The 56821-nt window shown below is 61.3% G+C and carries 53 protein-coding genes (2 of these 53 only partly in view); 19 read left to right on the plus strand and 34 right to left on the minus strand.

The features are described 5' to 3' along the window. The 3 genes from CAF63_RS22035 to CAF63_RS22045 form a co-directional block, all read right to left on the minus strand. Nucleotides 1–481, minus strand: partial view of a Fic family protein gene (locus tag CAF63_RS22035; RefSeq protein WP_085688768.1) — the 5' portion only. It extends 914 nt beyond the left edge of the window; the window shows 481 of its 1395 coding nt (coding positions 1–481); its start codon is at nucleotides 479–481; its stop codon lies beyond the left edge, outside the window. 638 nt (nucleotides 482–1119) lie between these two features. Then, a complete protein-coding gene (locus tag CAF63_RS22040) occupies nucleotides 1120–4188 on the minus strand; it encodes an efflux RND transporter permease subunit (RefSeq protein ID WP_085688771.1) in 3069 nt (1022 codons plus the stop codon). A 6-nt stretch (nucleotides 4189–4194) separates the two neighbouring features. Next, nucleotides 4195–5295 (minus strand): efflux RND transporter periplasmic adaptor subunit, encoded by a 1101-nt coding sequence (locus tag CAF63_RS22045; RefSeq protein ID WP_085688775.1) that lies wholly within the window; start codon nucleotides 5293–5295, stop codon nucleotides 4195–4197. A gap of 94 nt (nucleotides 5296–5389) precedes the next feature. Between CAF63_RS22045 and CAF63_RS22050 the strand changes: the two genes are divergently transcribed. Continuing rightward, nucleotides 5390–6025, plus strand: a complete 636-nt coding sequence (locus CAF63_RS22050) for a TetR/AcrR family transcriptional regulator (protein WP_085688778.1) — start codon at nucleotides 5390–5392, stop codon at nucleotides 6023–6025. A 131-nt stretch (nucleotides 6026–6156) separates the two neighbouring features. Here CAF63_RS22050 and CAF63_RS22055 read toward each other — a convergent pair whose 3' ends face one another. Continuing rightward, complete coding sequence (locus CAF63_RS22055) at nucleotides 6157–6939, minus strand: class I SAM-dependent methyltransferase (RefSeq protein WP_085688780.1); 783 nt, start codon at nucleotides 6937–6939, stop codon at nucleotides 6157–6159. A gap of 93 nt (nucleotides 6940–7032) precedes the next feature. Between CAF63_RS22055 and CAF63_RS22060 the strand changes: the two genes are divergently transcribed. Then, entirely contained in the window at nucleotides 7033–7647 is a 615-nt protein-coding gene (locus tag CAF63_RS22060) for an energy transducer TonB (RefSeq protein WP_085688783.1), read from the plus strand. Between the two features lie 4 nt (nucleotides 7648–7651). Here the strand turns inward: CAF63_RS22060 and CAF63_RS22065 are convergent, their stop codons facing one another. From CAF63_RS22065 to ppc, 7 genes are all read right to left on the minus strand, one after another. Then, nucleotides 7652–8344 carry an extensin family protein gene (locus tag CAF63_RS22065; RefSeq protein ID WP_085688786.1) on the minus strand — a complete coding sequence of 231 codons (693 nt, stop codon included), beginning with the start codon at nucleotides 8342–8344 and terminating at the stop codon, nucleotides 7652–7654. A gap of 2 nt (nucleotides 8345–8346) precedes the next feature. Beyond that, the gene (locus CAF63_RS22070; RefSeq protein WP_085688789.1) at nucleotides 8347–9183 is read right to left on the minus strand and encodes an oxaloacetate decarboxylase; all 837 of its coding nucleotides are present in this window, start codon (nucleotides 9181–9183) and stop codon (nucleotides 8347–8349) included. A 32-nt stretch (nucleotides 9184–9215) separates the two neighbouring features. Then, entirely contained in the window at nucleotides 9216–10076 is an 861-nt protein-coding gene (locus CAF63_RS22075) for a DUF72 domain-containing protein (protein WP_007954722.1), read from the minus strand. Then, entirely contained in the window at nucleotides 10076–10384 is a 309-nt protein-coding gene (locus CAF63_RS22080; protein WP_085688793.1) for a hypothetical protein, read from the minus strand. Before CAF63_RS22080 ends, CAF63_RS22075 begins: the two co-directional genes overlap by 1 nt. A 255-nt stretch (nucleotides 10385–10639) precedes the next feature. Beyond that, nucleotides 10640–11314: a tRNA (adenosine(37)-N6)-threonylcarbamoyltransferase complex dimerization subunit type 1 TsaB gene (gene tsaB / locus CAF63_RS22085; RefSeq protein ID WP_085688796.1), complete on the minus strand. Its 675-nt coding sequence runs from the start codon at nucleotides 11312–11314 to the stop codon at nucleotides 10640–10642. A 94-nt stretch (nucleotides 11315–11408) separates the two neighbouring features. Next, nucleotides 11409–12059 carry an adenylate kinase gene (gene adk / locus CAF63_RS22090; protein ID WP_007954716.1) on the minus strand — a complete coding sequence of 217 codons (651 nt, stop codon included), beginning with the start codon at nucleotides 12057–12059 and terminating at the stop codon, nucleotides 11409–11411. 289 nt (nucleotides 12060–12348) lie between these two features. After that, entirely contained in the window at nucleotides 12349–14979 is a 2631-nt protein-coding gene (gene ppc, locus CAF63_RS22095; RefSeq protein WP_085688969.1) for a phosphoenolpyruvate carboxylase, read from the minus strand. 215 nt (nucleotides 14980–15194) lie between these two features. Here ppc and CAF63_RS22100 point away from each other — a divergent pair, with 215 nt between their 5' ends. The 3 genes from CAF63_RS22100 to CAF63_RS22110 all read left to right on the plus strand — a co-directional run bounded on the left by CAF63_RS22100 (nucleotide 15195) and on the right by CAF63_RS22110 (nucleotide 17155). Further along, nucleotides 15195–15539, plus strand: coding sequence for a pilin assembly protein (locus CAF63_RS22100; protein WP_085688799.1), 345 nt, complete (start codon nucleotides 15195–15197; stop codon nucleotides 15537–15539). Between the two features lie 367 nt (nucleotides 15540–15906). Continuing rightward, on the plus strand, nucleotides 15907–16311 hold the full coding sequence (locus tag CAF63_RS22105; RefSeq protein ID WP_064378962.1) for a DUF4398 domain-containing protein: 405 nt from the start codon (nucleotides 15907–15909) through the stop codon (nucleotides 16309–16311). 55 nt (nucleotides 16312–16366) lie between these two features. Further along, nucleotides 16367–17155, plus strand: coding sequence for an OmpA family protein (locus CAF63_RS22110; protein ID WP_064378961.1), 789 nt, complete (start codon nucleotides 16367–16369; stop codon nucleotides 17153–17155). Between the two features lie 166 nt (nucleotides 17156–17321). Here CAF63_RS22110 and CAF63_RS22115 read toward each other — a convergent pair whose 3' ends face one another. The 15 genes from CAF63_RS22115 to CAF63_RS22180 form a co-directional block, all read right to left on the minus strand. After that, nucleotides 17322–17651 (minus strand): hypothetical protein, encoded by a 330-nt coding sequence (locus CAF63_RS22115; RefSeq protein WP_085688802.1) that lies wholly within the window; start codon nucleotides 17649–17651, stop codon nucleotides 17322–17324. Next, nucleotides 17648–18562 (minus strand): alpha/beta hydrolase, encoded by a 915-nt coding sequence (locus tag CAF63_RS22120; RefSeq protein ID WP_085688805.1) that lies wholly within the window; start codon nucleotides 18560–18562, stop codon nucleotides 17648–17650. The genes CAF63_RS22115 and CAF63_RS22120 overlap by 4 nt, the downstream gene beginning before the upstream one ends. Before the next feature lie 147 nt (nucleotides 18563–18709). Beyond that, complete coding sequence (locus CAF63_RS22125; protein WP_085688808.1) at nucleotides 18710–19987, minus strand: flavohemoglobin expression-modulating QEGLA motif protein; 1278 nt, start codon at nucleotides 19985–19987, stop codon at nucleotides 18710–18712. Between the two features lie 33 nt (nucleotides 19988–20020). After that, complete coding sequence (locus CAF63_RS22130) at nucleotides 20021–20575, minus strand: hypothetical protein (RefSeq protein WP_085688811.1); 555 nt, start codon at nucleotides 20573–20575, stop codon at nucleotides 20021–20023. A 136-nt stretch (nucleotides 20576–20711) separates the two neighbouring features. Then, the gene (locus tag CAF63_RS22135; protein ID WP_085688973.1) at nucleotides 20712–21416 is read right to left on the minus strand and encodes a TetR/AcrR family transcriptional regulator; all 705 of its coding nucleotides are present in this window, start codon (nucleotides 21414–21416) and stop codon (nucleotides 20712–20714) included. A 119-nt stretch (nucleotides 21417–21535) separates the two neighbouring features. Further along, nucleotides 21536–23035, minus strand: a complete 1500-nt coding sequence (gene lysS, locus CAF63_RS22140) for a lysine--tRNA ligase (protein ID WP_011332646.1) — start codon at nucleotides 23033–23035, stop codon at nucleotides 21536–21538. A 115-nt stretch (nucleotides 23036–23150) separates the two neighbouring features. Continuing rightward, nucleotides 23151–24246 (minus strand): peptide chain release factor 2 gene (prfB, locus tag CAF63_RS28575; RefSeq protein ID WP_143492482.1). Its coding sequence is split into 2 segments (ribosomal slippage): nucleotides 23151–24173 and nucleotides 24175–24246, totalling 1095 coding nucleotides; the frame shifts between segments, so codons are not numbered across the junction. A gap of 226 nt (nucleotides 24247–24472) precedes the next feature. Next, nucleotides 24473–25474, minus strand: coding sequence for a PleD family two-component system response regulator (locus tag CAF63_RS22145; protein WP_039769610.1), 1002 nt, complete (start codon nucleotides 25472–25474; stop codon nucleotides 24473–24475). A 48-nt stretch (nucleotides 25475–25522) separates the two neighbouring features. Then, complete coding sequence (locus tag CAF63_RS22150) at nucleotides 25523–26533, minus strand: chemotaxis response regulator protein-glutamate methylesterase (protein WP_085688814.1); 1011 nt, start codon at nucleotides 26531–26533, stop codon at nucleotides 25523–25525. Continuing rightward, nucleotides 26530–28824, minus strand: a complete 2295-nt coding sequence (locus CAF63_RS22155; protein ID WP_085688817.1) for a hybrid sensor histidine kinase/response regulator — start codon at nucleotides 28822–28824, stop codon at nucleotides 26530–26532. Before CAF63_RS22155 ends, CAF63_RS22150 begins: the two co-directional genes overlap by 4 nt. Further along, entirely contained in the window at nucleotides 28821–29504 is a 684-nt protein-coding gene (locus CAF63_RS22160) for a chemotaxis protein CheW (RefSeq protein ID WP_007954679.1), read from the minus strand. The genes CAF63_RS22155 and CAF63_RS22160 overlap by 4 nt, the downstream gene beginning before the upstream one ends. Then, nucleotides 29501–30778 (minus strand): protein-glutamate O-methyltransferase CheR, encoded by a 1278-nt coding sequence (locus CAF63_RS22165; RefSeq protein WP_085688820.1) that lies wholly within the window; start codon nucleotides 30776–30778, stop codon nucleotides 29501–29503. Before CAF63_RS22165 ends, CAF63_RS22160 begins: the two co-directional genes overlap by 4 nt. Beyond that, nucleotides 30775–31311 carry a chemotaxis protein CheW gene (locus CAF63_RS22170; protein WP_085688823.1) on the minus strand — a complete coding sequence of 179 codons (537 nt, stop codon included), beginning with the start codon at nucleotides 31309–31311 and terminating at the stop codon, nucleotides 30775–30777. Before CAF63_RS22170 ends, CAF63_RS22165 begins: the two co-directional genes overlap by 4 nt. Beyond that, nucleotides 31311–32933 carry a methyl-accepting chemotaxis protein gene (locus CAF63_RS22175; RefSeq protein WP_085688826.1) on the minus strand — a complete coding sequence of 541 codons (1623 nt, stop codon included), beginning with the start codon at nucleotides 32931–32933 and terminating at the stop codon, nucleotides 31311–31313. Before CAF63_RS22175 ends, CAF63_RS22170 begins: the two co-directional genes overlap by 1 nt. 258 nt (nucleotides 32934–33191) lie before the next feature. Further along, nucleotides 33192–33914 (minus strand): tellurite resistance TerB family protein, encoded by a 723-nt coding sequence (locus CAF63_RS22180; RefSeq protein WP_085688829.1) that lies wholly within the window; start codon nucleotides 33912–33914, stop codon nucleotides 33192–33194. Nucleotides 33915–34090: 176 nt separating this feature from the next. On the opposite strand from CAF63_RS22180, the gene CAF63_RS22185 reads away from it, so the two are divergent. The 11 genes from CAF63_RS22185 (at nucleotide 34091) to CAF63_RS22235 (ending at nucleotide 45758) form a co-directional block, all read left to right on the plus strand. Further along, complete coding sequence (locus tag CAF63_RS22185) at nucleotides 34091–35005, plus strand: LysR family transcriptional regulator (protein WP_085688832.1); 915 nt, start codon at nucleotides 34091–34093, stop codon at nucleotides 35003–35005. A gap of 99 nt (nucleotides 35006–35104) precedes the next feature. After that, on the plus strand, nucleotides 35105–36592 hold the full coding sequence (locus CAF63_RS22190) for a gamma-aminobutyraldehyde dehydrogenase (RefSeq protein ID WP_085688835.1): 1488 nt from the start codon (nucleotides 35105–35107) through the stop codon (nucleotides 36590–36592). Between the two features lie 82 nt (nucleotides 36593–36674). Next, on the plus strand, nucleotides 36675–37826 hold the full coding sequence (gene ydcS, locus CAF63_RS22195; RefSeq protein ID WP_085688838.1) for a putative ABC transporter substrate-binding protein YdcS: 1152 nt from the start codon (nucleotides 36675–36677) through the stop codon (nucleotides 37824–37826). A gap of 214 nt (nucleotides 37827–38040) precedes the next feature. Then, complete coding sequence (locus CAF63_RS22200) at nucleotides 38041–39078, plus strand: ABC transporter ATP-binding protein (protein WP_085688840.1); 1038 nt, start codon at nucleotides 38041–38043, stop codon at nucleotides 39076–39078. Between the two features lies 1 nt (nucleotide 39079). After that, entirely contained in the window at nucleotides 39080–40015 is a 936-nt protein-coding gene (locus tag CAF63_RS22205; protein WP_085688843.1) for an ABC transporter permease, read from the plus strand. Beyond that, complete coding sequence (locus CAF63_RS22210) at nucleotides 40005–40829, plus strand: ABC transporter permease (RefSeq protein WP_085688847.1); 825 nt, start codon at nucleotides 40005–40007, stop codon at nucleotides 40827–40829. The genes CAF63_RS22205 and CAF63_RS22210 overlap by 11 nt, the downstream gene beginning before the upstream one ends. Nucleotides 40830–41003: 174 nt before the next feature. Then, nucleotides 41004–42428, plus strand: coding sequence for a gamma-aminobutyraldehyde dehydrogenase (locus CAF63_RS22215; RefSeq protein ID WP_085688850.1), 1425 nt, complete (start codon nucleotides 41004–41006; stop codon nucleotides 42426–42428). A gap of 211 nt (nucleotides 42429–42639) precedes the next feature. Beyond that, nucleotides 42640–44124, plus strand: a complete 1485-nt coding sequence (locus CAF63_RS22220; RefSeq protein WP_085688853.1) for an APC family permease — start codon at nucleotides 42640–42642, stop codon at nucleotides 44122–44124. 406 nt (nucleotides 44125–44530) lie between these two features. Then, the gene (locus CAF63_RS22225; RefSeq protein ID WP_085688856.1) at nucleotides 44531–45037 is read left to right on the plus strand and encodes a Bro-N domain-containing protein; all 507 of its coding nucleotides are present in this window, start codon (nucleotides 44531–44533) and stop codon (nucleotides 45035–45037) included. A gap of 204 nt (nucleotides 45038–45241) precedes the next feature. Continuing rightward, nucleotides 45242–45490, plus strand: coding sequence for a CopG family ribbon-helix-helix protein (locus CAF63_RS22230; RefSeq protein WP_039769579.1), 249 nt, complete (start codon nucleotides 45242–45244; stop codon nucleotides 45488–45490). Next, nucleotides 45468–45758, plus strand: a complete 291-nt coding sequence (locus CAF63_RS22235; protein ID WP_074691233.1) for a type II toxin-antitoxin system RelE/ParE family toxin — start codon at nucleotides 45468–45470, stop codon at nucleotides 45756–45758. Before CAF63_RS22230 ends, CAF63_RS22235 begins: the two co-directional genes overlap by 23 nt. Nucleotides 45759–45794: 36 nt before the next feature. On the opposite strand, the gene CAF63_RS22240 is transcribed toward CAF63_RS22235, so the two are convergent. Next, complete coding sequence (locus CAF63_RS22240) at nucleotides 45795–45980, minus strand: hypothetical protein (protein ID WP_007954656.1); 186 nt, start codon at nucleotides 45978–45980, stop codon at nucleotides 45795–45797. 403 nt (nucleotides 45981–46383) lie between these two features. Between CAF63_RS22240 and CAF63_RS22245 the strand changes: the two genes are divergently transcribed. Next, nucleotides 46384–48012 (plus strand): glucan biosynthesis protein D, encoded by a 1629-nt coding sequence (locus CAF63_RS22245; RefSeq protein ID WP_085688859.1) that lies wholly within the window; start codon nucleotides 46384–46386, stop codon nucleotides 48010–48012. A gap of 159 nt (nucleotides 48013–48171) precedes the next feature. Here CAF63_RS22245 and CAF63_RS22250 read toward each other — a convergent pair whose 3' ends face one another. The 4 genes from CAF63_RS22250 to CAF63_RS22265 form a co-directional block, all read right to left on the minus strand. Further along, a complete protein-coding gene (locus CAF63_RS22250) occupies nucleotides 48172–48705 on the minus strand; it encodes a GNAT family N-acetyltransferase (protein ID WP_085688862.1) in 534 nt (177 codons plus the stop codon). Nucleotides 48706–48796: 91 nt separating this feature from the next. Continuing rightward, nucleotides 48797–49903: an NADH:flavin oxidoreductase/NADH oxidase gene (locus CAF63_RS22255; RefSeq protein ID WP_085688865.1), complete on the minus strand. Its 1107-nt coding sequence runs from the start codon at nucleotides 49901–49903 to the stop codon at nucleotides 48797–48799. Between the two features lie 268 nt (nucleotides 49904–50171). Further along, nucleotides 50172–51881, minus strand: coding sequence for a single-stranded-DNA-specific exonuclease RecJ (recJ, locus tag CAF63_RS22260; RefSeq protein WP_085688869.1), 1710 nt, complete (start codon nucleotides 51879–51881; stop codon nucleotides 50172–50174). Nucleotides 51882–51935: 54 nt separating this feature from the next. Beyond that, nucleotides 51936–52478, minus strand: a complete 543-nt coding sequence (locus tag CAF63_RS22265) for a YaeQ family protein (protein WP_085688872.1) — start codon at nucleotides 52476–52478, stop codon at nucleotides 51936–51938. Nucleotides 52479–52624: 146 nt separating this feature from the next. Between CAF63_RS22265 and CAF63_RS22270 the strand changes: the two genes are divergently transcribed. Next, entirely contained in the window at nucleotides 52625–53824 is a 1200-nt protein-coding gene (locus tag CAF63_RS22270; protein ID WP_085688875.1) for a CaiB/BaiF CoA-transferase family protein, read from the plus strand. Nucleotides 53825–53837: 13 nt separating this feature from the next. Beyond that, entirely contained in the window at nucleotides 53838–54731 is an 894-nt protein-coding gene (locus CAF63_RS22275; protein WP_256574541.1) for a TIGR02285 family protein, read from the plus strand. A gap of 174 nt (nucleotides 54732–54905) precedes the next feature. On the opposite strand, the gene CAF63_RS22280 is transcribed toward CAF63_RS22275, so the two are convergent. From CAF63_RS22280 to CAF63_RS22290, 3 genes are all read right to left on the minus strand, one after another. Continuing rightward, entirely contained in the window at nucleotides 54906–55187 is a 282-nt protein-coding gene (locus tag CAF63_RS22280) for a DUF3509 domain-containing protein (protein ID WP_007954641.1), read from the minus strand. Between the two features lie 164 nt (nucleotides 55188–55351). Then, nucleotides 55352–55759, minus strand: coding sequence for a response regulator (locus tag CAF63_RS22285; RefSeq protein ID WP_085688878.1), 408 nt, complete (start codon nucleotides 55757–55759; stop codon nucleotides 55352–55354). Between the two features lie 118 nt (nucleotides 55760–55877). Further along, on the minus strand, nucleotides 55878–56821 hold the 3' portion of the coding sequence (locus CAF63_RS22290; RefSeq protein WP_085688881.1) for a transporter substrate-binding domain-containing protein. 427 nt of this gene lie beyond the right edge of the window; the window shows 944 of its 1371 coding nt (coding positions 428–1371); the start codon falls outside the window, past its right edge; its stop codon occupies nucleotides 55878–55880.

The raw sequence follows: 56821 nt of genomic DNA on the forward strand, positions 1-56821 counted from the left end.
GACGCCGTTGCTTGAGCATGTCCTTGGCAACACGAGTGGTGGTCACGGCGCCCTCAAGCTGACTGCTGCTGATCGCCTCATCCTCGATCAGATCGTTGAGCAAATAACTGAAATGCGCCCGCTCGCCTATCTGGCTGGTCATGTATTCCAGCGATGCCGTCGTGGTTTGCCGATCAACCACTGAAAGGGCCTTCTGCGCGGTGGGCGTCGGCACAAACTTCCCCCACTGCGCCGGCTCCCCCAGAGGCAGAAGATGAATGTACTGAGCGGCCCGCGCCTTCTTGACCAGCGCCCAACACAAACGCGAATCCAGCCCGCTGGCCCAGCGATACCGCAAATCCTCAAAAGGCAGATACCGTCCCTGATCATCCAGCGGCTTGAGCAGCGCAAGATAATCCGCCAGACGCTGCTTGTGAGGCGGTCGCATCAACAACTCAAAGACCGGATCGGCCCGACCTTTCAATACCGGCGGTTTCTTCATCAACGCTGCTCAACCAAGGCTGAAAAACAGCCTCGAGTACAGCACCGCCAACACAGCGACTCAATATCGGAGGCGTCTGAAAAACTTGTAGGAGGCGACACAGAGTCCTACACCATTGTTTTGCTCAGCTGTCAGGCTGCCATCGCTTGCAGGCCAGCTCCGACAAGATTGAGTCCAACCGATAGAGTATGGTCGGCAGACGGTCCGCCTTCGCGAGCAAGCCCCACAGAAAAGCGCAAAACCCCACACTCCGATGCGCTTCGCTTCTAACCACTCAACACAATGAGCGTTAGCTCGAGTAACGCTTTTGACGTGCCGGCCCCTTCGGCCGGCTGAGTGGAGGGATTTATCCGGGGGTGGGAGCGCAGCGACCGTGCGGCGCAGCCGCATGCATCGAGAGGAGGTGCAGCGAAGCAAACCGTAGGCGATGCCCCCGGATGAATCCCGGAACGAAGGAACCCCGAGCCCCAGCGAGGGGCCGAACGCCGGGGCCCAGCGTTTTGCTTACTTTTGGGCGTTTGCAAAAGTGAGCCGCTGTAAGAGCGGAACCGCCAGCGGCAACACCCGCAGAAACGGATATTCACCCAAAACCCCAAGAGCCTGGTCGGCCCAAAGGCCGCCAAGCTCACCAAACCAAATCAAGACTCCTTGCGAACCCTGAACCAAGCCGCATACAACGCCGGCAAAAACAAAAGCGTCAAAGCAGTAGCAACAATCAACCCCCCCATGATCGCCACCGCCATCGGCCCAAAAAACACACTGCGAGAAAGCGGAATCATCGCCAACACCGCCGCCAAAGCCGTCAACACAATCGGCCGGAACCGCCGCACGGTCGCCTCGATAATCGCCTGCCACGGCTTGAGCCCGGCGGCGATGTCCTGCTCGATCTGATCCACCAGAATCACCGAGTTACGCATGATCATCCCCGACAGCGCGATCGTCCCGAGCATCGCCACAAACCCGAACGGCTGACGGAACACCAGCAGAAACAGCGTCACCCCGATCAACCCCAAAGGCGCTGTCAGAAACACCATCGCCGTGCGTGAGAAACTGCGCAGCTGCACCATCAGCAACGTCAGCACCACGACAATGAACATCGGCACCCCGGCATTCACCGACTTCTGCCCACGCTCCGAATCCTCCACCGTTCCGCCGACATCCAGCAGATAGCCGTCCGGCAATTCGGCACGGATCGGATCAAGCGTCGGCATGATCTGCTTCACCAGCGTCGCCGGTTGCTCCTTGCCATAGATGTCTGCGCGCACGGTCACGTTCGGCAGACGATTGCGGTGCCAGATGATGCCTTCCTCGAAGCCATATTCCAGCGTGGCAATCTGCGACAGCGCGACGCTGCGACCGTTATCGGTCGGCACCGCCAGACTCGGCAGCAACGACAGCTCGGTGCGCTCGTGCACGGTGCCGCGCAGAAGGATTTCGATCAACTCGTTGTCCTCGCGGTACTGGCTGACACTGGAGCCGGTCAGCGAACTCTGGAGGAATTTCGCCAGATTCGCCGTACTTACACCCAAGGCTCGGGCGCGATCCTGATCGATGTTCAGGTACACGACCTTGCTCGGCTCTTCCCAGTCCAGGTGCACGTTCACCACATGCGGATTCTCGCGCACCTTGGCCGCGACCTTGCGCGCCAGAGCCCGGACTTCCTCGATGTGCTCGCCAGTGACGCGGAACTGCACCGGATAGCCAACCGGAGGACCGTTTTCCAGGCGCGTGACTCGCGAGCGCAGGGACGGGAACTGCTCGTTCAAGGTGTCGATCAGCCACGTGCGCAGCGCTTCGCGTTCCTTGATGGTTTTCGCCAGCACGACAAACTGGGCGAAGCTTGCGGCCGGCAGTTGTTGATCCAGCGGCAGGTAGAAACGTGGCGAACCGGTGCCGACGTAAGCGACATAGTTGTCGATGCCGGCGTGAACCTTGAGCATCGCTTCCAGCCGCTTGACCTCGCCCGTGGTGTTGGCCAGCGAGGCGCCTTCGGCAAGCTTCAGATCGACCATCAACTCCAGTCGCCCGGACGCCGGGAAAAACTGCTGAGGCACGAACCGGAACAACGCCACCGACGCCACGAACAGCAGCACGGTGAGCACGATCACGGTTTTGCGCCGACGCACGCACCACTCCACCAAACGCCGTACCCGTTGGTAGAACGGCGTGCCGTAGGGGTCGGTCTGACCATCAGCCGTACCGTGTTTGGCTGCGTGAATCTTCGCCAGATCCGGCAGGAATTTTTCCCCCAGATACGGCACGAACACCACGGCAGCCACCCAGGATGCGAGCAAGGCGATGGTTACCACCTGGAAGATCGAGCGGGTGTATTCGCCGGTGCCGGACTGCGCCGTGGCAATCGGCAGAAAGCCTGCGGCGGTGATCAGCGTACCGGTGAGCATCGGGAACGCGGTGCTGGTCCAGGCATAACTGGCAGCCTTGATCCGGTCGAAACCCTGCTCCATTTTGATCGCCATCATTTCCACGGCGATGATCGCGTCGTCCACCAGCAAGCCCAGCGCCAGCACCAGCGCGCCGAGGGAAATCTTGTGCAGGCCGATCCCGAGGTAATACATGCAGGCGAAGGTCATCGCCAGCACCAGCGGAATGGTCAGCGCCACCACCATGCCGGTGCGCACGCCGAGGGAGAAGAAGCTCACCAGCAGCACGATGGCCAGCGCTTCGACCAGCACCTGGACGAACTCGCCGACACCGGTTTTCACGGCGGCGGGCTGGTCGGAGACCTTGCGCAACTGCATGCCGGCCGGCAGATTTTTCTGGATCCGGGCGAATTCGATTTCCAGAGCCTTGCCCAGCACCAGAATGTCGCCGCCGTCCTTCATCGCCACCGCAAGACCGATGGCGTCTTCGCCCATAAAGCGCATGCGCGGGGCCGGAGGATCGTTGAAACCGCGCCGCACGTCGGCGACATCGGAGATGCGGAACGTACGATCACCAACCCGGATCGGGAAGTTCTTGATCTCGTCGACTGTCTGAAAATTCCCCGAAACCCGTAGCTGCAATCGCTCGCTGCCGGTTTCGAAGAAGCCGGCAGTGGACACCGCGTTCTGTTCCTCCAGCGCCTGCTGAACCGCCGCCAATGGCAATCCGAGGGTGGCGAGTTTGACGTTGGACAGCTCGACCCAGATCTTCTCGTCCTGCAAACCGAGCAGATCGACCTTGCCCACATCCTTGACCCGTTGCAGCTGGATCTGGATGCGATCGGCGTAATCCTTTAACACCGCGTAGTCGAAACCGTCACCGGTCAGCGCGTAGATATTGCCGAAGGTGGTGCCGAACTCATCGTTGAAAAACGGCCCTTGAATGCCGGGTGGCAAGGTCTGGCGGATGTCGTTGACCTTCTTGCGCACCTGATACCAGAGCTCCGGAATTTCCACTGAATGCATGGAGTCGCGGGCGATGAACGTGACCTGGGATTCACCGGGGCGCGAGAACGAAACAATCCGCTCGTACTCGCCGGTTTCCATCAGTTTCTTTTCGATGCGTTCGGTGACCTGACGCGAGACTTCCTGGGCCGTGGCGCCCGGCCAACGGGTCTGGATCACCATGGCCTTGAAGGTGAACGGCGGATCTTCACTCTGGCCGAGCTTGGTGTAGGACAAGGCGCCGACGATCGCCAGCAAAAGCATCAGGAACAGTACGATCTGACGATTGCGCAACGCCCAGGCGGAAAGATTGAAACCCATCGGGGATTACTCCTTGTCCGCCAGATTGACCACGCGGTTGGAGCGATCCACCGGACGCACCTGCTGCCCTTCCAGCAGCACATGGACGCCAGCGGCGACCACCCAGTCGCTGGCGCTCAGGCCTTCGAGCACCGGCACGGTTTTCTCACCGAACGGGCCGGTGCGCACCGGGGTCTTTTTCAGGGTGTTGTTGGCGCTGACGACCCAGACGTAGGTCGCGCCGTTTTCGGCGGTCAGCGCCGAGAGCGGCACCGACAGCGGGATGACATCGGCGGTCTGCACGAAGACCCGGGCGCTCTGGCCCAGTTCTGCCGGGACCTTGCCGGAGGTGAATGAAATGCGTGCAGCGAAGGTGCGGGATTTTGGATCGGCGGCCGGCGACAGCTCGCGGATCTGCCCGGCGAAGCGCTGGTTCTGCTGCGTCCACAGTTCCACCGAAACCGGCTGGCCGACCTTGAAGCGGCCGAAGCTCTGCTCCGGCAGGCTGATCAGCACTTCCCGTTCGCCATCAGTGGCGAGGGTGAAAACGGTCTGCCCGGCGGCGACCACTTGCCCGACTTCCACCGAACGCTTGGCCACCACGCCATCCTGCGGCGCGCGCAGCACGGCGTAACTGGCCTGATTGGTCGAGACGTTGAATTCGGCTTTGATCTGTTTGAGGCGGGCTTCGCCGGAGCGATAAAGGTTCTCGGCATTGTCGTAGGCCGAGCGGCTGACCATCTGCCGTTCCATCAGGGTCTTGTAGCGGTCCCGCTCGGCGCGCACCAGGTTCAGGTTGGCTTCGGCGGCCGCGACCTGGGCCCGGGTGGCCTCCAGTTGCAGGCGTACATCCTGCGGATCGAGTTCGGCGAGCGGTTGATCGGCCTTCACGCGCTGGCCTTCCTCGACCAGTCGTCGGCTGACTTTGCCGCCGATGCGGAACGCAAGATCGGGTTCGTAGCGGGCGCGAACCTCGCCCGGATAACTTTCCATCGCCTGCGCCGAAGGCTCTGGCTGCACCACCATGGCCGGTCGCACGCTGACTTGCGTCACCTCTTCCTTGCCACACGCCGACAATAAAAACGCCAGACTGACTGGCACCGCAAAGGACAACGCATGGCGGAACATGGTGAAGGACCTTTCGCTAAGGAGGCTTGGAATAATTATACTGGCCGGTATGTTATTAATAGCAAACTCACCAGTCCAGTATTAAAAGCGAAGAATGTCGAACAATCTTTCCACTCCAAACGGCCCCGGCCGCCCGAAGGATCCGGCCAAGCGCCAGGCGATTCTCGAGGCGGCGAAAATCCTGTTCCTGATTCATGGCTATGCCAACACCAGCATGGACGCAGTAGCCGCCGAGGCCGGGGTGTCGAAGCTGACGGTCTACAGCCATTTCAACGACAAGGAGACGCTGTTCTCTGCCGCCGTGGTGGCCAAATGCGAGGAGCAATTGCCGCCGCTGTTCTTCGAATTGCCGGACGGCATCGCGGTGGAAAATGTGTTGCTGAACATTGCGAGAGGCTTTCACCACCTGATCAACAGCGATGAATCGGTGAACCTGCATCGCCTGATCATGGCGCTGGGCAGTCAGGATCCGAAGCTGTCGCTGATCTTCTTCGAGGCCGGTCCCCAGCGCATGGTGCAAGGCATGGAACGGTTGCTGCGGCGGATTCACGAAACTGGCGTGCTGAGCATCGACAAACCGCATAACGCCGCCGAGCACTTCTTTTGCCTGATCAAGGGTGCGGGAAATTTCCGCCTGTTATACGGCTGCGGTGAGCCACTGACCGGCGAGGCGGCGGAAAGTCATGTGCAGGAAGTGGTCGGGCTGTTCATGCGGGCCTATCGCCCCTGATTGTGCAGCGTCTGATTTGACGCTTTCGCGAGCAAGCTCGCTCCCACAGGTTTCGTTGGTGTTCACACCTCTAGTGATCACACCACTATCTCTGTGGGAGCGAGCTTGCTCGCGAAGGGGGCGACCTGGTCTCAGGCCTTGAGCGTTTTCTTCGGGTAGATGTCATAGCGGCTGGATTTGCCATCCAGCGCATGACTCGGTTTCGGCCCTTCGATGCACGGCGCCTTGCGCGGTCGCTTGACCACCACCCGGTGCGTGGCCAGTGCCAACGCTGCTTCCAGCAAGGCCGGAGCATCCGGATCATCACCCACCAACGGACGGAACAGGCGCATTTCCTTCTTCACCAGCGCGGTTTTCTCACGATGCGGGAACATCGGGTCGAGGTAGATCACCTGCGGCGGCTCGCCCTCCCAATTGCGCATCACCTCGATGGAATTGCCCTTGAGCAGCGTCATCCGCGCAACGATCGGCGCCACCTCGAAGTCTTCCGCCGCACGGGCCAGACCATCCTCCAGCAAGGCGCCGATCAAAGGCTGACGCTCGATCAGGCTCATCTCGCAACCGAGACTCGCCAGCACGAACGCATCTTTCCCGAGTCCCGCCGTCGCATCCAGCACCCGGGGACGCACGCCCTGAGCGATGCCGACCGCCTTGGCGATCATCTGCCCGCTGCCACCGCCGTACAACCGGCGATGGGCCGCGCCACCTTCGACGAAGTCGACCCGCACCGGCCCCGGCGCATCCGGCCCCAGTTGTTGCAACTGCAAACCCTGCTCGCCGACCTGCAGGGCAAACTCGCCGTCTGCCACCTGCAACGGCAGGCCCAGGCGTTGCGCCCACTGCTCGGCCTGCGCTTCGAACGTCGGGCCGAGGGCCTCGACATGGATGCGGCAGGCCGCGGGTTGCTCAATCATGGAAAACACGCTCAAAAAAGTTAAGGATCGGCAAAATCCGCCGATAACCCAATCAACGCGCATTTTGCCAGAGCTGAGCGTCAACCGAAAAAAATGTCAGGCATTCTTCCCACATCGATTGGCTACATTTCGCCCACAGGCGACTTCAGCCGTCATAACACTCAAGCATTGGGCGGCGTCAGCCACCTGTGGCAGGATTTCTTTGCCCAGGCACTGGCCGAACAATCGAGTGATGTGGTGCCGGCCTGCGGCACTTTCCCGCCGGTCGATCTGCAAAGTCCTGAAGAACCGACCGTCGGCAGCGAGCTGCACGCACACATCGTCAGTCAGCGTGAATGCGATGTGGTTGAAACCGAGGTGCGTCCGCCGGAGCCGCTGTTCCTGCCGATCGCCGAAATCGACATGACACTGGCCGAGCCGTACCCTCCATTCCCGCCAGAAGCAATCAAGACTCAGCAAAAGCAGCAGGATTTCGACAGCAGTTGGGTTCGTCCGATCGTGATCAACAACGGTCAGCCGATTCCGGAACCGGGCCCTGCCCCGCAGAAAAAGCCGCTGTACCTGCCGATTGCCGAGTTCGACCTGGATCTGCTGCAGCCTTACCCGCCGTTCCCGCCGGAAGAAATCGTCGAGCAGCAGAAAGCCCTGGACTTCGATAACGGCTGGGTGCGCCCGATCGTTCAGCAGAACCTGCGCATCGCCGCCTGATCCCTCAGCGACACACGCTCCAGCGCCCGACATCGACATGAAAGTGATTGCGATGGGCTGCGTTGTAATCCGGACTCAACACCACACTGAACGCCTCGCAGGAACCGTCGCGCACCTGACGTAGAAACTGCGCGTCCTGATTTTGCTTCGGCCAGTCCTTGAGCACACTGATCTCGCGACCATTCGCCAGCCGGAAGCCGGCGATGTCCAGCGCATCGGCACTGGCATGGCGGCTGAGCGCGCCGTTCTCGCGATTGTAGACATTGCGGCAGGCGAAGCTGCCGAGGTGATCGACACGCGCCACAGGCTGACCGTAGGCCTGCTGCGCCGCCGGTTGCAGCGTATGGCGCTCGAACATCGCAAACGCCACAGCCAGCGGGCAACTGGCGAGAAAGCTGCTGCTGAGCCCCACCCCGCCGCCCTGCACGCGCAAAGCGCCGATCAACGGGCATTTGGCATCGGGACTGTCAGCCTGTGGCGAAACCCGCAGACCGGAGCTGACCAATGCCTGCTCACACAAGGCCGGATCGCTGCGCAGTCGCATCAACTTGTAGCCCGTGAGCCAGTTGGGCGTCGCCTGCACGTCCAGCGGCGCCCACGGGTTCCATTGCGGCGGCACATCGAGCCAACCGCGCCAGACGCCGATCAGGCTGCCACCGATGATCAGCAGCCCCGCCAACAGCAGCCAGCGCCCCATGCTCATCCCTTGAAGAATTGATTGGCCCTGGCGTAAGGCATCGAACGGGAGGTGAAGGTGAACGTGCCGGACTGCTGGATTTCTTCCGCCGCGCGGAAAAACTCACCCAACGCCGCCAGGGCCAGCGCCGATCCGGTGCTGATCCGCTTCACGCCCATTTCTTCCAGCTGCTGCACCGTCAGCTTCAAGCCGCCGGACATCAACACATTGACCGGTTTCGGCGCCACCGCACGCACCACCGCCAGAACTTCTTCGGCGGTACGCAGGCCCGGCGCGTACAGCACGTCGGCGCCAGCTTCGGCAAAGGCTTGCAAGCGGCGGATGGTGTCGTTGATATCGGGATTGCCATGCAGATAGTTTTCCGCACGGGCGGTCAGCATGAAGGGAAACGGCAAGGTGCGCACCGCAGCGACGGCGGCTTCGATCCGCGCCACCGCGTGTTCGAAGCAGTAGATCGGCGAGTCTTCCCGGCCGGTGGCATCTTCGATCGAGCCGCCCACGGCGCCCGCCTCGGCTGCGCGGATCAGACTCTGCGCCGATTCGGCCGGGGCGTCGGCGAAACCGTTTTCCAGATCCACCGCCAGCGGCAGGTCGGTGGCCGCGACAATCGCCCGGACATTAGCCAGCGTATCGTCGAGACTCAGGCCGCCATCGGGCTTGCCTTGGGAGAACGCATAGCCGGCGCTGGTGGTCGCCAGCGCCTGATAGCCGAGGCTGGCGAGCATCTTCGCGGAACCGGCATCCCATGGATTGGGAATCACGAAAATCCCCGAGCGTTCGTGCAGGGCTTTGAAGGTTTCGGCTTTACGGACTTGTTGTTGACGGGCTTGGGCGTCCATCGGCAGGCTCCTGGGCAGGAAAGAAATCCGCCTCAGAGCAGGCCAAGTTGCTCGGCGGCGGGTTCTCTGTATAGCTCAGGCAAGGATCGCAGGCCAGGCAAACGTTGCATCAGTTGTGCGTGAAAACGTTGCGCCAGCTTCGCCGCAAGAATGTTATCGGCGGTGTGCAGAAAGATGTACGGCGTGCGGCCCTCTTCGATCCACTCGGCGATTTTCGCCACCCACGGCACCAGGAACGGGTCGTTGGCCTCAAGCTCGGGATGGCCGATGAAGCGCACCTGCGGGAATTGCGTGAACGCTGCCGGCCGCGTGGGTACGCGGGGCTTTTTCGATTGGGCGTGGATCACCGACGACTCGGTGGACAGACAACTGAACAAGGCGCGCGGATCGAGACAGATGCGCTCCACGCCACGATCCAGCAATAGCCGGTTGAGCAAACGCTCACTCTCACCTTTGGCGAAGAATTGCTCGTGGCGCACTTCCACCGCCAGCGGACAATCCAGCGCATCGATGAACGCGGCAAGCTCCGGCAAGCGATGCGGCGTGAAGCTTTTCGACAGTTGCAGCCACATGGGCGAGACGCGTTCACCAAGCGGCTTGAGTAGCTGGAGGAAGGTTTCGGCTGCGGTCAGTTGATCGCGCAAGTCGCCGCTGTGGCTGATGTCGCCGGGGAACTTGGCAGTGAAGCGAAAGTGCTCCGGCATCACCTCGGCCCAACGCTGCACGGTGGCGGGCGACGGGCTGGCGTAGAAGGTCGTGTTGCCTTCCACGGCGTTGAATACTTGTGAATAGAGTCCGAGGAAATCGGAGGTCTTGGCGTCTACCGGATACAGATACTCGCGCCAGGCGTTTTCGCTCCAGGACGGGCAACCGAGGTAGTAAGGCAGATCCATCAGATGTACAGATCGAGGCCCAGCACGTCTGCATCCCAATCGACAAAACCGGCGGTGCTCAGGTAGCTGGCCAGGGCCATGGCCACGCTTTTCTTCATCGCGCGGTGATAAATCATGTCTTGCTGGCGGGCGGGCAGATTGCTCAGGCGTTGCGCGGTGGCTTTGGCGGCACGGGCAGCCAGTTGCTCTTCGGTCGGGAATTCCAGCTCGCCGTCGATATCCTCGACGGACTCATCCAGCGCCGGATTGCCTTTGCGAGGCTTGCGCTTGATGGGGTAGGAATGAGTGGAAACGCCGTCTATACGCATAAAGTCATGCTCGGTATCGATGATGGCAATTTAGCGGCACCTGACCGACTTAGCAAATCGCCGAGTGATAACTAGAACACATAAAAGACAAAAGGTTTAAAGCGCGGTGTTAGAAACGGACGATTGGCTTTGTTGAGGCAATCACTGAACTTGTGGGAGCGAGCTTGCTCGCGAAAACATGGATATGGTCACCATTGATGGTGACTGACCCACCGCATTCGCGAGCAAGCTCGCTCCCACAGGATCTCACATGGGTCAGCGGGCTTTCGGGGTGGCCACTTTGTCGCGCAGGTAAACCGGCTGGGCGTCGTCCGCCGCAATCGCTTCACCGCGTTCCCAGGCAAATCGCGCCAGGGTCAGCAGGTCTTCGGCGTGTGGGAGCATGCCAGCGTCGGACCCGGTCAGGTTTACAGCGATGCGTTTGCCATAACCCCAGCCCGTGCCGGCACCGAACCAGTCACCCGAGGCGTCATCCGGCAGCGCGGCGACTTCCGGCGGCAGCACCGCCTCGGCGCCGACCAGACGCATCTCCCCGGCCGTCTCGCGGTAGCAACCCCAATACACCTCATCCATCCGCGCATCGATGGCGGCCGCGACCTGGCTCACGCCGTGCTCGCGGTAGGCCCGTTGCGCCAGCACGGCCAGGTTCGACACCGGCAACACCGGGCGATCCAGCGCAAAGGCCAGGCCCTGCACCACGCCGATGGCAATCCGCACGCCGGTGAACGCGCCCGGGCCACGGCCGAAGGCGATGGCGTCCACCGCTTGCAGGGTGGTGCCGGCGTCGGCCAGCAGTTGCTGGATCATCGGCAGCAGTTTCTGCGCATGCAGGCGCGGGATCACCTCGTAATGGCTCGTGACCTTGCCGTCATGCAGCAAGGCAACGGAGCAAGCTTCAGTCGCGGTGTCCAGGGCCAGCAAGGTGCTCATCAATGTGTCCGTAAATCAGGTGGGGAAAAAGTGCGCCAGTATAAACAACTACGGCCCGCAAGCGGGCCGTGGATGATGCAGCGGATCAGGTTTTTCAGCTCAGCGCTTCAAGCACCTTGGCGGTGATCGCTTCAACCGAACCGACGCCAGGGATGTGGCTGTACTTCGGTTTGCCACCGTTCTTGGCGGACAGGTTCTGGTAGAACTCCACCAGCGGCTTGGTCTGCGAGTGATAGACCGACAGGCGATGACGCACGGTTTCTTCGGTGTCGTCCTTGCGCTGTACCAGCTCTTCACCGGTGATGTCGTCTTTACCGGCAATTTTCGGCGGGTTGTAGACGATGTGGTAAACGCGGCCGCTGGCCTCGTGAACGCGACGACCGGCGATACGCTGAACGATTTCTTCGTCTTCAACGGCGATTTCGACCACGGCGTCCAGCTCGACACCAGCCGTTACCAGCGCTTCAGCCTGAGGAATGGTGCGCGGGAAGCCATCGAACAGGAAACCCTTGGCGCAATCGGCTTGAGCGATACGGTCCTTGACCAGCGCGATGATCAGGTCATCCGACACCAGGCCACCGGCATCCATGATGCTCTTGGCCTTGATGCCCAGCTCGGTGCCGGCCTTGACCGCAGCACGCAGCATGTCGCCGGTGGAGATTTGCGGAATGCCGAATTTCTCGGTGATGAACTTAGCCTGAGTACCTTTACCGGCCCCGGGAGCTCCCAGCAGAATGACGCGCATCGATGTGCTCCTCAATTTTTTATATAAAAAACAATGGATTCGCCTCGTGGGGCCAATCTCATAAAACGGGTCGTGGCCGCCCAAACGGCCAAAGGCTGATCAAGATACACAGCAGGCTGCGCCCACACAAGACGCCAAAAGTCGGAGAAACCGGCGCCCGCCGCGACCTTGCGACGCGGTTCCCCAAGTCGCAACCCCATCATTAACTGTCGCCTGACCGCATTTTTCCCACGGTCGTTAAACGGCACCCGAGGGTTCGCCCCGGGTGCCCCGCCCCACGCAGAAAACCTTAGCCGGTATTTCGCAAACCGGCGGCAATCCCCGCCACAGACACCAGCAACGCCTGTTCCACCGGGCTGCCCTGCTCGACATTCTGCTGCCGCGAGCGCGCCAGCAACTCGGCCTGCAATAGATGCAGAGGGTCGAGGTAGGTGTTGCGCAGACGGATGAATTCCAGGGTGTCCGGGCTATGTGCCAGTAGCTGCGACTGACCGGTCAGGCCGAGGACGACGGAACACGCCTGCGACAATAGGTCGCGTAAGTGCGCACCCAAAGGCAGCAGGTCCGACTGCACCAGACGCTCGTCGTAGGACAGCGCAATGTCGGCATCCGCCTTGGCCAGCACCATCTCCAGCATGTCGATACGCGTGCGGAAAAACGGCCACTGTTCGCGCATCTGCCCCAGCAACTCGCCTTCGCCGCGCTCCAGTGCTTTGCTCAATGCGGTTTCCCAGCCGAGCCAGGCCGGCAGCATCAGGCGAGTCTGGGTCCAGCCGAAAATCCACGGAATCGCCCGCAGACTTTCGATGCCACCGGCGCGGCGCTTGGCCGGACGACTGCCCAACGGCAAACGCCCCAACTCCTGCTCCGGGGTCGACTGGCGGAAATACTCGACGAATTGCGGATTTTCCCGCACCACCGCACGGTAGGCAGCGACACCGTCAGCGGCCAGTTCATCCATCAGATGCCGCCATTCAGGCGTCGGTGGCGGCGGTGGCAACAGGGTCGCTTCGAGCACTGCCGCCAGATACAGATTGAGGTTTTGCTCGGCGATGTCCGGCAGGCCGAATTTGAATCGAATCATTTCCCCCTGCTCGGTGGTGCGGAAACGTCCGGCCACCGAACCCGGCGGCTGCGACAGGATAGCCGCGTGCGCCGGGCCGCCGCCACGGCCCACGGTGCCACCGCGACCGTGGAACAGCAGCAGTTCGACTTGCTGCTCACGGCAGATTTCCACCAGCCGCTCCTGCGCCCGGTACTGCGCCCATGCTGCCGCGGTGGTGCCGGCGTCCTTGGCCGAGTCGGAATAGCCGATCATCACTTCCTGCGGGCCTTGCAGCCGCGCGCGGTAACCCGGCAGCAGCAACAGGCGTTCGATCACAGGCCCGGCGTTGTCGAGGTCGGCGAGGGTTTCGAACAACGGCACCACGCGCATCGGCCGCAATACGCCGGACTCCTTGAGCAGCAGTTGCACCGCGAGCACATCGGAAGCGGCACCGGCCATGGAAATCACGTAGGAGCCCAGCGAAGCGCCCGGCGCGGCGGCGATTTCCTTGCAGGTGGCGAGCACTTCGGCGGTGTCGGCCGAGGGTTTGAAATGCGCCGGCAGCAGCGGCCGACGGTTTTGCAGTTCGCGGGTCAGGAAGCTGATGCGCTGTTCTTCGTCCCACTCTTCGTACTTGCCGAGGCCGAGGTAATCGGTGATTTCGGTCATGGCCGCGCTGTGGCGGGAAGAATCCTGACGCACGTCGAGGCGCACCAGGAACAGGCCGAAGGTCACGGCCCGACGCAGGCAATCGAGCAACGGCCCATCGGCGATCACGCCCATGCCGCACTCGTGCAGCGAGTTGAAACACAGTTCCAGCGGATCGAGCAGGTCGCGATTATTGTGCAGCACATCGGCTGGGGCCGGCGTGGTGGCGGTCAGCGATGCATGGGCCCAGTTACGTGTGGCGCGCAGCCGTTCACGCAATTGTTTGAGCACCGCCCGATATGGCTCGGCGCTGTCGCCGGCCCGGGCCTTGAGCGCGTCGCTGGCCTGCTGCATCGAGAGTTCGGCCGCCAGGTGATCAACGTCACGCAGGTACAGATCCGCCGCCATCCAGCGCGCCAGCAGCAGTACTTCGCGGGTCACTGCGGCAGTCACGTTCGGGTTGCCGTCCCGGTCGCCGCCCATCCACGAAGCGAAGCGGATCGGCGCAGCTTCCAGCGGCAAGCGCAAACCGGTGGCCGCAAACAGCGCCTGATCGGCCTTGCGCATATGGTTGGGAATCGCCTGCCACAGCGAATGCTCGATCACCGCAAAACCCCACTTGGCTTCGTCCACCGGAGTCGGCCGGGTTCGGCGGATTTCTTCGGTGTGCCAGGCTTCGGCGATCAGGCGTTGCAGAGTGTTGTGGATCTGGTCGCGTTCGGCCGTGGTCAGATCGCGATGATCCTGAGCTGCCAGTTGCGCAGCAATCGCGTCGTACTTCTGGATTAGCGTGCGGCGGGCCACTTCGGTCGGGTGCGCGGTGAGCACCAGTTCGATTTCCAGCCGCGCCAGTTGCCGGGCCAGGGATTCGGCGCTGTGCCCTTCGTTGCGCAGGCGGGCGAGCAGTTCCGGCAGCACACGGGATTCGAACGGAGCGGCCTGGGTCTCTTCGCGGCGATGGATGAGCTGGTACTGCTCGGCGATGTTCGCCAGGTTGAGAAACTGGTTGAAAGCCCGCGCCACCGGCAGCAGTTCGTCTTCGCTCAATTGATTGAGGCTGGCGCTGAGTTCGGCGTCCATCGAGCCGCGCCGGTCGGCCTTGGCGCCCTTGCGGATCTGCTCGATCTTGTCGAGAAACGCCTCGCCGTACTGGTCACGAATGGTGTTGCCCAACAGCTCACCAAGCAGGTGAACGTCTTCGCGCAAGCGTGCATCAATATCGGTCATCAGCATCTGCTCCAGCAGTAATCGGTGACGGATCGCAAGTGAGTGGATGAACAGAGAGTGCCGCTCTGGGACGCTTCTTACAAGCAGACGACGAAGGGACTTTAAACCTTGAGGGTTGAAGCTAGTCTCAAGGGTAAGCCCCACAACGGCTTGCCGCCGGCTGACGCCGGACACTCACCAAGACCTGCCATGAGCAGGTGCGACATGAGGTTTTTATGAAAATCCGTGAACTCGCCCAGCATTGGGAAGAAACCGCCAAGGGTCGCCTGACCGATACCGGCTACACGATTCATCTGGATGTGGAAGCTGCCGCACGGCTGGCGGCGATCGCCGAGATGTACCCCAAACGTCACGCCGAAGAACTGCTCGGCGAGCTGATCGGCGCCGCCCTCGAAGAGTTCGAAGCGAGCCTGCCGTATGTGAAAGGTTCGACCGTGGTCGCCACCGACGAGGAAGGCGATCCGCTGTATGAAGATGTCGGCCCGACTCCGCGTTTTCTCGCTCTGTCACGGCGTCATCTGCACGACTTGTCGACCGCAGCCGGCAAGCAGAAACACTGACACAACATAAATCGAAACGTGGGAGCGAGCTTGCTCGCGAAAGCGGTTTGTCAGGCACTGTAGTGGTGACTGATCCGACGCTATCGCGAGCAAGCTCGCTCCCACATTGACTGTATTCAAACTCATAAATCACACGCCTTATTATTCCCGCGCGTACCACTCTCCCCCGCCAAAGTTCCCGGTTCAGGGCCTTGTCCACCTGGTCAGCATTTTTTTGGGCGATGAGCCATCTTTTCTGAACTTTTGAAAAATGCCTTCGGTCGGAACAGGTAACCACGCCTGGAACGAGCGTTTCAAAACGCACTTGCACATGACGGTTGCGGCTCCGCTACCAGGATGGATTTCGAAGCTTTCAAGGAGTTAACCAATGGAGTTGAAGACCATGAAGACCCAAACCTCGTTTTCCCACCTGCGCGGTCTGAAACTGGCCGCTCTGGCCATCGGCACCAGCTTCGTACTGGCCGGCTGCGCCGGCAATCCACCGACCGAGCAGTACGCCGTGACTCAATCGGCGGTCAACAGCGCGGTCAGCGCCGGCGGTACCGAGTTTGCCGCCGTGGAAATGAAGCAGGCACAGGACAAGCTCAAGCAAGCCGAAATCGCCATGCACGACAAAAAGTATGACGAGGCCCGCATCCTCGCCGAACAGGCCGAGTGGGACGCGCGCGTCGCCGAACGCAAGGCTCAGGCGATGAAAGCCGAACAAGCGGTGAAGGATTCCCAGAAAGGTGTTCAGGAACTGCGTCAGGAAAGTCAGCGCACTGTGCAGTAAGCGCGCATCCCGACCGCAAGGCTGAAACTCTTATCGATAGAAAGGACGAACGATTATGCGTAAACAACTGATGATCCCCGCTCTTCTGGCCGCAAGCGTTGCCCTGGCTGCCTGCTCGACGCCGCCTAACCCGAATCTGGAACAGGCGCGCACCAACTACGCCGGCCTTCAGGCCAACCCGCAGGCGAGCAAAGTCGCGGCCTTGGAAACCAAGGACGCCAGTGATTACCTGGACAAGGCCGACAAGGCTTATCTGGACAAGGAAGACCAGCACAAGGTCGACCAACTGGCCTATCTGACCAACCAGCGCGTGGAAGTGGCCAAGCAGACCATCGCCCTGCGCACCGCTGAAAACAACCTGAAGAACGCCGCCGCCCAACGTGCCCAGGCCCGTCTGGATGCCCGCGATCAGCAGATCAAGCAGCTGCAGGACAGCCTCAACGCCAAGCAGACCGATCGCGGTACGCTGGTGACTTTCGGTGACGTGCTGTTCGCCACCAACAAGGCCGATCTGAAATCCAGCGGTCTGGTGAACATCAACAAACTGGCGCAATTCCTCCAGGAAAACCCGGATCGCAAAGTGATCGTCGAAGGCTATACCGACAGCACCGGCTCGGCGAGCTACAACCAGTCGCTGTCCGAGCGTCGCGCGACCTCGGTGCAGGTTGCGCTGATCAAGATGGGTGTAGACCCTTCGCGCATCGTGGTGCAGGGCTATGGCAAGGAATACCCAGTTGCGGATAACGGCAGCGTGTCGGGCCGTGCGATGAACCGTCGGGTGGAAGTGACCATTTCCAACGACAACCAGCCAGTGATGCCACGTTCGGCTGTCAGCTCGAACTAAGCGTTACGCGGTAACGAAAAAGCCCCGCCTGATTTGATCAGGCGGGGCTTTTGTTTGAATGGAACTCTGTGGGAGCGAGCTTGCTCGCGATAGCGTCCTTTCAGTCAGCAATTATTTGACTGATCCACCGCGATCGCGAGCAAGCTCGCTCCCACATGGAACTGAATTATTGCTCAAGCTTCTGCGGCGTCTCCTGCCCCATGCAACGCACAGCCTTCTTCTGCGCATTGACGAGCACCCCGGTCAGGCCTTTCTGTTCGGTGTCGAACAGCACCAGCACGCCATCGATGCACTGCGCCACTTGCGGCGCCGGGGTCAGGGAGACTTTGTAGTCTTCGCCGGGAATGGTCTTGAGCATGGTGAATTCGTTGAGCAGCAACGCATCCTCGGGTTTGGCGAAGTGCAGGTAGCCGTAGTACCAGAGGGCGCCGACGGTGCCGAGGATGCTGCAGATACCGGTGATGATCAGCGGGATGGCGTTGCGTTCTTCACTCATTGCGGACTCTCTGGTGGTTCGTCTTCAGAATTCGGGGGTGTCGGATAATTCGGTATCTCGCCGAGGCGGCGCAGGCCGTTGAAGTGTTCGGGATCGTCGAGGTAGCGCAGCATCACCTGCCGCCAGACCGGGTCGCCGAAAGTCTGCACATGCCCGCCCCGGGTCAGCTGCAGCACGCGCGGTGGCGGCGCAGCTTGATACAGACGGATGCCGTTGGAAAGGGGCACCAGCGGATCGTCGAGGCTGTGGAAGATCAATTTCGGCACGCCGTTGAGCTGCGGCATGGCGTTGATCGCACTGTCGCCATCCGGCACCAGCCACGACAGCGGCACCTGAAACGGCCAGGTCAGCCACGAGGTGCTGAGGGCGTATTGGCCGACGCTGCGGTAACTGGCGGGCACGCCGTCGAGCACCAGGGCCTTGAGCTGTTTTTGTCTTTCCGGATGTTGCACCAGCCAATGCACCGCCATCGCCCCGCCAAGACTCTGACCCAGCAGCACCAGCGGCTTGCCTTTGACCTCTGGCGCCTTGTCCAGCCAGGCGAAGACGGCATCAATGTCCTGATAGATCGCTGGCAGGCTCGGTTCGCCTTCGGACAAGCCGTAACCGCGATAGTCCACCAGCAGCACTTGATAGCCGTTTTTCGGCAACCACCAGCTCCCGCCCAAGTGCATCGGCAGATTCCCGCCGTTGCCGTGCAGGTGAAGCACCGTGCCCTTGACCTCGACACCGGGCTTGGCCGGCAGCCACCAGGCATTCAGCTTGAGGCCGTCGGCGGTGGTCAGGGTGACAGTGCGGTATTCGAGTCTGGCCTTTTCCGGGGTGAACAACTGGCCGGGTTCGGGGTAGAACAGCAACGAGCTGCAACCGCCGAGGGTCAGGAGCAGGCAAAGGATGCCGAGGATTCTCATCCGGTGAAACCTCGCAAAAACAGGGTGGGAATGCATTCCAATGTGGGAGCGAGCTTGCTCGCGAATGCTATCTAACATTCAACTCACGCGTTACCTGACACACCGCCTTCGCGAGCAAGCTCGCTCCCACAAAGGACATCATCGAGTTCAGAGGATATTCGAGTAATCCGCCTCGATCCGGTCCAGGCTCAAGTGATTGAGGAAGTTGGAGAAGCACATCCACGCCGACAACGCGTTCATGTCGCGGAACTGGTCCGGCAGGTACTTGGGCGGCACCACCAGGCCTTCGTCCACCAGCTGACGCAGGGTTCGCATGTCCTCCAGCGTGGTCTTGCCGCAGAACAACAGCGGGATCTGCTCGAGCTTGCCCTTGCGCACGGCCAACTGAATGTAGTTGTAAACCATGATGAAGCCCTTGAGGTAGGACAAGTCCTTGGTGAATGGCAGACCGGTCGGCGTCGATCCACGGAAAACGCGACTGGCGTTGCCATAGCTTTCCGCCATTTCGAAGCCCTGCTCGCGGAAGAACTCGAAAATCTGCAGGAAGTCCGCGCCCTCCTCGACCATGTGGATGGCGCGGGTGCGGTTGGTCAGTTTGCGCAGGCGGCTCGGGTAGGAGGCGAAGGTGATGATTTCCATCAGGATCGCCAGGCCTTCCTGAGTCACTGTCGACGAGGGCGGGCCCTTGGACAGGAAGGTGCAGATCGGCTGGTTCAAACCGTTGAGCGTGGTGCCGACGTGCACCAGGCCTTCGTGGACTTCCAGCGCGCGCACGTCGCGGTCGTTGAACATCGCGTCGGTGCGGATCTTGATGTAGTCGGCGCCCGCCGCCGCATCGGCGACGATCCCGTCGGACTCGAACACGCGGATGGTTTCCTCGGCCTCACCGAACACCTTGTTCAGCCGGGTTTGCAGCAGGTGCACGGCGTCCTTGGCGGTGAGGACCTTCGGTTCGTCCTTCAGGTCGCCACGACCGTCGATGTTGTTCAGGTAGTCGGACATCATCAGGCCGAGGTCGGCCAGTGTGGGGTCACCGGCGTGGAACGCATCGGACGCGGCGCCGTACAGTTCCTGGGAAATCAGGCCGAAATCCTCGGTGCCGCGCGCTTCGAGCATGCGCACCACCATCCGGTATTCCTTGCACATGCGGCGCATGATCTGGCCGACCGGGTTGAACTGACCGAGCTGACGGGTTATGTCGCGTTCGATGTTCTGGAATTCCAGCTTGACCCTGCTTGAGTCGAAGGACAGCGGCCGGTTGAGGTAGTAGTCGCGATCCACCGCCGGCAATTCCTTGCCCTTGGCCTTGAGGAAACCCTTGCGAATGTTCTCGTCCCACTTGACCGCGTCGAGCACGCGGATCGGCGTCTGCGCCAGCACAATGCGATCGGACAACGTGCGTATCGTCTGCTGGTAATCGTCCACCCGAAACTCCTGTAGAAAACGTGACGTACTGGATTATTTGGCTTTGGCTTGGTGCTGATAGCGCGCCGCTTCGACGAAAACGTCGGAATTGGCCGGGTCGTCGAGGTAAGCAAAGACCTTTTCAAGCGGACTGTCGACCTGCACGCCCTCGCCGTCATCGGTCTGGAAGCCTTGGCCGTCGAGGGTTTTCTGGGCGATGGCCTGGTTGATCTGCTCAAGATCGAGGTTGTAGATCACCAGTTCGCGCTTGTCGGTGATCTCGAAACCGGCGATGGTGAAGTGCCCGCCATATTGCGCCGGCACCTTCGCCGACAGATACCAGCGGTTGCCGTGGCGCGACACCGTGAACGGATAGGCTTCACGCTCGCGGGGTTTGGCTTTGAAGTATGCAACTGCCTGATAGCGATCGTTGCCCAGGCGTGTCAGCTCCAGATTCATCGGCTCGCCCCAGGCATTGGTGCTCGACCATTGGCCGAGCAGGCCCTTGGGCGCCGGTTCACTGGCGGGCAGCGGATCCTTGAAGGTCACCAGACATCCGCTGAGCAGCAGGAACGACAAGGCGATCAGCACGCCACGCCAGGCTTTCATTCGACACTCCCTAGACCCGAACTCACCAGCGAACCTGTGGGAGCGAGCTTGCTCGCGATGGCGGAGTGTCAGCCAATGAAGACTTTGAATGACAGATCGCAATCGCGAGCAAGCTCGCTCCCACAGGGGGATTGCGTTACACCGACGCGAGTACCAGGTGCATATAGCGCGTCAGAATGCCGAGCATGTCCTCTTCGGCCAAAGGCTCGGCGTCGTTGAGCAGGCCCTGATATTCCATCCGTCCGATAATCGCCGTCAACACCTTGGCATCCTGCTGCGGCTCGCGCGAGCCCAATACCTGGAACAACTGGCAGGAGCCCTGCAACAGAATCTGCTGATGGGAGCGGACCAGTTCCGCCAGACGCGGGTTCAGCAGCGCTTCCTGACGGAACGCCTGCTCGGCCATCAAATGCTCGCGACGGTTGACCAGTTGCCGATGCACATAGTCAGCCATCAACCGAGCGATATCGTCCGCCAGTTGCGAACGCGATTCCGGGCTGCCGTCACCACTGACCACCATTTCGCGCAGCAGGCCTTCGTTGTTGATCCACAGCTTGGCCATGTAGGCCGCGCTGCGTTCGACGTACTGGGCGAAGGTATCGGTGAGCAGGTCATCGATGTCCTTGAAGTAATACGTGGTGGCCGACAGCGGCACACCGGCCTCGGCCGCCACCGCCCGGTGACGCACGGCCCGCACGCCGTCGCGCACGACAATGCGCATCGCCGCATCGAGAATGTCCTGTCGACGCTGTTCACTGCCCTGCCGGCTGGCCTTGCGGCCCTGGTACTGAACACTTTCAGCGACCGCAGTGGCGATTCCCGCTGCACCCTCTTGAGCCATTGCACCGATCACGACAGGCATACCTCTGTTGTTTTCTTCAAAAATTAACCATTTGATACGTTTGTACCAGACAGGCAATAAAAAGCCGCCCATTTCAGGCGGCTTTTTTATTGAAACACTTACGCTTGCGGCCGCATGTGCGGGAACAGGATCACGTCGCGGATCGACGGGGAGTTGGTCAGCAGCATCACCAGACGGTCGATGCCGATACCTTCACCGGCCGTTGGCGGCATGCCGTACTCCAGCGCGCGAACGAAGTCGGCGTCGTAGTGCATGGCTTCGTCGTCGCCGGCGTCCTTGTCGGCCACCTGCGCCATGAAACGCTCGGCCTGGTCTTCCGCGTCGTTCAACTCGGAGTAGGCGTTGGCGATTTCACGGCCGCCGATGAACAGCTCGAAACGGTCGGTGACGTTCGGGTTGTCGTCGTTGCGACGGGCCAGCGGCGACACTTCGAACGGGTACTGGGTAATGAAGTGCGGCTGTTCCAGCTTGTGCTCGACCAGCTCTTCGAAAATCATCACCTGCAGCTTGCCCAGACCTTCGAAGCCCAGCACCTTGGCGCCGGCCTTCTTGGCGATGGCGCGAGCCTTGTCGATGTCGTTCAGGTCATCGGCGGTCAGCTCAGGGTTGTACTTGAGGATCGAGTCGAACACCGACAGGCGCACGAACGGCTCGCCGAAGTGGAACACCTTGTCGCCGTACGGCACGTCGGTGCTGCCCAGAACCAGCTGCGCCAGTTCGCGGAACAGTTCTTCGGTCAGGTCCATGTTGTCTTCGTAGTCGGCGTAAGCCTGGTAGAACTCCAACATGGTGAATTCTGGGTTGTGACGAGTCGAAACGCCTTCGTTACGGAAGTTGCGGTTGATCTCGAACACTTTCTCGAAACCGCCAACCACCAGACGCTTGAGGTACAGCTCTGGCGCGATACGCAGGAACATTTCCATGTCCAGCGCGTTGTGGTGGGTTTCGAACGGCTTGGCCGCGGCGCCGCCAGGAATGGTCTGCAGCATCGGCGTTTCGACTTCGAGGAAGTCGCGCTTCATCAGGAAGCTGCGGATGTGCGCGATCACTTGCGAACGCACGCGGAAGGTCTGGCGCACGTCTTCGTTGACGATCAGGTCAACGTAGCGCTGACGGTAGCGCTGTTCGGTGTCGGTCAGGCCGTGGTGCTTGTCCGGCAGCGGGCGCAGGGATTTGGTCAGCAGGCGCACGCTGGTCATCTCGACGTACAGGTCGCCCTTGCCGGAACGGGCCAGGGTGCCTTCGGCGGCGATGATGTCGCCCATGTCCCAGGTTTTCACCGCGGCCAGGGTTTCTTCGGACAGGGTTTTGCGGTTGACGTAGACCTGGATGCGACCGGTCATGTCCTGGATCACCATGAACGAGCCACGGTTGAGCATGATGCGACCTGCAACCTTGACCGGGATCGCAGCCTCTGCCAGCTCTTCCTTGGTCTTGTCCGCGTACTGCTTTTGCAACGCATCGCAGTAGTTGTCGCGGCGGAAGTCGTTCGGGAAGGCATTGCCCTTGGCGCGCTCGGCAGCAAGCTTTTCCTTGCGCAGGGCGATCAGGGAGTTTTCTTCCTGTTGCAGGGCCTGGTCGAGTTGTTGGTCGCTCATGTCTTTAAATATTCCATCACAGGTTCGTTGCCCCCGGGCCTTTCGGCCCGGGGATCGCCAGCAGGCTGGCTCCTACAGAGATCGAGTTGAATCAGCCGATCCTGTATTGCGTTTCTTACAGGCCCGATTTCAGGCTGGCTTCCAGGTATTCGTCGATGTCGCCGTCGAGCACCTTGTCGCAGTCACTGCGTTCGATGTTGGTGCGCAGATCCTTGATCCGCGACGCATCGAGCACGTACGAACGGATCTGGTGACCCCAGCCGATGTCCGACTTGGTGTCTTCCAGCGCCTGGGACGCCGCGTTGCGCTTCTGCATTTCCTGCTCGTACAACTTGGCCCGCAGCATTTTCATGGCGGTGTCCTTGTTGGCGTGCTGGGAACGTTCGTTCTGGCAGCTCACCACGGTGTTGGTCGGTACGTGGGTGATACGTACGGCCGAGTCGGTGGTGTTTACGTGCTGACCACCGGCACCGGAGGAACGATAGGTGTCGATCCGCAGGTCTGCCGGGTTGATTTCGATTTCCACCTTGTCATCGATCTCTGGCGAGACGAAAACCGCGGAAAACGAGGTGTGGCGACGGTTGCCGGAGTCGAACGGGCTCTTGCGCACCAGACGGTGCACGCCGATCTCGGTACGCAGCCAGCCAAAGGCGTATTCGCCCTTGATGTGCACGGTCGCACCCTTGATCCCGGCGACTTCACCGGCCGACAGCTCCATGATGGTCGCGTCGAAACCGCGTTTGTCGGCCCAGCGCAGGTACATGCGCAGCAGGATGTTGGCCCAGTCCTGGGCCTCGGTGCCGCCGGAACCGGCCTGGATGTCCAGGTAGGCGTTGTTCGGGTCCATCTCGCCGCTGAACATGCGACGGAATTCCAGTTTGGCCAGGGACTCTTCGAGACCCTGGAGGACTTCGACGACGTCATTCACGGCGCCTTCGTCGTTCTCTTCAACGGCCATGTCGAGCAGCTCGCGGGAATCGGCCAGGCCGGTGGCCAGCTCGTCCAGGGTGTCGACGATCTGCGCCAGCGTCGAGCGCTCGCGGCCCAGTTCCTGGGCGTATTCAGGTTTGTTCCAGACTGCAGGATCTTCAAGCTCGCGATTGACTTCGATCAGACGCTCATGCTTTTGATCGTAGTCAAAGATACCCCCGAATAGATTCGGAGCGCTCGGACAGGTCCTTGATGGTGTTCAGGATCGGGTTGATTTCCATGACGGGCAGCACTCGTTGGCGAACTTTTGAAAGCCGGCGAGTATAACGTAATCACGCTGTCACGGCAGCCCGTCTGGCGGCTGTTAAGGCGATTCACTTGACATGGCCTGACACAGATCCCCTGTGGGAGCGGGCTTGCTCGCGAAGGCGGAGTATCAGTCGACATCATTGCTGAATGACCCACCGCATTCGCGAGCAAGCCCGCTCCCACAAGGGTATCGCGTACCTATTCGATGCCGACCTGATTGCGCCCGTTGTTCTTGGCAAGGTACAGGCCGCGATCCGCCGCCGAGATCAGCAACCGGCAGTCGCTGCCCGACTCCGGCACCATGGTCGCCAGGCCGATGCTGATGGTCAGGCTTGAGCCTTCGGCCGGGGCATTGTGCGGAATCTTCAGCGCCGCGACCGTCTGGCGCAGCTTTTCCGCCACCAGTCGCGCCCCGCCCGGCGAGGTGTTGGGCAGCACCAGCGCAAATTCTTCGCCGCCATAACGCGCCGGCAGATCGGACGGCCGGGCACTGGCCTCGCGAATCGCCGTGGCGACCTTGCGCAGCGCTTCGTCGCCCTCGACATGGCCGAAGGTGTCGTTGTAGGACTTGAAGTAATCGACGTCGATCATCAGCAGCGACAACTGGCTCTGGTCGCGCAGCGAACGGCGCCATTCCAGTTCCAGGTATTCGTCGAAGTGCCGGCGGTTGGACAGCCCGGTCAGGCCGTCGGAGTTCATCAGGCGTTGCAAGACGAGGTTGGTGTCGAGCAATTGCTGCTGGCTGACCCGCAGCGCGCGGTAGGCCGCGTCCCGTTGCAGCAGGGTCATGTAGGAGCGCGAGTGATAGCGGATGCGCGCCACCAGCTCGATGTTGTCCGGCAGTTTCACCAGATAATCGTTGGCCCCGGCGGAGAACGCCGCGCTCTTGATCAGCGGGTCTTCCTTGGTCGACAGGACGATGATCGGAATGTCCTTGGTCGCCGGGTGATTGCGGTATTCGCGCACCAGGCTCAGGCCGTCGAGGCCAGGCATCACCAGATCCTGCAGAATCACCGTCGGCTTGATCCGTACCGCATGGGCCACCGCCTGATGCGGGTCGGAACAGAAGTGGAAGTCGATGTTCTCTTCGTTCGACAGCCCACGGCGCACGGCTTCGCCGATCATCGCCTGATCGTCCACCAACAACACCATGGCGGCGTTCTCGTCGGTTTTGATGTCATCGATCTGTAAGTCATTCATGGGCGGTCACCTGAGTGCTGCGGGGGCCAGGATTGCGGAGGTACGTGTTCATTTGGGGAAAATCTCCAGCAATCGTGGCGCTATCTTTTCCAGTGGACGGATTTCTACGGCCGCGTCGATGGCTGCGGCAGCCTTGGGCATGCCGTACACCGCACTACTTTGCTGATCCTGCGCGATGGTCAGATAACCCTGTTGGCGCATGAGCTTAAGCCCTTGCGCCCCGTCGCGTCCCATCCCCGTCAATAAAACCCCTACTGCGTCACCGTTCCAGTAGTTGGCGACGCTTTCGAAAAACACGTCGATCGAGGGGCGATAGATCTCGTTGACCGGCTCGGCGGTGTAGGCCAGCGTGCCGTTCTTGAGCAAACGAATATGGTGGTTGGTGCCGGCCAGCAGCACCGCGCCGGCCTGCGGCGGTTCGCCTTCCCGGGCCAGACGCACGTCCAGGCCGCTGGCGCTGGCCAGCCATTCGGCCATGCCGGCGGCGAACACCTGATCGACATGCTGCACCAGCACGATGGCCGCCGAAAAGTGGCGCGGCAGGCCTTTGAGCAATACTTCCAGCGCTGCCGGGCCACCCGCCGACGAGCCGATCGCCACCAATCGCTGGCGTGAGGCGGTACTGCGCGGTGTCGCAGGAGCCGGACGCGAGCGGGCGGTTTTCTCGCCGATCAGCCAGCCAATGTTGAGGATCTTGCGCAGCAGCGGCGCCGCCGCTTCCTGAGGATTGCCACCGCCGATGGCCGGGGTGTCGACCACGTCCAGCGCGCCGTGGCCCATGGCTTCAAACACCCGGTGCACGTTCTGCTGGCGGTCCACGGTGACGATAACGATCGCGCATGGGCTCTCGGCCATGATCCGCCGGGTGGCCTCGACGCCATCCATTACTGGCATGATCAGATCCATCAGGATCAGGTCCGGGGTGCTTTCCGCACACAGGCGCACGGCTTCGGCGCCATTGTTGGCGACCCACACCACCTGATGCGCCGGCTCGAAGGCCAGCGCCCGGCGCAGAGCCTCCACTGCCAGCGGCATGTCGTTGACGATTGCGATCTTCATGCCCGCGCTCCTCCGATGAGCTCAACCACCGCGTCGAGCAGGGCGTCGTCATGAAAACTGGCCTTGGCTAGATAATAGTCGGCGCCGGCGTCCAGTCCACGGCGGCGGTCCTCCTCACGATCCTTGTAGGACACCACCATCACCGGCAGCGATTGCAGACGGTTGTCACGACGCAGCAGCGAAACCAGCTCGATGCCGTCCATGCGCGGCATGTCGATGTCGGTGATCAGCAGGTCGAAGTCCTCGGAGCGCAAGGCGTTCCAGCCGTCCATTCCGTCCACCGCAACGGCCACGTCGTAGCCGCGATTGAGCAGCAGCTTGCGTTGCAGTTCGCGCACGGTCAGCGAGTCGTCGACCACCAGGATCCGCTTGCGCGCCGCTTCAGCGGCCTGATTGCCGTGACGCGCGATGCGCTCCAGACGCCCGGTGTTGAGCAGCTTGTCCACGGAACGCAGCATGTCTTCGACGTCGACAATCAGCACCACCGAGCCATCGTCGAGCAAGGCCCCGGCGGAAATGTCCTGCACCTTGCCCAGCCGCTCGTCCAGCGGCAGCACCACCAGCGTGCGCTCGCCAATGAAACGCTCGACCGCCACGCCGTAGATTGCATCGCGCTCGCGGATCACCACGACTTTCAAGGTATCGCCGCTGTTCTGGCTGGCGGGACGTTGCAATAACTGACTGGCCGCAACCAGCCCGACATGTCGACCTTCGTGCCAGAAATGCTGGCGGCCTTCGACCTGCACGATGTCCTCCGGCGCCAGATCGCACATGCGCTCGATGTGCGCCAGCGGGAAGGCGTAGGCCTCGTCGCCGACTTCCACCACCAGGCTGCGCACCACCGACAGGGTCAGCGGTACTTCCAGATGGAAGCGACTGCCCTCGCCCGCCGTCTGCTCCAGCACCACCGCGCCGCGTAACTGGCGGACCATGTGCTGAACGGCATCAAGGCCGACGCCACGACCGGACACTTCGGTAACCTTGTCGCGCAGGCTGAAACCCGGCAGAAACAGGAAGGTCAGCAGTTCTTCTTCGCTCAACTGGGCGGCGGTTTCGGCCGGCGACAACTGACGTTCGACGATGCTGCGGCGGACCTTTTCCAGATCCACACCGTTGCCGTCGTCGCTCAACTCCAGCACCAACAGACCGGCCTGATGCGAGGCCCGCAGGCGGATCAGGCCTTCTTCGGGCTTGCCTTTGAGCAGGCGCTCCTGCGGAGTTTCAATGCCGTGATCGACCGCGTTGCGCAGCAGGTGCGTCAGCGGAGCTTCGAGTTTTTCCAGCACATCGCGGTCGACCTGAGTCTTCTCGCCCTCGATTTCCAGCCGCACCTGTTTGCCGAGGCTGCGACCGAGGTCGCGCACCATCCGCACCTGCCCCGATAACACATCGGCAAACGGCCGCATGCGGCAGGCCAGAGCGGTGTCGTAGAGCACTTGTGCGCGCTGACTCGCTTGCCAGGCAAACTCGTCAAGTTCGGCATTTTTCTCTGCCAGCAGTTGCTGGGATTCGGCGAGCAAACGGCGCGCGTCTTCCAGCGCCTCTTGAGCCTCAAGGCTCAGGGCGTGTTCCTTGAGATGAACGTTAAGACTTTCCAGCGCCCGCAGGCCGTTGTTCTGCATGCGCTTGAGGCGCTGCATCGTGGCCAGGTGCGGCTTGAGGCGCAGGGTTTCCACCAGGGACTTGCTCGACAGATCGAGCAGGCTGTTCAGGCGTTCGGCGGTGACCCGCAGCACCCGCTCGCCGCCCTCAGTGGTGCGTTTGCTCTTGCGCGGCGCAGGCTCCGGCTCGGCAACCTCGACCGGGATTTCAACCGGCGCCGGCTCAGCCAGCGGCGGTGGTTGAAGCTGCAACTCGGCCATCGGCGGCGCACTCGGAGCGGCGGGCACCACGGCCGGCGCCGTCGGATCGAGCAACCCGCCCATCAACGCCACGTAAGCCTCGATGTCCGCCGGTTGCGGGCCGTTGGCCGGTGTAGCAATGCGCATCAGCAAGTCGGTGCCCTGCAACAGCGCGTCGATATGCTCGGGGCGCAGGAACAACCGCCCTTCCTGGGCGCTGACCAGACAATCTTCCATCACGTGGGCGACGCTGACGCCGCTGTCGATGCCGACGATCCGCGCCGCGCCTTTCAGCGAGTGCGCCGCACGCATGCACGACTCGAGCTGATCGGCCTGGGTCGGGTTGCGCTCCAGCGCCAGCAGCCCGGCGCTGAGCACCTGGGTCTGAGCTTCGGCTTCGAGGCTGAACAGCTCGAGCAAGGAGGCGTCGCGCATTTGCTCGGGGGTCATGTGAGGCTCCGGGACACGGCGGACAACAGCTGTTCTTCATCCAGCCAACGCAGGCTGCGACCTTTGAAAGGCAGCACGCCTCGGGTGTATTTGGCGCTGGCTTGCGCACCCGAACGTGAGGCAGCATCGAGGATGCGCTCGTCGATGGCGTGAATCCCGTCGACTTCGTCCACCGGCACCACCACCGGCCCGCCCTGGGCCGAGATGATCAGCATGCGCGGCATGATTCGCGCGCCGGTCGCCGGGGCCGCGTTGCTGTCGAGGTCGAGCAGTTCGACCAGCGACAGGCACGCCACCAACGCACCGCGCACGTTCGCCACGCCGAGCAAGGCCCGGGAGCGCTGGTGCGGCAGCGAGTGAATCGCCTGCAACGGTGCGACCTCCACCAGACTGCGGGTGGCCAGTCCGAGCCATTCTTCGCCGAGGCGGAACATCAGCAGCGAACGGGTCTTCAGCTCGGTTTCGACCTGGGTCGCCACCGGATCGCGCTCGTCCTGCTGCAACGCATAGCGGTCGAGCAGGCGCGTGGCGGCGGCGGAATACACCGAGCAATTGCGGCAATGGATGTGCTCGTCCAGCAGCGGACAGGACTTGTCGCCGTGGATGCCGATGCGGTTCCAGCAATCGTCGATGGCCCGGGCGTCTTCGTGGGTGACGTTCAAGGTGTCGGACGGGATCATCGTTTACGCTCACTGTCGGCGGTGCGGTCGCTGCGGGCGGCGCGCTCCTGCAATCGTCTGGCGCCGGCCGTGTCGCCCTGGGCCTGCAGCAGCGCGGCCAGGTGCATCAAGGCTTCGGGGTGTTGCGGTTCGAGGTACAGCGCTTTGCGGTAAAAGCCCTGGGCTTCGAAGGCGCTGCCGGCGACATCGCTGAGCAGGCCGAGCCAGTAAAACACTTGGGCCACCGGCTCATGGCTGCGCAAATACTGCTCGCATGCGGCCCGGGCTTCGGCGCTTTTGCCTTCGTTGGCCAGGGCGGCGATGTTGGCCAGCAACGTCGCGGCGTCGGGGTTGGTGGTTTTAGCTGTCGCCGGCAACGGCGTCACGCCAGCAAACGGACGGTTGCGCACCGGCGGCGGTGGCGTACTGCGCACCGGCTGACGCACAGGCAACGGCACCGGCATCGCGGTAGGCATCGGCAACGGTTCGGGCTGCGGTTCGCTGTGGCGGCTGAAGGCGAAGGACTGCGCAATCCCGATCGAGCGCATGCCGAGCCGCCCAAGCAGACTGCCCTCGGCCGGGCCGATAAACAGCACACCATCGACATGGGTCAGGCGCTTGAGCACGGCGAACACTTGCTGCTGGGTCGGCTGATCGAAATAGATCAGCAGGTTGCGACAGAACACGAAATCGAACGGCGGCTCGTTGACCAGCAATGACGGATCGAGCACGTTGCCGACCTGCAGGCGCACCTGCTCGCGGACGATGTCATTCACCCGATACCCCTCGTTCTCGGCGAAAAAATGCCGCTCGCGAAAGTCCAGTTCCTGACCGCGAAACGAGTTCTTGCCGTACAGCGCCCGCCGCGCCTTGTCCACCGACAAGGGGCTGACGTCCATACCATCGACCTTGAACTGATGGGGCTTGAGGCCCGCATCGAGCAAGGCCATGGCAATCGAATAGGGTTCTTCACCGGTGGAGCACGGCAGGCTGAGAATGCGCAACGCGCGCATGTTGTTCAGCTCGCTCAGGCGCTTGCGTGCCAGTTTGCCGAGGGTGGCGAAGGATTCCGGGTAACGGAAAAACCAGGTCTCGGGGACGATTACCGCTTCGATCAGCGCCTGCTGTTCATCCCGCGAGCCTTGCAGCGTCTGCCAGTACTCATCGGCATTCACCGTTTGCGACAGGGTGATGCGCTGGCGCACGGCCCGCTCGATGATCGCCGGCCCGACCGAAGCGACGTCGAGGCCGATGCGTTCCTTGAGGAAGTCGAAGAAGCGCTGGTCGCTGCTCATGGCTGCTCCTCAAGCCGCGCCGGATCCAGCGGCGGTGTCGGGAACAGCAGCGTACGTACCGACTCGTCCAGCAAATCGTTGACCCGCACCCACTGCACCAGCCCTTGCGCATCTTCACGCACCGGGCCCAGGTACGGCGCCTGACGATTGTCGAGGCCGTACGGCTGGAAATCATCCGGGTTGCAACGCAAGGTGTCGTTGGCCTGTTCGAGGATCAGGCCCAGCCAGTGCGACGGCTGCGATTCATCCGCGCGGTAATGCACCAGCACCAGCCGTGTGCTGGTGCGCGCTTGCGCAGGATGGCCGAACGTCAGGGCACTGAGGTCGATCACCGGCACCACCGTGCCGCGATAGGCGAACACCCCTGCCACCCAGTGCGGCGCCCGGGCAATCGGCTTCAACGGCAGGCGCGGCAGCACTTCGGCCACTTCCGTGGCGCGCAAGGCGTAGCGTTCGCTGCCGATGCGAAACAGCAGGAACAGCGCCTGCTTCGCCACCGGTGCAGCGCTGCGTTTGGCGGTGATTTCGCTCATCAGACTTTGAATCGCGAAACGCCGCTGCGCAGGCCCACGGCCACCTGGCTCAGTTCGTCAATGGCGAAACTGGCCTGACGCAACGACTCGACCGTCTGGCTGCTGGCATCACCCAGCTGCACCAGCGCATGGTTGATCTGCTCGGCACCGGTGGCCTGGGCCTGCATGCCCTCGTTGACCATCAACACCCGCGGCGCCAGCGCCTGCACTTGATGGATGATCTGCGACAGCTGCTCGCCCACTTGCTGCACTTCGGCCATGCCGCGACGCACCTCCTCGGAGAACTTGTCCATGCCCATCACCCCGGCGGACACCGCCGACTGGATCTCGCGGACCATCTGTTCGATGTCATACGTGGCAACAGCGGTCTGATCCGCCAAGCGCCGAACTTCGGTGGCGACCACGGCGAAACCGCGACCGTACTCACCGGCCTTCTCCGCTTCAATCGCGGCGTTCAGGGACAGCAGGTTGGTCTGGTCGGCGACCTTGACGATGGTCACCACCACCTGATTGATGTTGCCGGCCTTCTCGTTGAGGATCGCCAGTTTGGCGTTCACCAGATCCGCCGCGCCCATCACCGAGTGCATGGTGTCTTCCATGCGCGCCAGGCCTTGTTGCCCGGAACCGGCCAGCACCGAGGCCTGATCGGCGGCGGTGGAGACTTCAGTCATGGTGCGTACAAGGTCGCGAGAGGTTGCCGCGATTTCGCGGGATGTCGCGCCAATTTCAGTGGTGGTCGCAGCGGTTTCGGTGGCGGTCGCCTGTTGCTGCTTGGAGGTGGCGGCGATCTCGGTCACCGAGGTGGTGACCTGTACCGACGAACGCTGGGCCTGGGACACCAGCGCGGTGAGCTCGGTCATCATGTCGTTGAAGCCGGTTTCCACTGCGCCGAACTCGTCCTTGCGCTCGAGATTCAAGCGGCTGCTCAGATCGCCGGTGCGCATGATGTCGAGGATCTGCACGATGCGGTTCATCGGCGCCATGATTGCGCGCATCAGCAACAGACCGCAGAGGCCGGCAGCCAGCACGGCCACCAGCAGCGAGACGAACATGCTGACTTTGGCCGCTGCCACAGCCTCGTCGATGTTGGCCATGGCCTGGTCGGCGACTCGCTTGTTCTCGCCGATGATGTCGTTGAGTTTCATCCGGCCCGAGTACCAGGTCGGTGTCAGTTGCTCGTGGAACATCTTGACGGCATCGGCTTCGAGGTTGCGCTTGTGCAGATCAAGCACCGCATCCTGAATTTTCAGATAGGCATCGTGATATTTCTCGAACGCCGCGAATTCGAGCTTGTCCTCGTCCGTGACTACCGTGCCACGGTAATTGGCCATCTGTTCCTGAAGCCGGGATTCGAAGGCCTTGTAGTCGGCCGCGTCTTCGCTGCTGACGCCCTGCCCTTCCTTGAGCCCCAGCAGTTCCTGGGTCTGCAGGTAGCTGTCGACCCACGCGCCACGAATCATCGAGCTGTAATAGACGCCGGGAATCGCGTCGTCACGGACGCTGTTTTCACTGGCTTCGATCTTAAGCAGCCGCGAATACGAGACGACCACCATCAGCAGCATGATGGCGATAATCACCGCAAAGCTTGCCAAAATGCGTTGGCGCAACGTCCAGTTCTTCACAGTCAGTCCTCGGGGCGGGTCGAAATGCGGGGGAGTATAGCTGAGGGCGGTGTTTCATTTATAAGACGGTTTGCCGCGCTCAGGCCTTCCGGCATTAAACGGGGTGGGCTCTGGACAGGGACTTTCAAGGAATCGGAGGGCGGCGTGCCAGTGACGCAATGGCAAAAAGGGGCGATGGATTGGTCATTTCAGCTGCTGCAACGAAAGAACCCGCGATCCTGTGCAAGATAGCGGGTTCTCGTATCGATCATGGCAGCTCTACAGGGCTGCCACACGGACTTGCCTCTCCAACTCCACCTTCAACCCCGGCTCCAGCTTCAACTGCCGCGCCAGCTCATCCAGATAGCTCTTTTCCATGAAGTTCTCCTCGTCCACCAGCATCACGCTCGCCACGTACATCTCGGCGGCCATCTCCGGTGTGCTCGCTGCACGGGCGACGTCGGTGGGGTCGAGGGGTTTGTTGAGTTCGGCGTGGAGCCAGTGCTTGAGTTCCTGATCGTTGTCGAGTCTGGTGAATTCGCCTTCGATCAGTTGGCGTTCGCGGTCGTCGATGTGGCCGTCGGCCTTGGCGGCGGCGACCAGGGCTTTGAGGATGGCCTGGCTGTGTTGTTCGACTTGCGCCGGTGGCAGGCGATCGACGGTTTGCGGTTCGTTTTGTGGAGCGGTGCCTTTCTGGGCGTTCCAGTTGCCGTAGGCTTTGTAGGCGATTACGCCCAGTGCGGCGAGGCCGCCGTAGAGGGCGACTTTACCGCCAACCTTGCGGGCCTTTTTGCTGCCCAGCAGCAGGCCCATGGCGCCGGCCGCCAGGGCACCGCCGCCTGCGCCTGACAGCAAACCGCCGAGTGCGCCATTACCGGAAGATCCGCCCAGCAAGCCGCCCAAGCCACCGGCAGCCGGTTTGTTCTGCGCCCCGCCCGCCTTGTTCTGCAGCAGATCCTGGCCGGACTTGAGGAGTTGATCGAGCAATCCACGGGTGTTCATGTTCCGTCTCCAAACTGGGTTTATCCGGATCAATAAGGCCCTCAGCCTAGTTCGAAAGTGCCCGTCACTTGGGTGCGAGTGTGCTTCCAGATGTTGCCTGGCCCGGAGCAGCCATTCGCGAAAATAGATATACACTCGAGGCAATCTAAAAAAACCGCCCACCGGGTAAACCTTCCATGATGACCTTGCGTCAGATCCGCCATTTCATCGCCGTGGCCGAGACCGGCTCGATCTCCGCCGCCGCGCAAACCGCGTTCATTTCCCAATCGACCCTGACCCTGGCCATCCAGCAACTGGAGGAAGAAATCGGCGTCAGCCTGTTCAATCGCCACGCCAAGGGCATGACGCTTACCCATCAGGGCCACCAGTTCCTGCGCCAGGCGCACCTGATTCTGGCGACCGTGGACAACGCCAAACGCAGCCTGCAACAAAGCACCGATCAGGTTGCCGGGCAGTTGATCGTCGGCGTGACCAGTCTGGTGGCCGGTTATTACCTGGCGGATTTGCTCACCCGTTTCCAGCGTGCCTACCCCAATGTCGAGATCCGGGTGATGGAGGACGAGCGGCCGTATATTGAACATTTGCTGGTCAGCGGCGAGATCGATGTCGGGGTGCTGATCCTCTCCAACCTCGAAGACCGCCACGCCCTGCAGATCGAAGTATTGACCCATTCGCCGCACCGTTTATGGCTGCCGGCCCAGCATCCGCTGCTGGAACACGACAGCATCAACCTCGCCGATGTGGCCCGGGAGCCGTTGATTCAGCTGAACGTCGACGAGATGGATCGCAACGCCCAACGCCTGTGGCGCGGGGCCGGACTGCAACCGAAGATCACCCTCAGAACCGCGTCCACCGAGGCAGTGCGAAGCCTGGTAGCGGCGGGTCTCGGCGTTTCGATCCAGCCAGACATGACCTACCGCCCATGGTCGCTGGAAGGCGACATCATCGAAGCGCGGCCAATTGCCGATCTCAACCAGACCCTCGACGTCGGCCTGGCCTGGCGTCGTGGCACTGCGCGCCCCGCGCTGGTCGATCCGTTCCTGACCGTGGCTCGCGAGCAGCCCCACGGCGGGCGCAAGCCATCTATTTAATCGAATGCCACCTTCAGTATTTAGAATTTGTCGACCCCGGAGCCGCACACTAGTCTTGCTGCATCTATAAGACGGTTGGCTCCCGGAACAGGGAGCAATATGACCACACAAGAAAAGAGATCCCGGAAAATGGCTGGCGCGCAGACCCACATGCACACCGCGTTGCTGATCGACGGCGAATTGGTCGCCGGGCAAGGATTTGTCGAACCGATCCTCAACCCGGCCACCGGTGAAGTCCTGACCCAGATCGCCGAAGCCAGCACCGAACAAGTCGAAGCCGCCATCCTCGCCGCCCACCGCGCCCTTGCCGAGTGGTCGCGCACCACCCCGCAACAACGCTCCAACCTGCTGCTGGAAATCGCCAACGCCGTCGAGAAACATGCCGACCACCTCGCCCGACTCGAAGCCCTGAACTGCGGCAAGCCGCTGCATCTGGCGCGGCAGGACGATTTGACTGCGACCGTCGATGTATTCCGCTTTTTCGCCGGCGCGGTGCGCTGTCAGACCGGCCAGCTCAGCGGCGAATACGTGCCGGGCTACACCAGCATGGTGCGCCGCGATCCGATTGGCGTCGTCGCCTCGATTGCGCCGTGGAACTACCCGATCATGATGGCCGCGTGGAAGATCGCCCCGGCCCTCGCTGCGGGCAATACGCTGGTGTTCAAGCCGTCCGAGCACACGCCGCTGTCGATCCTGGCACTGGCGCCAGCACTGGCAGAAATCCTGCCGCGCGGGGTGATCAACATTGTCTGCGGTGGCGGAGAAGGCGTTGGCAGTCACTTGGTCGGGCATCCGAAAGTGCGCATGGTGTCGCTGACCGGCGATATCGTCACCGGCCAGAAAATCCTCCAGGCCGCCGCGAAAACCCTCAAGCGCACCCACCTCGAGCTCGGCGGCAAAGCCCCCGTGATCGTCTGCAACGATGCCGATCTGAAAGCCGTGGTCGAAGGCGTGCGCACTTATGGCTATTACAACGCCGGGCAGGATTGCACGGCGGCTTGTCGGATCTACGCCCAGGCAGGGATTCACGACAAATTGGTGGCTGAACTCGGCGCAGCGGTCAGCAGCCTGCGCTTCGCCGGCAAACGCGATGCCGACAACGAAATCGGCCCGCTGATCAGCACCCGTCAGCGCGACCGCGTGGCCAGTTTCGTCGAGCGCGCCCTCGGTCAGCCGCATATCGAGCGGGTGACCGGCGCGGCAGTGCACTCCGGCGCCGGATTCTTCTATCAGCCAACCCTGCTGGCCGGTTGCAAACAGAGCGATGAAATCGTCCAGCGCGAAGTGTTCGGACCGGTGGTGACCGTGACCCGCTTCGACGAACTGACGCAAGCGGTGGACTGGGCCAACGACTCGGAATACGGCCTCGCCTCGTCGGTCTGGACCCAGAACCTGGACAAGGCGATGCAGGTCGCCGCACGCCTGCAATACGGCTGCACCTGGATCAACAGCCATTTCATGCTGGTCAGCGAAATGCCCCACGGCGGGCTGAAACGCTCCGGTTACGGCAAAGACTTATCCAGCGATTCGCTACAGGACTACAGCGTGGTGCGGCACATCATGGCCCGCCACGGCCAGCATCTCTGACTACGCTAATAACAAGCCGCTGACGGCATGCTCCACCGCGTTCACAACTGCCCCGACCATAATTTAAAGAAGAGGGTTCACTATGTTCGTGCACAAGACCGCACTGTTCAGTGCAATCACCACGGCCCTGCTGGCCAGCGCCAGCCTGCAGGCCGCCGAACCGCTGAAAGCCGTCGGCGCCGGCGAAGGTCAGCTGGATATCGTCGCCTGGCCCGGCTACATCGAACGCGGTGAAAGCGACAAGGCCTACGACTGGGTGACCGGTTTCGAGAAGGAAACCGGCTGCAAGGTCAATGTGAAAACCGCCGCCACCTCTGACGAAATGGTCAGCCTGATGGCCAAGGGCGGTTACGACCTGGTGACCGCGTCGGGCGATGCGTCGCTGCGGTTGATCGTCGGCAAGCGTGTGCAACCGATCAACACCGCGTTGATCCCGAACTGGAAATCCCTCGACCCGCGCCTGAAAGACGCGCCGTGGTACGTGGTCAACAACCAGACCTACGGCACCCCGTACCAGTGGGGCCCGAACGTGTTGATGTACAACACCAACGTGTTCAAGACCGCGCCGACCAGCTGGAACGTGGTGTTCGACGCGCAGAACCTGCCCGACGGCAAGCCGAACAAGGGTCGCGTGCAAGCCTACGACGGCCCGATCTACATCGCCGACGCGGCGCTCTATCTGAAATCCACCAAGCCTGAGCTGGGGATCAAGGACCCGTACCAGCTCACCGAAGATCAGTACAAAGCCGTGCTGGAACTGTTGCGCGCCCAGCAGAAGCTAATCCACCGCTACTGGCACGACACCACGGTGCAGATGAGCGACTTCAAGAACGAAGGCGTGGTCGCATCCAGCGCCTGGCCATATCAGGTCAACGGCCTGATCAACGAGAAACAGCCGATCGCCTCGACCGTGCCGAAAGAAGGCGCTACCGGCTGGGCCGACACCACCATGCTGCACACCGAGGCCAAGCACCCGAACTGCGCGTACAAGTGGATGGACTGGTCACTGCAACCGAAAGTCCAGGGTGATGTGGCGGCATGGTTCGGTTCGTTGCCGGCGGTTCCGGCGGCGTGTCAGGGCAGTGAGTTGCTCGGCGCTGAAGGCTGCAAGACCAACGGGTTTGACCAGTTCGACAAGATCGCCTTCTGGAAAACACCGCAGGCTGAGGGTGGGAAGTTTGTGCCGTATAGCCGGTGGACGCAGGACTACATTGCGATTATGGGCGGTAGGTAATCGATCTTTTCTGTGGGAGCGAGCTTGCTCGCGAAGTGGGTATCACATCCAACATTGCAGGTGACTGACCCACCGTCTTCGCGAGCAAGCTCGCTCCCACATGAGATCACCGCCAATACCGCGATCTCACCTGGCAACAGATAACCGTTGTTCGTTTTTCAGAAGTCCAGGCAGGGCCGCTGCGACGGCCCTCGCCTATTTGGAGCACCGCACCATGACGCTTGCAGTCCAGTTCACCAACGTTTCCCGGCAGTTCGGCGAAGTGAAGGCCGTTGACCGGGTTTCCATCGACATCCAGGACGGCGAGTTCTTTTCCATGCTCGGCCCCTCCGGCTCGGGCAAGACCACGTGCCTGCGCCTGATCGCCGGGTTCGAGCAACCGAGCGCGGGCTCGATCCGCATTCACGGCGCCGAAGCCGCCGGTCTGCCGCCCTATCAGCGCGACGTCAACACGGTGTTTCAGGATTACGCACTGTTTCCGCACATGAACGTGCTGGATAACGTGGCCTACGGCCTGAAGGTCAAAGGCGTCAGCAAAACCGAGCGCCATAAACGCGCCGAAGAAGCCTTGGACATGGTCGCCCTCGGCGGCTACGGCGCGCGCAAACCGGTGCAGTTGTCCGGCGGTCAGCGCCAGCGTGTCGCCCTCGCCCGCGCGTTGGTCAATCGCCCGCGAGTGCTGTTGCTCGACGAGCCGTTGGGCGCTCTCGACTTGAAGCTGCGCGAACAGATGCAGAGCGAACTGAAGAAGCTGCAACGCCAGCTCGGCATCACCTTCATCTTCGTCACCCACGATCAGACTGAAGCGCTGTCGATGTCCGACCGCGTGGCCGTGTTCAACAAGGGTCGCATCGAACAGGTCGACACGCCGCGCACTCTGTACATGAAACCGATCACCACGTTCGTCGCCGAATTCGTCGGCACTTCGAACGTGATTCGCGGTGATCTGGCGCGCCAGCTCAGCGGCCATCCGCAGCCGTTTTCGATCCGCCCGGAACACGTGCGTTTCGCCGAAGGCCCGCTGGCCAGCCATGAAATCGAAGTCAGCGGTCTGCTGCACGACATCCAGTACCAGGGCAGCGCCACGCGCTACGAGCTGAAACTGGAAAACGGCCAGACCCTGAGCATCAGTCAGGCCAACAATCAGTGGGTCGACAGCAGCGCGCAGCACCAGACCGGTCAGCGCATCAGCGCACGCTGGGCGCGGGAAGCGATGATTGCGCTGCACGACACCGTTGCGAGCGAGGTGTGACATGACCGCCCTCGCCCTCCCTCAATCGGCACCGTTGCGCAGGTTTTCCAATCTGCTCTATCGCAAGCCGAACCTGTACCTGTCGATGCTGCTGGTGCCGCCGCTGCTGTGGTTCGGCGCAATCTATCTGGGCTCGCTGCTGGTGCTGTTGTGGCAAGGTTTCTACTCCTTCGACGACTTCACCATGGCGGTCACCCCGGACCTGACCCTGGCTAATTTCGCCGCGCTGTTTCAGCCGTCGAACTTCGACATCATTCTGCGCACCCTGAGCATGGCCGTCGTGGTGTCGATCGCCAGCGCCATCGTCGCGTTCCCGATCGCCTACTACATGGCGCGCTACACCACCGGCAAGACCAAGGCGTTTTTCTACATCGCGGTGATGATGCCGATGTGGGCCAGTTACATCGTCAAGGCCTACGCCTGGACGTTGCTGCTGGCCAAGGGCGGCGTGGCGCAGTGGTTCGTTCAGCACCTGGGACTGGAGCCGGTGTTGCAGTTCATTCTGGGGATTCCCGGGGTCGGCGGCAGCACCTTGTCGACCTCGCATCTGGGGCGGTTCATGGTGTTCGTCTACATCTGGCTGCCGTTCATGATCCTGCCGATCCAGGCCTCGCTGGAACGCTTGCCGCCGTCGTTGCTGCAAGCCTCCGCCGACCTCGGGGCCAAACCGCGCCAGACCTTCATGCAGGTGATTCTGCCGCTGTCGGTGCCGGGGATTGCTGCCGGTTCAATCTTCACCTTTTCGCTGACCCTGGGCGACTTCATCGTGCCGCAACTGGTGGGCCCGCCGGGCTACTTCGTCGGCAGCATGGTCTACGCGCAGCAAGGCGCGATCGGCAACATGCCGATGGCTGCGGCGTTCACACTAGTGCCGATCGTGCTGATCGCCATTTACCTGTCCATCGTCAAACGACTGGGGGCTTTCGATGCACTCTGACTCTTCATCACAAGGGCATGCCTCCATAGGCCTGAAAATCGCAGCCTGGGGCGGGCTGGTGTTTCTGCACTTCCCGATCCTGATCATCTTCCTCTACGCCTTCAACACCGAAGACGCGGCGTTCAGCTTTCCACCGAAAGGCTTCACGCTGCACTGGTTCAGCGTGGCGTTTTCTCGGCCGGACGTGCTGGAAGCGATCAAGCTGTCGTTGCAGATCGCGGCCATCGCCACACTGATTGCCATGGTGCTCGGCACCCTTGCTTCAGCGGCGCTGTACCGCCGGGACTTCTTTGGCAAGCAGGGCATTTCGCTGATGCTGATCCTGCCGATTGCGCTGCCGGGGATCATCACCGGGATCGCGCTGCTGGCGACCTTCAAGACGCTGGGGATCGAGCCGGGGATGTTCACCATCATCGTCGGCCACGCGACCTTCTGCGTGGTGATCGTCTACAACAACGTCATCGCCCGTCTGCGCCGCACCTCGCACAGCCTGATCGAGGCGTCGATGGATCTCGGCGCCGACGGCTGGCAGACCTTCCGCTACATCATCCTGCCGAACCTCGGCTCGGCACTGCTCGCCGGCGGCATGCTCGCGTTCGCGCTGTCGTTCGACGAAATCATCGTCACCACCTTCACCGCTGGCCATGAACGCACCTTGCCGCTGTGGTTGCTCAACCAACTGAGCCGCCCACGGGACGTGCCGGTGACCAACGTCGTGGCGATGCTCGTGATGCTGGTGACCATGCTGCCGATCCTCGGCGCCTACTACCTGACCCGGGGTGGCGAGAGCGTGGCCGGCAGCGGCGGCAAATGAACATCTACACAGAAAACACAAACCACAAATCCCTGTGGGAGCGAGCTTGCTCGCGATGAGGCGGTCACATCCAGCATTGATGCCGGCTGGAGCAACGCTTTCGCGAGCAAGCTCGCTCCCACAGTTTCAATTCGGTTCAGGCAGAAAAATAAAAGTGTTAGTGAGGACAACAACATGCAAACCAAACTCTTGATCAACGGCCAACTGGTCAACGGCGAAGGCCCGGCGCAACCGGTGCTCAACCCGGCGCGCGGCGAAGTGCTGGTGGAAATCAACGAAGCCACCGAAGCCCAGGTCGATGCCGCCGTGCGCGCCGCCGACAGTGCCTTCGCCGAATGGTCGCAGACCACGCCGAAGGACCGTTCGCTGCTGCTGCTCAAACTCGCCGACGCCATCGAAGCCCACGGCGAAGAACTGGCCAAACTGGAATCGGACAACTGCGGCAAACCCTACAGTGCCGCGCTGAACGACGAGATCCCGGCAATTGCCGACGTGTTCCGTTTCTTCGCCGGCGCCAGCCGTTGCATGAGTGGTTCGGCCGGTGGCGAATACCTGCCTGGCCACACTTCGATGATCCGCCGCGACCCGGTGGGCGTGATCGCCTCCGTCGCGCCGTGGAACTACCCGCTGATGATGGTCGCCTGGAAAATTGCCCCGGCCCTCGCCGCCGGTAATACCGTGGTGCTCAAGCCGTCGGAACAAACCCCGCTGACCGCGTTGCGTCTGGCCGAACTGGCGTCGGAAATTTTCCCGGCCGGTGTACTCAATCTGGTGTTCGGGCGTGGGCCGAGCGTGGGCAGTCCGCTGGTGACCCATCCGAAAGTGCGCATGGTCTCACTGACCGGCTCCATCGCCACCGGTTCGAACATCATTTCCAGCACCGCCGACAGCGTCAAACGCATGCACATGGAACTGGGCGGCAAGGCCCCAGTGATCATCTTCGACGACGCCGACATTGATGCGGCGGTCGAAGGCATTCGTACCTTCGGCTTCTACAACGCCGGCCAGGACTGCACCGCTGCATGTCGGATCTACGCCCAGCAAGGCATCTACGACAAGTTCGTCGAGAAGCTCGGCGCGGCGGTAAGCAGCATCAAGTATGGCTTGCAGGATGATCCGTCGACCGAGCTGGGGCCGCTGATCACCGCCCAGCATCGCGACCGCGTCGCCGGGTTTGTCGAGCGCGCCGTGGCGCAACCTCACATTCGCTTGATCACCGGCGGCAAGGCTGTCGAAGGCAATGGTTTCTTCTTCGAACCGACCGTTCTGGCCGACGCCCAGCAGGACGACGAAATCGTCCGCCGCGAAGTGTTCGGGCCGGTGGTGTCGGTGACCAAGTTCACCGATGAAGCCCAGGCGCTGGAGTGGGCCAACGATTCGGACTACGGCCTCGCGTCCTCGGTGTGGACGGCGGATGTAGGACGTGCGCATCGACTGTCTGCGCGGTTGCAGTACGGCTGCACCTGGGTGAATACCCACTTCATGCTTGTCAGCGAAATGCCGCATGGCGGTCAGAAACTGTCCGGCTACGGCAAGGACATGTCCATGTACGGGTTGGAAGACTACACCACGGTTCGGCATGTGATGTTCAAGCACTAAAAGCATCGCCAGCAGGCTGGCTCTCACAGGTTCAAACAGTCTTTGTGGGAACCGGCCTGCTGGCGATGGCGTCACCCCGGTTTCAGGAAGAAAACCGGCATTACGCACCACCAGGCATTCAAAACAATAACTACCGATCCGGGCGGCGCTCACCAAGCCCCGCCACGGTTTCGGCCATCCGAAATCTGCCGATTTCACGGAGCAAACACACATGAGTGCATCACCCGATCTCTCAGCCGCCGTTGCCGACAGCGATGCCGAACAACTGCGCCAACTGGGCTACACCTCCAACTTCAACCGCAGCATGAGCCTGTGGGAAAACTTCGCGTTGGGCTTCACTTATCTGTCACCGGTCGTAGGGGTTTATACCCTGTTCGGCCTGTGCCTGGCCGCTGGCGGGCCGCCGATGTTCTGGGCCTATTTGCTGGTCGGTTGCGGGCAACTGCTGGTGTGCCTGATCTTCGGCGAAGTGGTTTCGCAGTTCCCGATTTCCGGTGGCGTTTATCCTTGGGCACGTCGCCTGGTCGGCAAGAAATGGGCATGGATGGTCGGCTGGATCTACTCCATCGCCCTGTGCGTAACCATCGCCGCCGTGGCGGTCGGCGCCGGCCCGTACCTCGCGGCCATGCTGGGCTTTGAGCCAAGCAACAACACCAACATCGTCATCGCCCTGGTGCTGACGCTGTTCGCCACACTGGTGAACCTCAGCGGCACCCAAGTGCTGGCGCGGATCGCCATGTTCGGCTTCCTCTGCGAACTGGTGGGCGCGGTGATCGTCGGCGTGTACCTGCTGATTTTCGAGCGCCACCAGCCGATCAGCGTGCTGTTCAACACCTTCGATATCAGCGTTGACGGCTCCTACCTGCCAGCCTTCCTCACCGCATCGCTGGCGGGGATGTTCCTCTACTACGGCTTCGAAGCCTGTGGCGACGTCGCCGAAGAAACCCCGAACCCGAGCAAGAAAATCCCGGTGGCCATGCGCATGACCATCTACATCGGCGGCATCGCGGCAATGTTCGCCTGCTTGGCGCTGATCCTCGCCGTGCCGGACATACAAGCGGTGATCAACGGCACCGACAAGGACCCGGTCACCACCATCCTCAACAACGCCTTCGGCCCGGTCGGTTCGAAAGTGGTGATGGGCGTGGTGATGATTTCCTTCATCTCCTGCGTCATCAGCCTGCAAGCGGCGGCGAGTCGTCTGCTGTATTCCTACGCCCGCGATGAAATGGTCATCGGCAGCCGACTGCTGAAAAAGATTTCTCCTACGACCCAGGTTCCGGTTGCCGCATTGTTCGTGTCCGGCGTCCTGCCCGGACTGATCATCGCCCTCGGCTTCTTCCTGCAAGACGCCGTGGCCACCATCGTCAGCTTCGCCGCCATCGGCATCTACCTCGCGTTCCAGATGATCGTGCTCGCCGCCCTGTACGCCCGCAGCAAAGGCTGGAAACCCAGCGGCAAATTCACCCTCGGCGCCTGGGGCTGGCCGGTGAACATCGGCGCGCTGGTCTACGGCGTCGGCGCAATCATCAACATGGCCTGGCCCCGCACACCGGATGCGGCGTGGTACATCAACTACGCGATGGTGCTGAGCACGGCGATCGTGATTGGGCTGGGGTTGGTGTACATGTGGATTGGCAAGCCGTATAACCATGGGAAGGCGCCGGCTGGGGATGCCTGGAAAGTTAGTCGCTAAGAAAAACAGCCCCGGATTTATCACAATTTCGGGGCTGATTTCTTTCAGCGTCAGTTACTCGCTTCCTACAGACCGAACTCTCAGCATTCAGTCCCCTTTCCTACGAATGGCGTCGGCAGAGTAGACTTGGCGCCGCTAGCGCCTGACCGATAGGCTTTACCCCGTCGCTGCCCAATCAGCGGCCCGGGGTCGAAGCCGGAAATCTGTCAAAACGGTGCTTGCGTGCCCCCATTGAACTGCGGCTGCTTTGCAACTTTAGTTCTGCGTTATGGCGGGCCGTGTGGCGCGGGCCTTCCGCCTTTTCCGTTTCGACAGGAAGTAACCCGACTTCGAACGCCACTCGGTTCGCCACCCAACTTTTCGAAGAGTTGGTGGCGACTTTCCTACTCGAAACGGAAGTCATCTCATGCCAGCACCTACTCACAATCCGAATACTGAATATTTCACTCCCACCGTCTTCACCCGCCACAACCGCTTCCTCCACGCTCTCCTGCTCGATCATCAAGCCTGGTTCTGCGCTCAGGATCTCGGCCGCATGATGGGCCATCCCTTGAACCTACGCGTCACGCTCAAACTCGACCCCGACCAACGCCGCACCGTCCGGCTGCGCAAGTACGGCAAAGTTGTCGAGACACCAATGGTCAGCGAATCCGGCATGTATGCGCTGCTCGTCCATCATTTCATCCCGGAAAACCGCAACCTGCGGCAATGGCTGAGTAATGAGGTGATCCCCATCCTGCGGGAAACCAACTCAGTAACAGCGGAAAACTGCCCGAGCCTGAGCTCGGTGCATTGGGCAGGCGTCACCGTGCCGCTGTTGCATTGGCAACAACAGGCTTGGGTGAAATGGCGTGATATGCCTGAATTGGTGCAAGTACAGCAGCCGTATCCAGCGCCGCGCTCTTGCGGCTGACTCTGAAAGTCAGTGGCTTTGCCCCGGCGGCGATTAGGTCACCGGGGTATTATCCAAGCATTTCGCAACACATCCCGTCTTCCAGCGGCGTTCAAGTCCACTAGAGTTTTCCTCAACCTCGCACTCTGACTGGTTGACGCCGATGCTATCGCGGCCTAGGGTGTCTACGTCGTTTACAGCGTATACACACGCAGGAGATCTTCCATGGCCTCGCCCGTTTTATCCTTCCGCGTCGAAGAATTGCTCGCTCAACAATTGGATCAATTGGCCGCGGCCACTGACCGAGACCGCCAGTACCATCTCAAGCGTGCGTTGGTTAGATATGTGGAAGCGGAGTCTTGGCATCTGCAAGCCATCAGCGAGGGGATTGCTGATGCCGATGCTGGAAATCTTACCGATCTGGATGCCGTGAAGGCTAAGTGGGCAAAACGTGCCGAACGTAGTACTGACTGAACGAGCTGAAAACGATCTCGAAACAATTTTTGAGTATTACCAAGGCATCTTGGGTGCCAATCCAGCGTTTGGTGTCGTGAACTCCATTCTTGGAGCGTTTGATCAATTGAAGCAATTTCCGGGTTCAGGCCGGCCTTCAGTCGTACCGGATATACGCGAACTGGTGCTGACCCGTTATCCGTTCATTGCGCCATATCGCCTGGAGGATGGCCAGATCCAGGTCTTGAGAATTCTGCACCAGCGCGCAGAACAACCAGAAAATTGGTAAACCAGCCGTAGCAAGTACGGCTGGCTGTTCACCTCCCTAGAACCGCGAAACACTCCTCATCGCATCCACCAGATACCGCATCGCAATCCGGTCGCTTTCCGACAACTCCCGGTAACGCTCCACCAGTTTCAGTTCGTCAGGACTGAGCCGGCGTCTTCGCCGGACGTTGGTGAGGCAGGGAAAGATGCCCAACATTTCGGTGATGCCTTGTCCTTTTGTCATGGACGATGTCCTTTTCCAGTACGTCAGAAATTTTCGAAAACCGCATCGCCCTGCTCCTTTAAGCAGCGATTTGAGCCCTGCCGGTCGGAGGGGTCGTGACCGGCGATGCCCATAGAATAGAAATTAAATCGGCGCTGAAAAGCTGTTTTTAGAGTAATTAGTCGAAAAAAGCAGATATGCCCTATAAATCAGAAAAGGCTGTGGGATAAGTAACCGTAACGTCTTGTTTCATTGAGACGCTGTCGCCGTGCTATCAATGAATTTTGCAAAATCAGCGAACGGATTAAGCTAGCGCGCATCTGTTACTAGTCCGTAGCGTTTGGCCGAAGGCTTGTCCGAACCGTAATTTCTGATCCAGTACGTGCCAGGAAGGGCGCGGGATTGTCCACGACAGGTTGTATCTATGCACCGCAGGAATTTGCTCAAAGCGTCCATGGCCATTGCGGCTTACACCGGCCTTTCCGCCTCCGGCCTGCTCGCCGCACGCGCCTGGGCCGCCTCTGGCGGTGCCGCCGACGGTGAAGCCCAGGCCTTCGACTTCGAAACGCTGAAGCACCAGGCCAAGCAACTGGCCGGCAGCGCGTATCAGGACACCAAACAGGTGCTGCCGCCGACCCTGGCGACCATGACTCCGCAGAACTTCAACGCGATCCGCTACGACGGCGAGCATTCGCTGTGGAAAGAGAACAAGGGTCAGCTCGACGTGCAGTTCTTCCACGTCGGCATGGGTTTCCGTCAGCCGGTGCGCATGTACAGCGTCGATCCGAAGACCCGCACGGCCCGCGAGGTGCATTTCCGCCCTCAGCTGTTCAACTATGAAAACACCTCAGTCGACACCCAGCAGCTCAAGGGCGACCTGGGTTTTGCCGGCTTCAAGCTGTTCAAAGCACCGGAACTGGATCGCCATGACGTGGTGTCGTTCCTCGGCGCCAGCTACTTCCGCGCGGTGGATGCCACTGGCCAATATGGCCTTTCCGCCCGTGGCCTGGCCGTCGACACCTACGCCAAGAAGCGCGAAGAATTTCCCGACTTCACCAAGTTCTGGTTCGAGACTCCGGATCAGAACGCGACCCGCTTTGTGGTCTACGCCCTGCTCGACTCGCCGAGTGCGACCGGCGCCTATCGCTTCGACATCGACTGCCAGGCCGAGCGCGTGGTGATGGAAGTCGATGCCCACGTCAACGCCCGCACCGCCATCGAACAACTGGGCATCGCGCCGATGACCAGCATGTTCAGCTGCGGCACCCACGAGCGCCGGATGTGCGACACCATCCACCCGCAGATCCATGACTCGGATCGTCTGGCCATGTGGCGCGGCAACGGCGAGTGGATCTGCCGCCCGCTGAACAACCCGGCGACCCTGCAATTCAACGCCTTCGCCGACACCGATCCGAAAGGTTTCGGTCTGGTGCAGACCGACCACGAATTCGCCAACTATCAGGACACCGTCGACTGGTACAGCAAGCGCCCGAGCCTGTGGGTAGCACCTACAACCGCGTGGGGCGAAGGCTCTATCGATCTGCTGGAAATTCCTACAACCGGCGAAACCCTGGACAACATCGTTGCGTTCTGGACGCCGAAGAAACCGGTAGCCGCCGGCGATTCGCTGAACTACGGCTACAAGCTCTACTGGAGCGCCCTGCCGCCGGTCGGCACGCCACTGGCGCGAGTGCATGCCACCCGTTCCGGCATGGGTGGATTCGTCGAAGGCTGGGCACCGGGCGAGCACTACCCGCCGGTCTGGGCCCGTCGTTTTGCCGTGGACTTCACCGGTGGCGGTCTGGATCGCCTGCCGCAGGGCACCGGGATCGAACCGGTGGTGACTTGCTCCAACGGCAAGGTGCAGGATTTCAGCGTGCTGGTGCTGGATGACATCAAGGGTTACCGGATTCTGTTCGACTGGTACCCGACCAATGACAGCGTGGATCCGGTAGAACTGCGTCTGTTCATCCGCACCAACGACCGCACGCTGAGCGAGACCTGGTTGTACCAGTACTTCCCGCCGGCGCCGGACAAGCGCAAATACCCTTGATGTTTTGAGGCGCCTGCGCGGGCCTCTTCGCGAGCAAGCCCGCTCCCACATTGGATCTGGTTCGATCACACAGTTTGTGACCGACACGGAGCCAGGGTGGGAGCGGGCTTGCTCGCGAAAGCGTCAGAATATTCAACATCGGAAATTGAAGGTACTGCGTCAGGTCAATGGGCAATAAAGATGAATGTCTTTGGGCTCTTGATCAAACAACTCAGGATCCGGGTGATCAACCAAACGGCATCCCTGACGCTGATAGAACTCCACGGTATTGCGCGACTCGGTCGCCGACACGTACAACGCCTCAGCACCGACCTCCCGACCATGCTCGCAGGCCAGGGCAAACAATCGCCCGCCAAGCCCCTGCCCGCGCCAGGCACGGCTGATGTGCAGAAACTTCAACTGCCGCATGTTCAGGCCCTGATTGTGAATAACCCGGTTATCCACAACCACCGCAGCCACCAGTGTTTCGCCATCGAAAAGTCCGTGTAGCCACCCTCCGCTGCGCCAGCATTTTTCTAATACCCGCGCATTCTCCTCCGCCTCCCCTTCGGGCCAGCCGCGCATGTCGAAACGCGCCGGATACAGAATCAGCTCACCGTTCTCTAAGCGATAGCACTCCTCGACCAACTCACTCCGGTCGATCTGCGCCAGCAGTGGCAAGTCCGATTCAGTCAGCGCTCGTTCGATCAACATTGCGGTCCATTCCTTTGCAATTCCAAACGACAGGCAAGAAAAAACCCGCCAGTTCAATGGCGGGTTTTATAGGCTTTGCGGCAGGCCGGAATCAATCCCGCAAATCAGACTCGTGAATCGGCTGATCCCGATGGGTCGCCCGTTGATACTGCGCCGGCCACACCGCTTTGCGTCCGCCCAGATCGTCGTCGGCATGCAGTGGCCAGTACGGGTCACGCAGCAGCTCACGGGCGAGGAAGATGATATCGGCCTGGCAGGTTCTCAGGATGTGCTCCGCTTGGGCAGGCTCGGTAATCATTCCCACGGTGCCGGTGGCGATGCCTGACTCCTTGCGTACCCGCTCGGCGAAGCGCGTCTGATAGCCGGGTCCCACAGGAATTTCAGCGTTGGCCGCCGTACCGCCCGATGACACATCGATCAGGTCAGCCCCCAAGGCTTTCAGGCGTCGCGCCAGCTCCACGGTTTCATCGGGGTTCCAGCCATCTTCGACCCAATCGGTAGCCGACAGGCGCACAAACACCGGCAGTTCTTCCGGCCACACCGCGCGCACTGCCTCGGTCACTTGCAGCACCAGTCGAATGCGGTTATCGAATGAACCGCCGTACTGGTCGCGGCGCTGATTGCTCAACGGCGACAGAAACTGGTGCAGCAGATAACCGTGCGCCGCATGCACCTCAACCACGCTGAAACCGGCTGCCAACGCACGTTTGGCGGCGGCCACGAAGTCCTGAATGACCTGGGCGATCTGGCTCTCATCGAGTTGTTTGGGTTGGGTGTGTTGCGGATCAAAGGCAATCGGCGACGGCCCGACCGGCGTCCAGCCACCATCCTCCGGTTTGACGCTGCCATGCTTGCCGATCCACGGCCGATGGGTGCTGGCCTTGCGCCCGGCGTGGGCCAGTTGAATGCCGGCCACGGCGCCCTGCGCATTGATGAATCGGGTGATGCGTTGCAGCGGTGCAATCTGTTCATCGTTCCACAGGCCCAGGTCTTCGGCGGTGATCCGCCCGTCGGCCGTGATCGCCGTGGCTTCGGTAAATACCAGGCCCGCGCCCCCCACTGCCCGGCTGCCGAGATGCACCAGGTGCCAGTCGTTGGCCAGGCCATCGACGCTGGAATACTGGCACATGGGCGATACGGCGATGCGGTTAGGGAGGGTCAGTTGGCGAAGGGTAAAGGGTTCAAGCAGCAGACTCATGGGGCACCTCTCAAATCAGTGGGCAGGCTCCAGGGTTCTGTTTGAAAAGTCGACGAGTGACAGGAAAAAGGTACAGCACCCGCCCCCGCGGGCAAAAAATTCGACAAGACGTCACAAGGCCAATCAAGCAGTGCTTAGAGCCTAGTCGACAACTGGGGATGAGGCAGGGTTCAGAGTGATTCAGTGTGTGAACGTCCCCCTTCGCGAGCAGGCTCGCTCCCACAGGTACGGTGTTGTCCTAGTGGGAGCGAGCCTGCTCGCGATGGGCTCAGCGCGGTTCGATGTGGGCAATCATCAACTGCACGGTTTCATTGCCGCGAAACTCGTTCAGATCGAGCTTGTACGCCAGTTCGACCCATTTGATCGTCGGGTTCGGCCAGATGTCGCGATCAATGCCGAAGGCGATGCCGTCGAGTTTCACCGAACCACACTCGGTCTTCAGAACCACTTTCAGGTGCCGCTCGCCAACCACCCGCTGCTCGACCAACTGGAACACGCCGTGAAACAGCGGTTCCGGGAAATGCTGGCCCCATGGCCCGGCATGACGCAGGGCGCGGGCCAGTTCCAGATGAAACTCTTCAACAGCCAAGGTGCCGTCCGACAGCAGTCGCCCGGTCAGATCTTCTTCGCGAAGCTGCCTACGCACTTCGGCGTCGAATGCCTCGGCGAACAACGGAAAATTCTCCTGCGGCAAGGTCAGACCGGCCGCCATCGCGTGGCCGCCGTACTTGCTGATCAGCTCCGGATGCTGCGCCGCGACCACGCTCAACGCATCACGGATATGAAAGCCCTGAACCGAACGCCCCGAGCCCTTGAGCAAACCGTCACCGGCATCGGCGAAGGCGATGGTCGGGCGGAAATACCGCTCCTTCATCCGCGACGCCAGAATACCGATGACACCCTGGTGCCATTCGGGATCGAACAGGCACAACCCGAATGGCATCGACTCGACCGGCAAGTCCTTGAGCTGGGCCAGCGCTTCACGCTGCATGCCCTGCTCGATGGATTTGCGATCCTGGTTCATGCCGTCCAGTTGCGCAGCCATTTCGCGGGCCAGCTCTGCATTCTGGGTCAACAGGCACTCGATTCCGAGACTCATGTCATCCAGACGCCCCGCCGCGTTCAGGCGCGGGCCGACGATGAAACCGAGGTCGGTCGACGTGATGCGCGAGGCCTCGCGCTTCGCCACTTCAAGGATCGCCTTGATCCCCGGCCGCGCACGCCCGGCGCGAATCCGTTCCAGGCCCTGGTGCACCAGAATCCGGTTGTTGGCATCCAGCGGCACCACGTCGGCAACGCTGCCCAGCGCCACCAGATCCAGCAGTTCACCGATGTTCGGCTGTGGTTTGTTCTCGTACCACCCGAGGCTGCGCAGGCGCGCGCGCAAGGCCATCAGTACATAGAAAATCACCCCGACCCCGGCCAGCGCCTTGCTCGGGAACTCGCAGCCGGGCTGGTTCGGATTGACCAGTGCATCGGCTTGCGGCAACTCATCGCCGGGCAAGTGGTGGTCGGTGATCAAGACCTTCAGGCCATGACGCTTCGCTGCTGCAACGCCTTCGACGCTGGAAATACCGTTGTCGACGGTGATCAACAGTTGCGGCTCGCGGGTCATCGCGACTTCAACGATTTCCGGGGTCAGGCCGTAGCCGTATTCGAAGCGGTTCGGCACCAGGTAATCGACATGCGCCGCGCCCAGCAGGCGCAGGCCGAGCACGCCCACAGTGCTGGCCGTCGCGCCGTCGGCGTCGAAGTCGCCGACGATCAGGATCCGCTGACGCTGCTCCAGCGCCGTCACCAGAAGGTCCACCGCCGCATCGATCCCTTTGAGCTGCTGGAACGGAATCAGCCGCGCCAGGCTCTTGTCCAGCTCCGCCTCGGACTGTACGCCCCGCGCCGCGTACAGGCGGGTCAGCAGCGGTGGCAGTTCACCGAGAAACGGCAGAGTGGCGGGCAACGGGCGAGGATCGATACGCATGGGGTGACAGAAGCTTCTCTTGAATACGTGGGATTTTTCGGGAGTAGCGCGGACTTAACCGCGCTCGCCTTGCAGCCAGGTGAGCTGGACTTCGTGCTGACCGCGATCGTCAGTGACGAAGATCGTGCCTTCACTGATCATCACGTCCCACTTGATGACACGAGGCATGTCCTGGGCCAGGGTTTCCAGCACGTCCTGCGGAACAGCGGCAATGTTGACATTCTTCAGGTTCTTGATCGCCGGGATCACCTTGCCTTCCCAGACGCGCAGGCTGCCATAGGCCAGCAGGCTGGTGCGTTCGGTACGACGGGAGCACCAGGTCAGGCGATCCGCATCTGGCTGGCCGACTTCGATCCAGTGCAGGACGCGATCATCCAGGCTCTTTTCCCACAACGCAGGTTCATCCACGTCCGACAGACCACGACCGAACGACAGCTGCTCGTTGTACCAGAGCGCGTAGGCCAACAGGCGCACGGTCATGCGCTCTTCGGTTTCCGAAGGGTGACGGGCGATGGTCTGCTTCACGTTCTCGTAGACGCTGCGGTCGAGATCGGTGAGGTTCAGTTCGAATTTGTAGGTAGTGGACGGCTGGGCCATGAACGGGCTTCTTGATACGAGGAAAGTCGGCAAGTCTAACCGATGCTGTAGGCAATCCACGAATTGATGGCGATCAACCTTGCGCGACTGACAGCCGGCTATGTTAAAACGCTGTATCTGCTCAGCCTTGTCCTACAGGATCTCGCATGCCGTTCGCCAACAAACCGCTCAGCGGTCTGAAAGTCATTGAATTGGGTACTTTGATTGCCGGGCCGTTTGCCTCGCGCATCTGCGGCGAGTTCGGCGCCGAAGTGATCAAGATCGAGTCGCCGGACGGCGGTGATCCGTTGCGCAAGTGGCGCAAGTTGTACGAAGGCACCTCGCTGTGGTGGTTCGTCCAGGCACGCAACAAAAAGTCCCTTACGCTGAACCTGAAACACCCCGACGGCCTGGCAATCCTGAAAAAGCTGCTGGGTGAAGCCGACATCCTGATCGAGAACTTCCGCCCCGGTGTTCTGGAAAAACTCGGCCTGAGCTGGGAAACCCTGCACGCACTGAACCCCAAACTGGTGATGGTGCGCCTGTCCGGCTTCGGCCAGACCGGCCCGATGAAGGATCAGCCTGGGTTCGGCGCAGTCGGCGAATCCATGGGCGGATTGCGCTACATCACCGGTTTCGAAGACCGCCCACCAGTGCGTACCGGGATTTCCATCGGCGACTCGATTGCCGCGTTGTGGGGCGTGATCGGCGCGTTGATGGCCCTGCGTCATCGCGAGGTCAACGGCGGCCTCGGCCAGGTGGTTGATGTGGCGTTGTACGAAGCAATCTTCGCCATGATGGAAAGCATGGTGCCGGAGTTCGATGTATTCGGTTTCATTCGTGAGCGCACCGGCAACATCATGCCGGGCATCACGCCCTCCTCGATCCACACCAGCGCCGACGGCAAACACGTGCAGATCGGCGCCAACGGCGATGCGATCTTCAAGCGCTTCATGCTGATCATTGGCCGTGAAGATCTGGCCAATGACCCGGCGCTGGCCAGCAACGACGGGCGCGACACCCGCCGTGACGAGTTGTACGGCGTGATCGACCGCTGGGTCAATTCGCTGCCGCTGCAAACCGTGCTGGACCTGCTGAATCAGGCCGAAGTGCCAGCCAGCCGCATCTTCAGCGCCGAAGACATGTTCAACGATCCACAGTACCTGGCCCGGGAAATGTTCCTGCACGCCAAACTGCCGGACGGCAAACCCTTCAAGATGCCGGGCATCGTGCCGAAACTCTCTGAGACACCCGGCACGTCCGAATGGGTCGGACCGCAGCTCGGTGAACACAATGCGCAGGTACTCCACGATCTTGGCTACGACGAGAAGCAGATCGCCCGGCTGCGCGAAGACGGAGCCATCTGAGCTGAAGCGCCTGATGCCCTCGGCCTCGAACCGCGCCCACCATTGGTGGACATGGCGGTTGTTCGGCCTGCTATTTCTGCTGGTGCTGCCGGCGTGGGCGCAGGCCAAACCGACGTTGATCTGGCTGTTGCGCGACCTGCCGCCGCTGACGATCTTCGAAGGCCCGAAAAAGGGCCAGGGCGTTATCGATCATTTAATGCCGATGCTGATTGCCGGCATGCCGCAATACGACCACACCTTGATGCGGGTCAATCGCGCCCGCGGCATTCAAATGCTTCATGAACATCCCTTCGCCTGCGATCCGTCGCTGATCTGGAACAAGGAACGGGCACAGTGGATCGCGTTCTCCATCCCTGCGTTTCGCGCGGTCAGCAATGGTCTGGTGGTGCGTCAGAGAGATCGCGAAGTGCTGGAGCCGTTTCTGGTCGAGGACGAAGTCGATCTGTCGGCGTTTCTGGCCAACGGCGAGCGAAAAGTCGGAGTGGTGGCGGAACGCAGTTATGGCGAGTACATCGATACATTGCTGCATCAGGCACCAACCGGCGCGCTGACGCCCCACTACGGCAACGATGCGCTCAGCAGCCTGCTGTCGATGCAGCGTCTGGGGCGTTTGCAGGTGGTGCTGGGTTACTGGCCGGAAATCCGTTACCAAGCGCGCCAGGCCGAGATCGCCGAGGACGAACTGCTGTTTTTCCCGATTCGCGGCACGGGCAAGTACCTGTCGGGCCATGTTGGCTGCACTGACACAACGGCGGGTCGACAGGCGATCACGGAAATCAATCAGCTGTTGCGCACCCTGCCCCACGAACACCTCAACCAGCTCTACGCCGACTGGCTCGACCCCGAGCGGCGCCAGGATTACCTGGAACAGGCGAGGATTTTTTTCCAGCAACAAGCCGCGCAATAAAATCCGGGTAAAAAGAAACCCCGAGAAGTGGGGAGACGACTCGGGGTTAAACGTGGTCTGTATCAAAGACCCGTAGCAGCAAGCGACAAGCACCGGAGCACAATGCTTGATCCTGCTGTTACGGGGTCTGACTGATCCGGATGCAGGAAGGTTCCCACAATTGAAAAATCAGTTTCAGAGGGACGGGTGCTTGTCGAGGGCTGCGTTTCGCAACGCGGCGATCACACAGGGTTCCAGCCGGCCTTCGGCAATCAGGATGTCGCGGTGCAGGCCGTCGACCACATCCGTCAGCTGGCGCTTGTCGCTCAATTGCGCCTGATTGAATTCGCGCTCCACCACGATCGCGCCGCTGCCGTTCTTCAAGGTCACCAGGCATTCGCCGTGGCGACCGCGAGGGGTCAACGTCACCTGATACGGGCTCAGAGCCTCACCGAGCAATAGACTGATACTTTCCATCTCGATCTCCACTCAATAGTCCGAAAACACAGTGTCTGGGGCGTGTTCACAGTAAATGACCACCGGCCCGAGAGGAAAGTTCTGCTCGTCGCCGGCCTCTCCCGGAGCGTCACCGGCCTATCGGAGCATGCATGGTGAAGATGACAGAAAAATAACCATGGGGCTCAAGCGTCGACGGAATGCCGGGGGATGCTCATGTAGGTGTCCAGCAACGCCCTCATCAACACCGCCGAGACCGGCGTGTGAAGGCGGCCCAGCAAGGTGATCCGGTGCGCGCCCAGCAAGGTCTCCAATTCTTTCAGCAGGCTCGGTGCCGCGGCCCCCAGCAGAATCATCGCCCGCGCGCCCTGCCGGTCGGCCAGATGCCGGATCAGCGCCAGTCCGTCTCCGTTCTGCAACTGTGGATTGCACAGGGTGATATCAACGGCACCACGACGTTCCAGTGATCGTTTTGCCGAGCCCAGCGACGGCGCGGTCAGCACATCGTAGATACCGATGGCATTCAGCATCTGATGCAACGCCATCAGCTGGAACGGGTTGGGTTCGAGAATCAGAATCTTGAGCGAGCGCATGGGACGACCTCTGGAGCGACAATCGCGGATTCACGCCGCAGTGGCTTGTCACTCTAGGGTGTTCGTCCTAAGCCTCCCATCAGAAAAGTAGCCGCGTTTTATAGGACTTTTCCCATCTTTAATGCAGACATCGACACCCGCTCTCCTTCCGCCGCTCGGTGATGTCCGTCCAGCCCCCGAGCAGGCCGCGCAGTTTTCCATCGACACTGTAAAACGGAACCGTCCATTGATAGATCTGACGGGGGCCGCTCTTGAACATCAGTTGCCGCTTGCTGAAGCGTGTTTTACGCGTCCCCAGCTGCGCCATGAATTCGTCATGCAGCATCAATGCCGTGGCCTGTGGCAGTGCATCGAATTCGAACAGCATCCGGCCCTGCACCTGCTCCAGTCGGACCGACAGCGCATCTTCATAACTGCGGTTGCACATGATCAACCGGCCCTGCAGATCGCGAACGAACACAGGGTCAGGCATCGCATCGATCAATGCGTGTTGAAAGGCCAGTTGATCACCCAGGCCCTTTTCAGCCTCCCTGCGCTGTTTTATTTCGGTAGCGAGTCGACGACTCCATAGCAGCGAAAGCAGGCCTAACACCCCGAGTGCACCCATCCCCCAGCATCCCCACTCGATCAGCCGAGCGCGGAACGACGGTGCCGGCGCAGGTGAGACTCCGTCCAGCCACTTCAGGCGCATGGCACGCAGTTCGGCCGCCGAGAAAGCGCCCAAGGCTTTGTTGAGGATGCTCACAAGCTCGGGCAGCCCCTTGCGTACCGCCAGATGGTCGGCCTCCCACTTGCCCTCGACGAGACCACCGACCCTGAGCAGGCCGGAGGGAAACAGCTGCGCGCCGATCTCGTTTTCGATGGTGGCGTAAGCCTCGCCACTTTCGACCAGCGCCCGAGCCTCGGCATAGGTCTTGACCGAACGGATCTCGATCGACGGGTAGTCGCGTCGAATGCTGTCCTCCAGCGCGTGCCTGGCCGGCAGCACCAGTACCCGTTTGGCCAGCATTTCGAGCGACTGTATTGCCGGCTCGCCCGAATGACCGACGAACACCCACCCGG

The organism is Pseudomonas sp. B20(2017), from assembly GCF_002113125.1.
Classification (GTDB): domain Bacteria; phylum Pseudomonadota; class Gammaproteobacteria; order Pseudomonadales; family Pseudomonadaceae; genus Aquipseudomonas.

What these genes read in the sequence shown, in the direction of transcription:
- CAF63_RS22040 (WP_085688771.1), bottom strand. Translation starts at nt 4,188, where the DNA reads ATGGGTTTCAATCTTTCCGCCTGGGCGTTGCGCAATCGTCAGATCGTA.
- CAF63_RS22045 (WP_085688775.1), bottom strand. Translation starts at nt 5,295, where the DNA reads ATGTTCCGCCATGCGTTGTCCTTTGCGGTGCCAGTCAGTCTGGCGTTT.
- CAF63_RS22050 (WP_085688778.1), top strand. Translation starts at nt 5,390, where the DNA reads ATGTCGAACAATCTTTCCACTCCAAACGGCCCCGGCCGCCCGAAGGAT.
- CAF63_RS22055 (WP_085688780.1), bottom strand. Translation starts at nt 6,939, where the DNA reads ATGATTGAGCAACCCGCGGCCTGCCGCATCCATGTCGAGGCCCTCGGC.
- CAF63_RS22060 (WP_085688783.1), top strand. Translation starts at nt 7,033, where the DNA reads ATGTCAGGCATTCTTCCCACATCGATTGGCTACATTTCGCCCACAGGC.
- CAF63_RS22065 (WP_085688786.1), bottom strand. Translation starts at nt 8,344, where the DNA reads ATGGGGCGCTGGCTGCTGTTGGCGGGGCTGCTGATCATCGGTGGCAGC.
- CAF63_RS22070 (WP_085688789.1), bottom strand. Translation starts at nt 9,183, where the DNA reads ATGGACGCCCAAGCCCGTCAACAACAAGTCCGTAAAGCCGAAACCTTC.
- CAF63_RS22075 (WP_007954722.1), bottom strand. Translation starts at nt 10,076, where the DNA reads ATGGATCTGCCTTACTACCTCGGTTGCCCGTCCTGGAGCGAAAACGCC.
- CAF63_RS22080 (WP_085688793.1), bottom strand. Translation starts at nt 10,384, where the DNA reads ATGCGTATAGACGGCGTTTCCACTCATTCCTACCCCATCAAGCGCAAG.
- tsaB (WP_085688796.1), bottom strand. Translation starts at nt 11,314, where the DNA reads ATGAGCACCTTGCTGGCCCTGGACACCGCGACTGAAGCTTGCTCCGTT.
- adk (WP_007954716.1), bottom strand. Translation starts at nt 12,059, where the DNA reads ATGCGCGTCATTCTGCTGGGAGCTCCCGGGGCCGGTAAAGGTACTCAG.
- ppc (WP_085688969.1), bottom strand. Translation starts at nt 14,979, where the DNA reads ATGACCGATATTGATGCACGCTTGCGCGAAGACGTTCACCTGCTTGGT.
- CAF63_RS22100 (WP_085688799.1), top strand. Translation starts at nt 15,195, where the DNA reads ATGAAAATCCGTGAACTCGCCCAGCATTGGGAAGAAACCGCCAAGGGT.
- CAF63_RS22105 (WP_064378962.1), top strand. Translation starts at nt 15,907, where the DNA reads ATGGAGTTGAAGACCATGAAGACCCAAACCTCGTTTTCCCACCTGCGC.
- CAF63_RS22110 (WP_064378961.1), top strand. Translation starts at nt 16,367, where the DNA reads ATGCGTAAACAACTGATGATCCCCGCTCTTCTGGCCGCAAGCGTTGCC.
- CAF63_RS22115 (WP_085688802.1), bottom strand. Translation starts at nt 17,651, where the DNA reads ATGAGTGAAGAACGCAACGCCATCCCGCTGATCATCACCGGTATCTGC.
- CAF63_RS22120 (WP_085688805.1), bottom strand. Translation starts at nt 18,562, where the DNA reads ATGAGAATCCTCGGCATCCTTTGCCTGCTCCTGACCCTCGGCGGTTGC.
- CAF63_RS22130 (WP_085688811.1), bottom strand. Translation starts at nt 20,575, where the DNA reads ATGAAAGCCTGGCGTGGCGTGCTGATCGCCTTGTCGTTCCTGCTGCTC.
- CAF63_RS22135 (WP_085688973.1), bottom strand. Translation starts at nt 21,416, where the DNA reads ATGGCTCAAGAGGGTGCAGCGGGAATCGCCACTGCGGTCGCTGAAAGT.
- lysS (WP_011332646.1), bottom strand. Translation starts at nt 23,035, where the DNA reads ATGAGCGACCAACAACTCGACCAGGCCCTGCAACAGGAAGAAAACTCC.
- CAF63_RS22145 (WP_039769610.1), bottom strand. Translation starts at nt 25,474, where the DNA reads ATGAATGACTTACAGATCGATGACATCAAAACCGACGAGAACGCCGCC.
- CAF63_RS22150 (WP_085688814.1), bottom strand. Translation starts at nt 26,533, where the DNA reads ATGAAGATCGCAATCGTCAACGACATGCCGCTGGCAGTGGAGGCTCTG.
- CAF63_RS22155 (WP_085688817.1), bottom strand. Translation starts at nt 28,824, where the DNA reads ATGACCCCCGAGCAAATGCGCGACGCCTCCTTGCTCGAGCTGTTCAGC.
- CAF63_RS22160 (WP_007954679.1), bottom strand. Translation starts at nt 29,504, where the DNA reads ATGATCCCGTCCGACACCTTGAACGTCACCCACGAAGACGCCCGGGCC.
- CAF63_RS22165 (WP_085688820.1), bottom strand. Translation starts at nt 30,778, where the DNA reads ATGAGCAGCGACCAGCGCTTCTTCGACTTCCTCAAGGAACGCATCGGC.
- CAF63_RS22170 (WP_085688823.1), bottom strand. Translation starts at nt 31,311, where the DNA reads ATGAGCGAAATCACCGCCAAACGCAGCGCTGCACCGGTGGCGAAGCAG.
- CAF63_RS22180 (WP_085688829.1), bottom strand. Translation starts at nt 33,914, where the DNA reads ATGAACACCCGTGGATTGCTCGATCAACTCCTCAAGTCCGGCCAGGAT.
- CAF63_RS22185 (WP_085688832.1), top strand. Translation starts at nt 34,091, where the DNA reads ATGATGACCTTGCGTCAGATCCGCCATTTCATCGCCGTGGCCGAGACC.
- CAF63_RS22190 (WP_085688835.1), top strand. Translation starts at nt 35,105, where the DNA reads ATGACCACACAAGAAAAGAGATCCCGGAAAATGGCTGGCGCGCAGACC.
- ydcS (WP_085688838.1), top strand. Translation starts at nt 36,675, where the DNA reads ATGTTCGTGCACAAGACCGCACTGTTCAGTGCAATCACCACGGCCCTG.
- CAF63_RS22200 (WP_085688840.1), top strand. Translation starts at nt 38,041, where the DNA reads ATGACGCTTGCAGTCCAGTTCACCAACGTTTCCCGGCAGTTCGGCGAA.
- CAF63_RS22205 (WP_085688843.1), top strand. Translation starts at nt 39,080, where the DNA reads ATGACCGCCCTCGCCCTCCCTCAATCGGCACCGTTGCGCAGGTTTTCC.
- CAF63_RS22210 (WP_085688847.1), top strand. Translation starts at nt 40,005, where the DNA reads ATGCACTCTGACTCTTCATCACAAGGGCATGCCTCCATAGGCCTGAAA.
- CAF63_RS22215 (WP_085688850.1), top strand. Translation starts at nt 41,004, where the DNA reads ATGCAAACCAAACTCTTGATCAACGGCCAACTGGTCAACGGCGAAGGC.
- CAF63_RS22220 (WP_085688853.1), top strand. Translation starts at nt 42,640, where the DNA reads ATGAGTGCATCACCCGATCTCTCAGCCGCCGTTGCCGACAGCGATGCC.
- CAF63_RS22225 (WP_085688856.1), top strand. Translation starts at nt 44,531, where the DNA reads ATGCCAGCACCTACTCACAATCCGAATACTGAATATTTCACTCCCACC.
- CAF63_RS22230 (WP_039769579.1), top strand. Translation starts at nt 45,242, where the DNA reads ATGGCCTCGCCCGTTTTATCCTTCCGCGTCGAAGAATTGCTCGCTCAA.
- CAF63_RS22240 (WP_007954656.1), bottom strand. Translation starts at nt 45,980, where the DNA reads ATGACAAAAGGACAAGGCATCACCGAAATGTTGGGCATCTTTCCCTGC.
- CAF63_RS22245 (WP_085688859.1), top strand. Translation starts at nt 46,384, where the DNA reads ATGCACCGCAGGAATTTGCTCAAAGCGTCCATGGCCATTGCGGCTTAC.
- CAF63_RS22250 (WP_085688862.1), bottom strand. Translation starts at nt 48,705, where the DNA reads ATGTTGATCGAACGAGCGCTGACTGAATCGGACTTGCCACTGCTGGCG.
- CAF63_RS22255 (WP_085688865.1), bottom strand. Translation starts at nt 49,903, where the DNA reads ATGAGTCTGCTGCTTGAACCCTTTACCCTTCGCCAACTGACCCTCCCT.
- recJ (WP_085688869.1), bottom strand. Translation starts at nt 51,881, where the DNA reads ATGCGTATCGATCCTCGCCCGTTGCCCGCCACTCTGCCGTTTCTCGGT.
- CAF63_RS22265 (WP_085688872.1), bottom strand. Translation starts at nt 52,478, where the DNA reads ATGGCCCAGCCGTCCACTACCTACAAATTCGAACTGAACCTCACCGAT.
- CAF63_RS22270 (WP_085688875.1), top strand. Translation starts at nt 52,625, where the DNA reads ATGCCGTTCGCCAACAAACCGCTCAGCGGTCTGAAAGTCATTGAATTG.
- CAF63_RS22275 (WP_256574541.1), top strand. Translation starts at nt 53,838, where the DNA reads ATGCCCTCGGCCTCGAACCGCGCCCACCATTGGTGGACATGGCGGTTG.
- CAF63_RS22280 (WP_007954641.1), bottom strand. Translation starts at nt 55,187, where the DNA reads ATGGAAAGTATCAGTCTATTGCTCGGTGAGGCTCTGAGCCCGTATCAG.
- CAF63_RS22285 (WP_085688878.1), bottom strand. Translation starts at nt 55,759, where the DNA reads ATGCGCTCGCTCAAGATTCTGATTCTCGAACCCAACCCGTTCCAGCTG.